Here is a 57,671-nt window from a genome sequence, read left to right as displayed (position 1 = left end):
AGGGCGATGAAGCCGGTGCGGTTCGGATCGTATTCCAGCCGCTCGACGGTTGCGGGCACATCGACCTTCTCACGCTTGAAGTCGACGGTGCGCAGCGTCTGCTTGTGACCACCGCCGCGGAAGCGCACGGTGATGCGGCCGGTGTTGTTGCGGCCGCCCGAGGACTTCTTGCCCTCGGTGAGCGCCTTCAGCGGCTTGCCCTTGTAGAGGGCCGAACGATCGACCATCACCAGCTGGCGCTGGCCCGGCGTCGTGGGATTGAATGTCTTCAGTGCCATCGTCGTACGACCTTACAGACCGGTGGTGACGTCGATCCGGTGGCCCTCTTCGAGGGTCACGATCGCGCGCTTGGTGTTCGACTGCGAGCCGATATTGCCGCGGAAGGCCTTGACCTTGCCCTTGCGGACCAGCGTGTTGACGCTCTTGACCTTGACGTCGAACAGCTTCTCGATCGCTTCCTTGATCTGCGGCTTGGTCGCCTTCGCGGCCACCTTGAACAGCACCTTGTTGTGCTCCGAAGCGATCGTCGCCTTTTCGGTCACGACCGGCGACAGGATCACGTCGTAGTGGCGAGGCTCGATGTTCTTCGTCATTTGAAGCGCGCCTCCAGCGCATCGATGGCGGCCTTGGTCAGAACGAGCTTCTGACGGCGCAGGATGTCATAGACGTTGATGCCCTGGATCGGCAGCACGTCCATGTTCGGGATGTTGCGGGCCGCAGCGGCGAAGCCGTTGTTGAGCTCGGCACCGTCGATGATCAGCGCGTTGGTCAGGCCGAGGCCCGAGAAGTGACCGAGCAGCGCCTTGGTCTTGGCGGCCTCCAGCGCGGCCTTCTCGATCACGACGAGATCGCCGTCCTTGGCCTTGGCCGAGAGCGCATGCTTCAGAGCGAGCGCGCGGACCTTCTTCGGCAGGTCGGTGGCGTGCGAACGCACCACCGGACCGAAGGCACGGCCGCCGCCACGGAACTGCGGCACGCGGGCCGAGCCGTGACGAGCACCGCCGGTGCCCTTCTGCTTGTACATCTTCTTGCCGGTGCGCCAGATCTCGGCGCGCCCCTTGGCCTTGTGCGTGCCGGCCTGGCGCTTGTTGAGCTGCCACTGCACGCAGCGCGCGATGATATCCTCGCGCGGCTCGAGACCGAAGATGGCGTCGGACAGCTGGACCGAGCCGGCTTCCTTACCTTCGAGGGTGGTGACCTTCAGTTCCATCTCACGCCTCCTGCGCAGCCGGAGCGGCTTCCGCGTCGCCAGCAACCTTGAACTTGCCGGGCTTCGGAGCTTCCTTCGGCAGCGGCTTCTTGACGGCGTCACGCACGCGGATCCAGCCGCCCTTGGAGCCGGGAACGGCGCCTTCGACGAGGATCAGGCCGCGCTCGACATCGGTCTGGACGACGCGAAGGTTGAGCGTGGTGATGCGATCGACACCCATGTGGCCGGGCATCTTCTTGTTCTTCCAGGTCTTGCCGGGGTCCTGACGACCACCGGTCGAACCGATCGAGCGGTGCGAGATCGACACACCGTGCGTGGCGCGCAGACCGCCGAAGTTCCAGCGCTTCATACCGCCGGCAAAGCCCTTACCGACCGAGGTGCCGGTGACGTCGACGAACTGGCCGACGACGAAGTGATCGGCCTGGATCTCGGCGCCGACCGGGATCATGGCGTCCGCGGTGACGCGGAACTCCTCGACCCGGCGCTTCGGCTCGACCTTGGCGACCGCGAACTGGCCGCGCTCGGCCTTGGGCATGTAAACGGTCTTGCGGGCACCAGAACCGAGCTGGAGCGCGACGTAACCGTTCTTCTCTTCGGTGCGGTGGCCTACGACCTGGCAATTGCCGAGCTTCAGCACGGTCACGGGGATATGTTCGCCGGCCTCCGTGAAGACCCGCGTCATCCCGACCTTTTGTGCGATCACTCCGGAGCGCATCGGCTTGCTTCCTGTTCTCTTTGTCCGCTTTCGCGAACGGGATCCAAAATCTTAGAGCTTGATCTCGACGTCGACACCGGCGGCCAGGTCGAGCTTCATCAAAGCATCGACGGTCTGCGGGGTCGGATCGACGATGTCGAGCAGGCGCTTGTGGGTGCGCATCTCGAACTGTTCGCGGCTCTTCTTGTCGACGTGGGGCGAACGGTTGACGGTGAACTTCTCGATGCGGGTGGGCAGCGGAATGGGTCCGCGGACCTGCGCGCCGGTGCGCTTCGCCGTGTTCACGATCTCACGGGTCGACGTATCGAGGATACGATGGTCGAACGCCTTGAGACGGATACGAATGTTTTGGCCGTTCATTGCCGTGGTCTCTCTTCAGTGGGTGGCGAATAGCGAATAGCGAATGTCACCATTCGCTACTCGCCGTCCCTTTTCTCGTAATTACTCGATGATCGAGGCGACGACGCCGGCGCCGACGGTGCGGCCGCCTTCGCGGATCGCGAAGCGGAGCTTCTCTTCCATCGCGATCGGCACGATCAGGTGCACTTCCATCGCGATGTTGTCGCCCGGCATCACCATCTCGGTGCCTTCCGGCAGGTGCACGACACCGGTCACGTCGGTGGTGCGGAAGTAGAACTGCGGACGGTAGTTGGTGAAGAACGGGGTGTGGCGACCACCCTCTTCCTTGGTGAGGATGTAGGCCTCAGCCTTGAACTTGGTGTGCGGCTTGACCGAACCCGGCTTGGCCAGAACCTGGCCGCGCTCGACGTCCTCGCGCTTGGTGCCGCGGAGCAGAGCACCGATGTTGTCGCCGGCCTGGCCCTGATCGAGCAGCTTGCGGAACATTTCGACGCCGGTGACGGTGGTCTTCTGGGTGGCGCGGAGACCGACGATCTCGATTTCCTCGCCGACCTTGACGACGCCGCGCTCGACACGGCCGGTCACGACGGTGCCGCGGCCCGAGATTGAGAACACGTCTTCAACCGGCATCAGGAACGGCTGGTCGATCGGACGCTCCGGCTGCGGAATGTACTCGTCGACGTTCTTCATCAGCTCGAGGATGGCGTCGTGGCCGAGCTTCTTGTCGGAGTCTTCGAGAGCGGCGAGCGCCGAACCCTTGATGATCGGGATCTTGTCGCCCGGGAATTCGTACTTCGAGAGCAGCTCGCGGACTTCGAGCTCGACGAGCTCGAGCAGCTCCGGATCGTCGACCATGTCGCACTTGTTGAGGAACACGACGAGCGCGGGCACGCCGACCTGGCGGGCGAGCAGGATGTGCTCGCGGGTCTGCGGCATCGGGCCGTCAGCGGCCGACACGACCAGGATCGCACCGTCCATCTGGGCGGCGCCGGTGATCATGTTCTTCACGTAGTCGGCGTGGCCGGGGCAGTCGACGTGAGCGTAGTGGCGGTTCGGCGTCTCGTACTCGACGTGCGCGGTCGAGATGGTGATGCCGCGCGCCTTCTCTTCCGGCGCCTTGTCGATCTGGTCGTACGCGGTGAACGTCGCACCGCCGGCTTCGGCGAGAACCTTGGTGATCGCCGCGGTCAGCGACGTCTTGCCATGGTCGACGTGACCGATGGTGCCGATGTTGCAGTGCGGCTTGTTACGTTCAAACTTTGCTTTGGCCATTTGACTCTCCGTTCAATCGTCAGTTTGAGACCGACGACAATCAGGCAAACTTCTTTTGGACTTCTGCCGACACGTTGGCCGGCGCTTCTGCGTAGTGATCGAACTGCATGGTGAAGGTCGCGCGACCCTGGCTCATCGAGCGCAGGTTATTCACGTAACCGAACATGTTCATGAGCGGCACCATCGCGTTGATGACGTTGGCGTTGCCGCGCATGTCCTGACCCTGGATCTGACCGCGCCGGGAATTCAGGTCGCCGATGACCGAGCCGGTGTAGTCTTCCGGGGTCACCACTTCGACCTTCATGATCGGCTCGAGCAGGACGGACTTGCCCATCTGCAGCGCCTCGCGGAAGCAGGCGCGCGAAGCGATTTCGAAGGCCAGCGCCGACGAGTCGACGTCGTGATACTTGCCGTCGACGAGCTGCACCTTGACGTCGACCACGGGGAAGCCCGCGACCACGCCGGACGACAGCACGCTCTCCAGGCCCTTCTCGACGCCGGGGATGTATTCCTTCGGCACCGCGCCGCCGACGATCTTCGATTCGAACTCGTAGCCCTTTCCGGCTTCGTTCGGCTCGACGATGAACGACACGGCCGCGAACTGGCCGGTACCGCCGGTCTGCTTCTTGTGGGTGTAGCTGTGCTCCACCCGCTTGGTGACGCGCTCACGGAACGCAACCTGGGGCGCGCCGATGTTGGCGTCGACCTTGTAGGTGCGCTTGAGGATGTCGACCTTGATGTCGAGATGGAGTTCGCCCATGCCCTTCAGGATGGTCTGGCCGGACTCGTGGTCGGTCGACACGCGGAAAGACGGATCCTCCGCCGCGAGCTTGGCCAGCGCCACGCCCAGCTTCTCCTGGTCGGCCTTGGACTTCGGCTCGATCGCGATCTCGATCACCGGCTCGGGGAATTCCATCTTTTCCAGGATCACCTGCTTGTCGGGATCGCACAGCGTGTCACCGGTGCGCGCTTCCTTCAGGCCGGCCAGCGCGACGATGTCGCCGGCATAGGCTTCCTTGATGTCCTCGCGGTTGTTCGCATGCATCAACAGCATGCGCCCGATACGCTCCTTCTTCTCGCGGGTCGAGTTCACGACGCCGGTGCCGCTCTGGAGAACGCCAGAGTAGATGCGGCAGAAGGTGATGGTGCCGACGAACGGGTCGTCCATGATCTTGAACGCGAGCAGCGCCAGCGGCTCCTTGTCGTCCGCCTTGCGCACGACTTCGTTGCCCTTGTCGTCGGTGCCCTTGATCGCGGGCACGTCAAGCGGCGACGGCAGATAGTCGACGACGGCGTCGAGCAGCGGCTGCACGCCCTTGTTCTTGAAGGCCGAGCCACACAGCACGGGATAGAACGCACCGGTCAGCACCGCCTTGCGGATCAGGCGCTTCAGGGTCGCCTCGTCCGGCTCCTTGCCGTCGAGGTAAGCGGCCATGGCATCGTCGTCGAGCTCGACGGCGGCTTCCACCATCTTCTCGCGGTATTCCTTGGCCTGGTCGACGAGGTCTTCCGGAATGTCGACATAGTCGAACTTGGCGCCGAGCGCCTCATCGTTCCAGACAACGCCCTTCATCTTCACGAGGTCGACGAGACCCTTGAAGTTGTTCTCGGCACCGATCGGAAGCTGGATCGCGACGGGCTTGGCGCCCAGACGGTCAACGATGTCGGCCAGACACTTGAAGAAGTCGGCGCCGATCTTGTCCATCTTGTTGGCGAAGACGATGCGCGGAACCTTGTACTTGTCGCCCTGGCGCCAGACGGTCTCGGTCTGCGGCTCGACGCCCTGGTTGGAGTCGAGCACGCAGACGGCGCCGTCGAGCACGCGCAGCGAACGCTCGACTTCGATGGTGAAGTCGACGTGACCGGGGGTGTCGATGATGTTCAGGCGCTTGCCGGCCCAGAAGGCGGTGGTCGCAGCCGAGGTGATCGTGATGCCACGCTCCTGCTCCTGCTCCATCCAGTCCATCGTCGCGGCACCTTCGTGCACTTCGCCGATCTTGTGGCTCTTGCCGGTGTAATAGAGGATGCGCTCGGTCGTCGTCGTCTTGCCGGCGTCGATATGCGCCATGATACCGAAGTTACGGTAGTCCTCGATGGCATGTTGGCGGGGCATGGGGTGTTCCTTGCGAGTCCGTTTGTTTCGCCGTTACCAGCGATAGTGCGAGAAGGCGCGGTTGGCTTCCGCCATGCGGTGCACGTCTTCGCGCTTCTTGACGGCGTTCCCCCGGTTATTCGATGCGTCCAAGAGCTCAGCCGAGAGCCGCTCGGTCATCGTCTTCTCGTTGCGCTCGCGCGCAGCCGCGATCAGCCAGCGGATGCCGAGCGCCTGCCGGCGGGTCGAGCGAACCTCGACCGGAACCTGGTAGGTCGCGCCGCCGACGCGGCGGGAGCGAACCTCGATGGTCGGCATGACGTTCTCGAGCGCCTGCTCGAACACGCCGAGCGGGTTCTGCTTGGTCTTGGATTCGATGATGCCGAACGCGCCGTAGACGATACCTTCGGCGACCGACTTCTTGCCGGCGTACATCACCGAGTTCATGAACTTCGTGACGATGATGTTCCCGAACTTCGGATCCGGGAGAACTTCGCGCTTTTCCGCAGAGTGGCGACGAGACATAGGCTTGGTTCCCGCTTACTTCGGACGCTTGGCGCCGTACTTCGAACGACGCTGCTTACGGTTCTTGACGCCCTGGGTATCCAGAACGCCGCGGAGGATGTGGTAGCGCACGCCGGGCAAGTCCTTGACGCGGCCGCCACGGATCATGACCACCGAGTGCTCCTGGAGGTTATGACCCTCGCCGGGGATGTAGCCGATCACCTCGAAGCCGTTGGTCAGGCGCACCTTGGCGACCTTACGAAGCGCCGAGTTCGGCTTCTTCGGGGTCGTGGTGTAGACGCGGGTGCAAACACCACGCTTCTGAGGCGACTGCTGCAGCGCCGGCACCTTCTTGCGCGACTTCTGCACTTCCCGCGGTTGAGCGATCAGCTGGTTGATCGTCGGCATCCTGGCCTTACCCTTTGTTCTGCCGCGGCCCCTTGCGGGCCCGCTGTCTTGGCGCGGCCCGTTGCCGGGACCGCAAATTCTGTTCGGGCCACCCGCCCGACGAGGCCGCCTTGAAGCGGAACAATCCGCACAAAGCGAAATTGCGCCAACCGCTCCATCAACGAGCGGAAAGCGTTACGACGCCACAGAGGACCGCAGTTTTCAGGCCAATCAGCGTAAAGCTGCGGCCCGCGCACCGAGGTCATGCATCCGAATTCGATCTCAAGAGAACATGCTCAAGAGAACTAGAATCGCACTGGCATTGCCTAGCTATGATCGACAGCGTCTGAGCGGCATTCGTCGAGGTTGGTGCCTGCCGGACGATCCTAAAAGGATCAGGCAGGTGGTCCGTACCGACGTTGGCGATGCTCACCGCCTGTCGTTAAGTGAGGCGCTTTCTATAAGTGAGAATCGGTCAAGTCAAGGTGAAACGACAGTCACAAAGCGCTTCTCGCGCCTGTCGAAATCGACGTTTACCGCCCTCACCGCACGTCCCCGATATGGCGACCCCGACCGTGTTCCGCTACCCCAACGACCTATTTATACCCGGATGAAATATACTTTTATAACCCCTGCTAAGGCTTTTTTTCCTGTTGATGCGGCAATCTGCCGCCTTCGGCAGAGATTTGCACCATGCAGTACACCGACATTGCCATTGTTGGCGGGGGCTTGTCCGGCTCGACCGCCGCCGCGATGCTCGGGCGCGCCGGCATTTCGGCGGTGCTGATCGATCCGCATGAGAGCTATCCGGCGGACTTTCGCGTCGAAAAACTCAGTGGCGAGGTGCAGGTCGAGCGATTCCTGAGGACCGGAATCGCAGAATCGGTGCTGCGGCGGGCGACCTATTCCGGCGAGAACTGGATCGCTCGATTCGGCCATCTGCTCGACAGGGCGCCGAGCCGGCAGTTCAACATCCTCTACGATTCCCTGGTCAATGCCATCCGCGACGAGATTCCTGCGAGCGTCGGGCGCATCCATGCCAAGGCGATCGCGGTCGAGACCAGCACGGAGCGGCAGAGGATCACGCTCTCCAATGACGAGACGATCTCGGCCCGCCTGGTCGTGCTCGCCAACGGGCTGAACGTCGGCTTGCGCCACCAGCTTGGCATCGCGCGAAAAATCGTCAGCGCCTGCCATTCGATCTCGATCGGGTTCGACGTGGTGCCGGCCGGGCGCAATGCGTTCGACTTCCCGGCGCTGACCTACTTCTCGGAGCGGCCGAGCGACCGCATCCCCTACATCACGCTGTTTCCGGTCGGCACGCGGATGCGCGCCAATTTGTTCGTCTACCGCGGCTTCGACGACCCCTGGCTCCACGAGCTGCGCCGCGCCCCGGCGGAGACGCTGCATGCCGCCCTGCCCCGGCTCAAGCGCATCACCGGCCCATTCGACATTCCCGGCGAGCTGAAGATCCGCCCGGTCGATCTCTATGTGAACGATGCAAGGGGCCAGCCCGGGCTCGTGCTGGTGGGCGATGCCTTCTCGACGTCCTGCCCGGTCGCCGGGACCGGCTGCGACAAGGTCTTCACGGATGTCGAGCGACTCTGCAACCTCTACATCCCGCGATGGCTCGCCTCGGACGGGATGGATGCTGCCAAGGTCGCCGCCTTTTACTCCGACCCGGTCAAGCGGGCCTGCGACGAATGGTCGGCGGCGAAGGCGTTCGACTTCCGCTCAGTCTCGACCGCCACAAGCCCCTACTGGACGGCGCAGCGCTGGGCTCGCTTCGTTGCCTGGTCGGTTCAGGGGCTGCTGCGGCCGCTTGGAGGCGCCTTCGATCTGGAGCCGAACTTTCTCGGTCACTCCTCCTCGTCGTCCTCGTCCTCATCATCCTCAAGGTCGTCTTCATCCTCGTCGTCATCGTCGCTGTCGTCGTCGGCCTGAGCCACAGCGCCGTGCGGCTGGTGGATCTGGTCGTTCCAGAGCTGGCGATAGGTGCCGTTCTTGGCGAGCAGCTCGGCGTGCGAGCCGCGCTCGATCGCCCTGCCCCCTGAAATCACGATGATCTCGTCCATCTCGACCACCGAGGTCAGGCGGTGGGTCGACCAGATCATGGTACGGCCCTTGGCGACCTTCAGCAGCGTGCGGTTGATCGCGGCTTCCGTGGTCTGGTCCAGCGCCGACGTCGCCTCGTCCAGCAGCAGCACGGACGGATTGCGGATGATCGCCCGCGCGATCGCGATGCGCTGGCGCTGGCCGCCCGAGAGCGTATCGCCGCGCTCGCCGACCTGCGTGTCGTAGCGCTGCGGCAGGCTCATGATGTAGCGGTGGATCTCGGCCTTCTTGGCCGCGTCCTCCACCTCCGCATCGGTCGCGCCTTCCTTGCCGAGCCGGATGTTCTCGCGGATCGACATGTTGAACAGCATGTTCTCCTGGAACACCACGGCCATGCTCCGGCGCAGCGAATCCAGCGTGACCTTGCGGACGTCGACGCCGTCGATGGTGACGCGCCCCTCGTCCGGCACGTAGAGCCGCAGGATCAGGTTGAGCAGCGTGCTCTTGCCGGAGCCCGAGGGGCCGACGATGGCGATGCTCCTGCCGACATTCAACTTGAGGCTGAGATTGTCCAGCACCGGCGTCTGGCTGCCCTCGTACTGGAACGTCACGCGGTCGAAGGTGATGTCGTGGGTGATGCGCGGCAGATCGGGCGCACCGGGGCGATCGGCGCCGCGGGTCGGCTCGTCGAGCAGTTCCTGGATGTGACGGATTGCGGCGGCCGAGGAGATCGACACCGGGATGAAATGCATCACGTGGGCGATGTTGTAGGAGACCTCCCAGAACGCGCTCTCGAAGGTGACGAAGGTGCCGATGGTGATCTGGCCCTTGGTCGCCAGATACGCGCCGATCGCGAGCACCACGAGGTGCAGCATCAGGACCGAGATGGTGACCGTCCGCTCCACCATCGTCGACAGGAACGCGGCCGAGGCGATCCTGTTGCGGGTCTCGTCGTTGCGGAAGCTGAAGAAGCCGAACATCTTGCGCTGCAGGCTGAACGCCTTGATCACGGCCTGCGCGCCGATGTTCTCCTGCACCATGCCGAGCAGCGCGGCTTCGTTCTGCTTCTGCTCGTAATTGGCCTGCACCGCCTTCGGGGTGAGGATGCGCGGGCCGATCAGCGTGATCGGAAACACCAGCAGCGCGACTGCCGCGAGCTGCCAGTTCAAAAACACCATCAGGATGATGCCGGCGATCAATTCCAGGAACGGCAGCGCCGCACTGTTGGCGAAGGTTTTCACCGAGCCTTCGAAGGCCGAGAGGTCGACCGAGAAGCGCGACAGGATCTCGCCGCGCTTGGTGCGGCCGAAATAGGCCGCCGGCAGGTCCTGGACGTGCTCGAACAGACGCTTGCGGACATCGGAGATGATGCAGGCCGCCAGTCGCGCGTCCCAGCGCTCGTACCAGACCGCGACGATCGAGGTGAAGATGCCGGCGGCCGCGAGCACGCCGAGGATCTTGTACAGCGCCTGGAAATCCTCCTCGCCGAGCGCGTCGTCGATCAGGTATTTCAGGCTGAGCGGCATGATGACGTTGAACAGCGTCTCGACGACGACGCCGAACGCCACGAACGACAGCATCCGCTTGTAGTTGGTCAGATAAGGCTTGACGAAACCCAGGATGGTCGCGAGCGCGCCGGCGGCCTCGCGCGCGGTGAAGACGACGAGGTCCTCGTCCTCATCGTCGTCGTCGAGCTCCAGCTCGTCATCCTCCTCGTCTTCGTCGTCCTCGTCGTCTTCGAGATCGGGCTTGGCAGCGGAGGCGAGCTTGTCGTCGAGCTCGGCCGCCTCTTCGGCGGCGAGCTTCTGTTTATCGGGCGAGAGAGGCTTGGACGCCATGATACCAACCGATGCTGACGGCCGGCATGACCGCAGAGAAAGCAGGAGATAGCGGAGAGCCGCTATCGCACCGATTCTATGCGATCATGATGAATTCGGCAAAGCAATTGGCGAATTCACCCGATCTTAAGGGCTAGTCGTCGTCCTCGTCCTCGACCTTGTCGAAGAACGAATAACGCAAAGAGTCCGCGTCGGCGTACCACTGGCCCGGGCCCTTGCCCGCGGCGAGCGTCGCCTCCCAGAGCGCATCGGTGCAGTCCTTGCGGTGCATCGACAGATCGAAGCCGTTGCCAAAGAACAGCTCGGACCATTCCCACCAGGTGCCGAGCTTCTTGACCCCGCGCAGGAGGTCGTAGCGGTCGATCAGAGCCGGCGCCATGTCCGAGGTGACCGAGCCGAACACGAGGCCGGTCTTGACCACGCGGTTGAGCTCGCGGATCGCGCGGACCACCTGCTTCGGGGCAACGTGGCAGAGGCTGGTCTCGAACACGTAGTCGAAGCTGCCGTCCTTGAACGGCATGTCGGTGATCGAGCCGAGCTTGTTGTACTTCTTCAGCGCCTTCGGCGTCCTGGCATGGATGGCACGGTTGTTCTCGACGCCCCAGGCATCGATGCCTCGCTCGCGCAGCGCGCCGACCAGCTCCCCGCTGGCCGAGCCCGCGACCAGGAGCTTTGAGCCCTTGGCCTTGCCCCAGACGACGCCGATCAGCTTCGTCAGATAGTCGGGATCGGTGAAGTGCTGCCACGCCTCGTGATAGGGACCGAGGCCGCGATAGTTCTCGAAATAGTCGCGGTCGATCTTGTCGGAGAGCGGCTTGTCCTCCTGCGCGCGTTCGCGGCGCAGGCGCATCATCTCGGTCAGGATGATGTCGGTGGCCGCATCCGAGGAGTCGAGCAGACCGTTGAGCGTCGAGTCGAACAGATAGTCGCCGACCACGACGATGCCGGGATGTTCCTTCGGCTCGGGCCGGTGATTGGTCATGACGTCGCGCACGGGCAGACCGCCCGGCAGCGCGTTCACGGACGACAGCCAGCGGTGGATCTTGCCTTCCAAGAAATGCGCGCGCGCATCGCCGAGCGAGGCCGGCAGCGATTTCAGCGCGGCGTCGATCAGCTCCTGATCGGAAAGATTGGCGAAGGCCAGCGCGTCGGAGCCGGGAATGAGCCAGTTCAGCACGCCATGCTTGCCGACGTCGTGGCGCGCGCCCTCGTTGTAGACGCAGCAGCCGCCGAAGGCTTCAGACATGAACCAGGCGCCGGGAATCTTCTCGCCCCAGAACGGCTCGTCGAACAGGATCGAGACGCGCAAATAGTGCGCCGGACGGTCGAAATACGAGACGTGCTTGACCATCGACTTGCGCAGCTGCTCGCCTTCCCACCCGACGGTGGCGAGCCAGGAATGCGGCAGGCAGACCAGCACGAGGTCGAAATCGCGCGTCTCCGGGCCCTTGCCGTTCATCATCTTGAGCTGGTAGCGGCCGGTCGGTGCCTTGCCGACGGTGAGCACGCGGTGATTGAGCTGGATGTCGGCATTGACCTCCGACTGCAGGCACTCGATCAGCTGCTCGTTGCCGTTCTGGATGGAGTAGAGGCCGATATAGCCGTCGACATCCATCAGATAGTTCTTGAGCGCGTTGAGGCCGTTGGTGTTGTGGCTTTCGGTCGCGATGTCCGAGCGCGCCATCACCTTGAAGAAACGCTTTGCGGTCTCGTCCTCGACCTCCTCGTCGAGCACCTGCTCGGCGGTCTTGTAGGCCCAGGGATTCTCGTTGTCGTGCGCGCCGACGCCTTCGTAATATTCGATCGGCGACATCACCTCGGTGCAGCGCTTGCGGAACGCCTCGATCGCGGCCGCGGTCTTGGCGCCGTATTTGCGACGCATGCCCGGCACGTCGTTGAGCAATTCGCCGCCGAACTGCACCTGCTCGGCGTCCATCGGAATCGTCTGCAGGCCGAAATGCTGGATCAGCTCGCGCAGCGGATCCGGACCGGTCATCGAGTAGTCGTAGATCTCGGCAACGCCGGCCTCGTACGTCGCGGGCGCGGAATCGAATTTACGTGTGACGATCTTGCCGCCGAGCCGGTCCGACGCCTCGTAGATGGTGACGCGGCAGAGGTCGCCGAGCTTGCGCTTCAGATACCAGGCGCTCATCAGCCCGCCGGGGCCGCCGCCTACGATTGCGAGATCAAGCATATCAGTTCCGTGGTCTCCGGCCCTGCCCCCGTCACGGGATCCACCGGTCTAAGCTCTCCTAGCAGAAGCGCTTTTGCGCCTGAAGGAAAGATGAACAAAGGTTGATCCTGCATCGCAGCAAGCAAAGAAAGCAGCAAAAAGGCCGGCTTGCGCCGGCCTTTTCATTGTCCTCGGTATTCCTACGGATGAACGATCATTCCGCGGGCGGCAGCGCAGGAAGCTCCGCTTCCGGCGCGGGCGGCACGACCGACGCCTGCTTCTCGCGCTCGTCCAGGATCAGCTTGTCGCGCTTCATGGCGACTTCGCGGATCTTGGCCATGGAGGCGCCGGTGCCTGCCGGGATCAGCCGGCCGACGATGACGTTTTCCTTGAGGCCTTCGAGCGGATCGATCTTGCCGTTGACCGCCGCCTCGGTGAGGACGCGGGTGGTCTCCTGGAACGAAGCCGCCGAGAAGAACGAGCGGGTCTGCAGGCTCGCCTTGGTGATGCCGAGCAGAACCGGCGTTCCCGTGGCGGGCTTCTTGCCCTCTTCCTTGGCCTTCTCGTTCAGCGCGTCGAACTCGATCTTGTCGACCTGCTCGCCGGAGATCATGTCCGTGTCGCCCTGGTCGGTGACTTCCACCTTCTGGAGCATCTGACGGACAATCACCTCGATGTGCTTGTCGTTGATGAGCACGCCCTGGAGCCGGTAAACCTCCTGGATTTCGTTGACCAGGTAGGCCGCGAGCTCCTCGATGCCCTTGACCGCAAGGATGTCGTGCGGCGCCGGGTTGCCTTCCACGATGAAGTCGCCCTTTTCGACGACGTCGCCGTCCTGAAGGTGGATGTGCTTGCCCTTCGGGATCAAGTACTCGCGCGGCTCCTCGGTCTTGTCCATCGGCTCGATCGAGATGCGACGCTTGTTCTTGTAGTCGCGCCCGAACCGGATGGTGCCCGCGATCTCGGCGATGATCGCCGCATCCTTCGGACGCCGGGCCTCGAACAGTTCCGCCACCCGCGGCAGACCGCCGGTGATGTCACGCGTCTTGGCGCTTTCGGTCGAGACACGGGCGAGGATGTCACCCGGGTTGACCTTGGCTCCGACGTCGACCGAGAGAATGGCGTCGACCGACAGCATGTAGCGGGCATCGCCGCCACGGGCGAGCTTGAGCACCTTGCCGTCCTTGCCCTTGACCACGATGGCCGGACGCAGGTCCGAGCCGCCGCGGGTCGAGCGCCAGTCGATGACCACGCGCTTGGCGATACCGGTGGCTTCGTCGAGCGTTTCCGAGATCGACTGCCCCTCGACCAGATCCTCGAAGCCGATCGTACCTTCGACTTCGGTGAGGAGCGGACGGGTGTAGGGATCCCACTCGACGACGCGCTGGCCGCGCTTGACCATGTCGCCTTCGTCGACATGCAGGCGCGAGCCGTACTGGACACGGTGTGTCGCACGCTCGGTGCCGTCGGCATCGACGATCGCCACCACCATGTTGCGCACCATCGCGATCAGGTGACCTTCGCTGTTGCGGGCGATGGCCTTGTTCCGGATCACGATCTTGCCGTCGAAGTTGGCTTCGACGAAGGACTGCTCGTTGAGCTGCGCCGCACCGCCGATGTGGAAGGTGCGCATGGTGAGCTGGGTGCCCGGCTCGCCGATCGACTGCGCCGCGATGACGCCGACCGCTTCGCCGTGGTTGACCGGCGTGCCGCGGGCGAGGTCGCGGCCGTAGCACTTGCCGCAGATGCCGTTGACGAGCTCGCAGGTCAGCGCCGAGCGGATCTTCACCTCCTGCACGCCACCCTGCTGGATGGCTTCCAGATGGCTCTCCTCCATCAGCGTGTCGCGCTTGATGATCACCTTGCCCGAGCTATCACGGATGTCTTCGCAGGCCGTGCGTCCGAGGATGCGCGAGCCGAGCGAAGCAACCACGGTGCCGGCATCGACGATGGCGCGCATCTTGATGCCGAGCTTGGTGCCGCAGTCGGACTGCGTGATGATGCAGTCCTGCGCCACGTCGACGAGACGACGGGTCAGGTAGCCCGAGTTCGCGGTCTTCAACGCGGTGTCCGCGAGGCCCTTACGGGCGCCGTGGGTCGAGTTGAAGTACTCGAGCACCGAGAGGCCTTCCTTGAAGTTCGAGATGATCGGCGTCTCGATGATCTCACCCGACGGCTTGGCCATCAGGCCGCGCATGCCGGCGAGCTGGCGCATCTGGGCCGGCGAACCGCGGGCACCGGAGTGGGCCATCATGTAGATCGAGTTGATGTCGGCATCGGCCCCGCTCGCCGTCTTCTTGGTCGAGGAGATCTCCTTCATCATCGCCTTGGCGATTTCTTCCGTGGCCTTCGACCAGGCGTCGACGACCTTGTTGTACTTCTCGCCATGGGTGATCAGACCGTCGTTGTACTGCTGCTCGAAATCCTTCGCCAGCGTACGGGTGGTGTCGACGATCTTCCACTTGCCGTGCGGCACGACCATGTCGTCCTTGCCGAACGAGATGCCGGCCTTGAACGCATTGTAGAAGCCGAGCGCCATGATGCGGTCGCAGAAGATCACCGTCTCCTTCTGACCGCAGTGACGGTAGACCTGGTCGATGACGCCCGAAATCTCGCGCTTGGTCATCAGCTTGTTGATGATCTCGTACGAAATCCGCGGATTCTTCGGCAGCAGATTGCCGAGCATGACGCGGCCGGCGGTGGTCTCGATCCAGCGCGTCGAGACCTTGCCGGTCTCGTCCATGCCCTGCCACCGATACTTGATCTTGGTGTGGAGGTGGATGACCTTCGCATGCAGCGCGTGCTCGAGCTCGGCCATGTCGCCGAAGATCTTGCCCTCGCCGGGCAGGCCTTCGCGCATGATCGAGACGTAGTAGAGACCGAGCACGATGTCCTGCGACGGCACGATGATCGGCTGGCCGTTCGCCGGATGCAGGATGTTGTTGGTCGACATCATCAGGACGCGCGCTTCCAGCTGCGCTTCGAGCGACAGCGGGACGTGCACGGCCATCTGGTCGCCGTCGAAGTCGGCGTTGAACGCCGAGCAGACCAGCGGGTGAAGCTGGATCGCCTTGCCCTCGATCAGCACGGGCTCGAACGCCTGGATGCCGAGGCGATGCAGCGTCGGCGCGCGGTTGAGCAGCACCGGATGCTCGCGGATGACCTCGTCCAGGATGTCCCAGACCTCGGGCCGCTCCTTCTCGACCAGCTTCTTGGCCTGCTTCACCGTGGTGGACAGACCCTTGGCGTCAAGCCGCGAATAGATGAACGGCTTGAACAGCTCGAGCGCCATCTTCTTCGGCAGGCCGCACTGATGCAGGCGCAGCTCGGGACCGACCACGATCACCGAACGACCCGAATAGTCGACGCGCTTGCCGAGCAGGTTCTGGCGGAAGCGACCCTGCTTGCCCTTGAGCATGTCGGCGAGCGACTTCAGCGGACGCTTGTTGGCGCCGGTGATGACGCGGCCGCGGCGGCCGTTGTCGAACAGCGCATCGACCGCTTCCTGAAGCATGCGCTTCTCGTTGCGGATGATGATGTCGGGCGCGCGCAGCTCCATCAGCCGCTTCAAGCGGTTGTTGCGGTTGATGACGCGGCGGTAGAGGTCGTTGAGGTCGGAGGTCGCGAAGCGGCCGCCGTCCAGCGGCACCAGCGGACGCAGGTCCGGCGGAATCACCGGGACCACGGTCATGATCATCCATTCCGGCTTGTTGCCGGAGTGGCGGAACGCTTCCACGATCTTCAGGCGCTTGGCGAGCTTCTTGTGCTTGATGTCGGAGTCGGTCTCCTGCATCTCGACGCGCAAGCTAGCCTCGAGCTTCTCGAGGTCCATGCCCTTGAGCAGCTCGCGGATCGCTTCGGCGCCGATCATGGCGGTGAAGCTGTCCTGGCCGTATTCGTCCTGCGCCTTCAGATACTCGTCTTCCGACAGCAGCTGACGGTCCTTCAGCGCGGTGAGGCCCGGCTCCAGCACGACGTAGTATTCGAAGTAGAGGATCCGCTCGAGATCCTTCAGCGTCATGTCGAGCAGGAGGCCGATGCGCGAGGGCAGCGACTTCAGGAACCAGATGTGGGCGACCGGGGCTGCGAGCTCGATATGGCCCATGCGCTCGCGCCGGACGCGCGACAGCGTGACCTCGACCGAGCACTTCTCGCAGATGATGCCCTTGTACTTCATGCGCTTGTACTTGCCGCACAAGCACTCATAGTCCTTGATCGGCCCGAAGATGCGGGCGCAGAACAGGCCGTCGCGCTCGGGCTTGAAGGTACGGTAGTTGATGGTCTCCGGCTTCTTGATCTCGCCGTAGGACCAGGACAGAATCTTCTCTGGAGACGCGATCGAGATCCGGATCTGGTCGAAGACCTGAGCCGGCGTCGTCGGGTTGAAGAGATTCATAATTTCTTGGTTCATCGTCTTCTCCTCGCGTGCCGGTCGCCTCCGGCCGCAAATTCGAAAATCACTCGAGCACGGCGCCCTGCCCTCAAGGCCTCGGGAGGGGCGCCAATGCCCGGCCGCGAAGGCCGGGCATGAAAGGTCGAATTACTCGGCCGCTTCCGACGTCGGCGCCGGTCCCATCTTGGAGTTGTGCAGGTCGACGTTGAGGCCGAGCGAGCGCATTTCCTTGACCAGCACGTTGAACGATTCCGGAATACCGGCCTCGAACGTGTCGTCGCCGCGCACGATCGCCTCGTACACCTTGGTGCGGCCGGCGACATCGTCCGACTTCACCGTCAGCATTTCCTGGAGCGTGTACGCCGCGCCGTAAGCCTCGAGCGCCCACACCTCCATTTCGCCGAAGCGCTGGCCGCCGAACTGCGCCTTGCCGCCCAGCGGCTGCTGGGTGACGAGCGAGTACGGACCGATCGAACGCGCATGGATCTTGTCGTCGACGAGATGGTGCAGCTTGAGCATGTAGATGTAGCCCACCGTCACCTTGCGATCGAACGGATCGCCGGTGCGGCCGTCGTAGACGGTCGACTGACCCGAAGCGTCGAGACCAGCAAGCTTCAGCATCTCCTCGATGTCGGCTTCCTTGGCGCCGTCGAACACCGGCGTCGCGATCGGAACGCCGCGGCTGAGGTTATGACCGAGTTCGAGCAGCTCATTGTCGTTGAGCGACTTGATGGTCTCGTCCTCGCCGTAGACCTTCTTCAAGGTTTCCTTCAGCGGCTTGATGTCCTGCTTCGACAAATAGGCATCGACCGTCTGGCCGATGCGCTTGCCGAGGCCGGCGCAGGCCCAGCCGAGATGAGTCTCGAGTATCTGTCCGACGTTCATGCGCGAGGGCACGCCCAGCGGGTTGAGCACGATGTCGGCGTGCGTACCGTCCTCGAGGAACGGCATGTCCTCGATCGGCACGATCTTCGACACCACGCCCTTGTTGCCGTGGCGGCCGGCCATCTTGTCGCCGGGCTGGATCTTGCGCTTCACCGCGACGAAGACCTTGACCATCTTCATCACGCCGGGCGGCAATTCGTCACCGCGCTGAAGCTTCTCGACCTTGTCGAGGAAGCGCTGCTCGAGCCCCTTCTTCGACTCGTCGTACTGCTTCCGCATGGCCTCGATCTCGGCCATCAGCTTGTCGTTCGGCGAAGCGAACAGCCACCACTGCGACTTCGGGTACTCCTCGAGCACCGCACGGGTGATCTTGGTGTCCTTCTTGAAGCCCTTCGGGCCCGCAATGCCCTGCCGCCCTTCGAGCAGCTCGGCAAGACGGTTGTAGACGTTGCGGTCCAGGATCGCCTGCTCGTCGTCGCGGTCCTTGGCCAGACGCTCGATCTCTTCCCGCTCGATCGCCAGCGCACGCTCGTCCTTGTCGACGCCGTGACGGTTGAACACGCGTACTTCCACGATCGTGCCCTGCACGCCCGGAGGAACGCGCAGCGAGGTGTCGCGAACGTCGGAAGCCTTCTCGCCGAAGATGGCGCGCAGCAGCTTCTCTTCCGGCGTCATCGGGCTTTCGCCCTTCGGCGTGATCTTGCCGACCAGGATGTCGCCGGCGCGCACTTCCGCACCGATGTAGACGATACCGGCTTCGTCGAGGTTCTTCAGCGCTTCTTCCGAGACGTTCGGAATGTCGCGGGTGATTTCCTCGGGTCCGAGCTTGGTGTCGCGGGCCATTACCTCGAACTCCTCGATGTGGATCGAGGTGAAGACGTCTTCCTTCACGATCCGCTCGGAGAGCAGGATCGAGTCTTCGAAGTTGTAGCCGTTCCACGGCATGAACGCGACGAGCACGTTGCGGCCGAGCGCGAGCTCGCCGAGATCGGTCGACGGACCGTCGGCGATGATGTCGCCCTTCTTGACGATGTCGCCGACCTTCACCAGCGGACGCTGGTTGATGCAAGTCGACTGGTTGGAGCGCTGGTACTTCATGAGGCGGTAGATATCGACGCCCGACTTGGTCGGATCGAGATCTTCCGTGGCGCGGATGACGACGCGGGTCGCGTCGATCTGGTCGATCACGCCCGAACGGCGCGCCGCGATCGCAGCACCCGAGTCACGCGCAACGACACCTTCCATGCCGGTGCCGACGAACGGCGCCTCGGCGCGAACCAGCGGCACCGCCTGGCGCTGCATGTTCGAACCCATCAGCGCGCGGTTGGCGTCGTCGTTCTCGAGGAACGGGATCAGCGCCGCGGCGACGGAGACGAGCTGCTTCGGCGACACGTCCATGTAGTCGACCTTGTCCGGCGTCACCGGCAAGACTTCGCCGGCGTGACGGCAGACCACGAGGTCTTCGGTGAAGCGGCCCTTCGGGTCGAGCGGCACGTTGGCCTGCGCGACCGTGTAGCGGCCCTCTTCCATCGCCGAGAGGTACACGACCTCGTCGGTGACGCGGCCGTCCTTGACCTTGCGGTACGGCGTCTCGACGAAGCCGTACTTGTTCACGCGCGCGAAGGTCGCGAGCGAGTTGATCAGACCGATGTTCGGACCTTCCGGCGTCTCGATCGGGCAGATACGGCCGTAATGCGTCGGATGCACGTCGCGCACCTCGAAGCCGGCGCGCTCGCGGGTCAGACCGCCCGGTCCAAGCGCCGACAGGCGGCGCTTGTGGGTGATCTCCGACAGCGGGTTGGTCTGGTCCATGAACTGCGAGAGCTGCGAGGAGCCGAAGAACTCGCGCACGGCAGCCGCCGCGGGCTTCGCGTTGATCAGGTCCTGCGGCATGACCGTGTCGATGTCGACCGAGGACATGCGCTCCTTGATCGCGCGCTCCATGCGCAGCAGACCGATGCGGTACTGGTTCTCCATGAGCTCGCCGACCGAGCGCACACGGCGGTTGCCGAGATGGTCGATGTCGTCGATCTCGCCCTTGCCGTCGCGCAGGTCCACCAGCGTCTTGATGACGGAGAGGATGTCTTCCTTGCGCAGCGTGCGCTGGGTGTCGGGCGCATCGAGGTCGAGGCGCATGTTCATCTTGACGCGGCCGACCGCGGAGAGGTCGTAGCGCTCGGCGTCGAAGAACAGCGACTGGAACATGGCCTGCGCCGATTCCAGCGTCGGCGGCTCGCCCGGACGCATCACGCGGTAGATGTCGAACAGCGCGTCCTCACGCGTCATGTTCTTGTCCGCGGAGAGCGTGTTGCGGATGTAGGGGCCGACATTGACGTGGTCGATGTCGAGCAGCGGCAGCTCCTTGTAGCCCTGCTCGTTGAGCGCCTTCATCAGCTTGTCGGTGATTTCCTCGCCGGCTTCGGCGTGGATCTCACCGGTCTTCGGGTTGACGAGGTCCTCGGCAACGTAGTTGCCGACCAGCTCCTCGTCGGCCATGCGCAGCGCCTTCAGCCCCTTCTCCTGGAGCTGACGGGCGGCACGGACGGTGAGCTTCTTGCCGGCCTCGAGCACGACCTTGCCGGTATCGGCATCGATCAGGTCGTTGACGGTCGAGTAGCCGCGGAAACGGTTGGCGTCGAACGGAACGCGCCAGCCTTCCTTGGTCCGCTTGTAGAGGATCTTCTTGTAGAACGTGGACAGGATCGCCTCGCCATCGAGGCCGAGGGCGAACATCAGCGACGTCACCGGAATCTTGCGGCGACGGTCGATACGCGCATAGACGATGTCCTTGGCGTCGAACTCGATGTCGAGCCAGGAACCGCGATACGGGATCACGCGGGCGGCGAACAGCAGCTTGCCCGACGAATGGGTCTTGCCCTTGTCGTGGTCGAAGAACACGCCCGGCGAACGGTGCATCTGCGAGACGATGACGCGCTCGGTGCCGTTGACGATGAAGGTGCCGTTCATCGTCATGAGCGGGATGTCGCCCATGTAGACGTCCTGCTCCTTGATGTCCTTGACCGACTTCGCGCCGGTTTCCTCGTCGATATCGAACACGATGAGGCGCAGCGTCACCTTGAGCGGCGCAGCGAAGGTCATGCCGCGCTGGCGGCACTCGTCGACGTCGTATTTCGGCTGCTCGAACTCGTAGCGGACGAATTCCAGCATCGAGGTGCCCGAGAAGTCCGAGATCGGGAACACCGAGCGGAACACCGCCTGCAGACCCTCGTCGAGACGACCGCCCTGGGGTTCGTCGACCATCAGGAACTGGTCATAGGACGCCTTCTGAACCTCGATGAGGTTCGGCATCTCGGCGACTTCCTTGATGTGTCCGAAGAACTTGCGAACGCGTTTGCGACCGGTGAATGTCTGCTGCGCCATCGTGGCCTCTCATTTCGTCGCCCGCTCCGGGCGCGCCGTCCGGAACGCGGCTGCCACCGCTCCCCGGGTTGAATTTTTCGAACCCGTTTTGGGGGCCAGAAACTCAGGTTCAGGCAGGAATGTCCTGAATCTGTTCTTCAGACCTTCAAAACGCAAAACGACGCGCGGGGCGCTGGTGTGCGCGCCCGCCCGTCACAACGATCGTCTTCACGGACTGCAAAAGCCCGAAATAGCCTGCTCTCCCAACGGCTTACAGGGAAATCCGGCCTCCCTGCCCACCGCGCTTTCGTGCTGTCGACCCGATATGGGGCGACAATAGTTCAGATTCGAGGGTTAAACCCGCAAATCCCCACACTTTTTCGTGTTCGGCCTGCGTCGGATGGTTCCGTCGCACGCCTTTTGCATCCGGCCCGCCCTCTCGAGGGGACCAGGGTCCCGAGCCTAGCTGACGCTCGCCCGGGACCTCGTGCCAGTAAGCGGCGCTTACTTGAGCTCGACCTTGGCGCCAGCCTTCTCGATCTGGGCCTTGATCTTCTCGGCTTCTTCCTTGTTCACGCCTTCCTTCAGCGGCTTCGGAGCACCCTCGACGAGGTCCTTTGCTTCCTTCAGGCCGAGACCGGTGATGGCGCGGACTTCCTTGATGACCTCGATCTTCTTCTCGCCGGCAGAGGCGAGAACGACCGTGAACTCGGTCTTCTCTTCCGCCGGAGCGGCAGCAGCGCCACCGCCAGCCGGGCCGGCCACGGCGACAGCCGCGGCAGCCGAAACGCCCCACTTCTCTTCGAGGAGCTTCGCCAGTTCAGCAGCTTCGAGCACGGTGAGGCTCGAGAGGTCGTCAACGATCTTCTGCAAGTCAGCCATTGTTCAGTTTCCTTACGTGTAAGTCTGGTTCGGGTTTGAGTTTTGCGAAGGGCGTCAGGCCGCTTCGCCCTTTGAGGCATGAGCCTGGATGACGCGCGCGAGCTTGCCCGCGGGCGCATTGGCGAGCTGGGCCAGCTTGGTCGCCGGGGCCACGATGAGGCCGACGATCTTGCCGCGCAGTTCGTCAAGCGACGGCAGCGAGGCAAGCGCCTTCACGCCGTCGACATTCAGGACGGTCTTTCCCATCGAGCCGCCGACGATGACGAACTTTTCGTTCGCCTTGGCGAATTCGATGGCGACCTTTGGCGCCGCTACCGGATCGTTCGAAGTGGCGATCACGGTCGGTCCCTTCAGCATGGGGCCGATGGCAACGACGTCAGTGCCTTCAAGAGCAATTTTGGCGAGACGGTTCTTCGAGACCTTCACCGAGGCACCCGCCTGCTTCATCTGCTGGCGCAGCTTCTGCATCTGGGCGACGGTGAGGCCGGAATATTGAGCAACGACCGCGACGCCCGTGGTCTTGAAGACCCCATTGAGCTGTTCGACCGCTTCCTTTTTTGCCGCTCGTTCCACAGCAAGCTCTTTCCGGTTGGCGGTCATCGCGAAAGCGGGACCGCCGGGTTGCACCCATCGCCCCGCCCAAAACCTGAACCTCGGGGCCAAAACCCCTGGAACACGCGCCGGGCGAGACGACAATTCAAAGCCTGCCCTCCGGGAGCCCACTAAGGCCCACGGCGTGTCGAGGTCCGAACCAGACCCGTTCCGCAACCACCGCTAAGGTGGAAGGCGAAGTGAAATCCGGTCTTCACCCGTCTATGCAGGCCATGCGATTAAGCCGTTGAGAAATCGAAATTTCCCGCAGGCGCCTGCAGTCTTGGACAGGACAAGGTCAGCCGGCGAACCGCCCGACCCCTGCCCGCATCCCAGCCAACCGACGGGCTTTCCTTCCTTTTCCGGCAAATCCTTGCGGACGTCCTGAAAAGGAATGATCTCCTGCCGTGTCGGGTTTTCGGAATGCGTGCACGAACGCGCCAGCCGAGGCCGGCACGTCCGGAGGCGGTTCTTTAACCGCTCCGGGCCTGCTTGCCAAGAGCAAAATTCACACCAGTTCCAATCCGTTGCCGACCGGGCTTGAGACAGCCCAACAAGGACCGATTCAGGCCGATTTGACCGCGTAAGGCAGCGGCTTGCCCTCGAAGAACGCGGTCAGGTTCGCCAGCACGCAGTCCTGCATGGCGATGTGCGAGTCCAGGGTGTGACCGCCGATATGTGGAGCCAGCACCACATTGGGGAGCGCCGTCAGGGCATCGGGCGCGTGCGGCTCCTTCTCGTAGACATCGAGGCCGGCGCCAGCGATGGTCTTGTCGGTGAGCGCCGCGACCAGGGCTTTCTCGTCGATGACCGAACCGCGGGAGATGTTGACGACGTAGCCGTCGGCACCCAGTCGCCCCAGGATATCGGAATTGACGACATGCTGGGTCTCGGCCCCTGCCCGCACCGCGATCATCAGCACGCTGCACCAGTCGGCAAGCGCTTCGAGCGACGGGAAATATTGATAGGGCAGATCGTATCTGGTGCGGCTGAAATAGCCGACCTCGCTCTCGAAGGCGGCGCAGCGCGCCGCGATCTTGCGGCCGATCTCACCCATGCCGTAGACGCCGATGCGCCGGCTGGGCATGCCGGCCTGCGGGCGCATCATCGGCGACTGCTTGGATGCGGCCCAGTCGCCGCTGCGGACGTACTGGTCGGCGACCAGGATCCGGCGGGTCGCCGCCAGCATCAGGGTCATCGCGATATCGGCGACCGAGGCCGCGTTGGCGCCGGGGCTGTGGCCGACCGTAATATTACGCGCGGCGGCCGCCTTCAGGTCGATGCCGTCATAGCCGGTACCGTAGCAGACGATGGTGCCGAGCTTTGGAAACAGGTCCATCGCCTCCGCGCCGAGCGGGCTGCCACCCTGGGCAAGCATCGCGCGGATGCCGCCGAGCTCGTCGGCCGGAAACACCTCGCCCGCAGGCTTGCCGCCGGTGTCGAGCAGCTCGAACCGCTCGGCGAAGCGCGCCATCATCGACTTGGGAAAGCGCGAGTAGATCAGGACCTTGTCAGCCATTGTTCTTGTTTCCGGTGAGTGCCGACGAAAATGGAAAGGGGCGGAATCGGTTGCCCAATTCCGCCCCTCGCCTCATGCAATTTCCAAACCTCAGCCGAGAATGGTGCCCGGCTCGACCTTCACGCCCGGGCCCATCGTCGAGGACACCGCAACGCGCTGGATGTAGGTGCCCTTGGAACCAGCCGGCTTCGCCTTGGAGACAGCGTCCGCGAGAGCCTTGATGTTCTCGACCAGCTTCTCCTCGGAGAACGAGGCCTTGCCGACGCCGGCCTGCAGGATGCCGGCCTTCTCGACGCGGAACTCGACCGAGCCGCCCTTGGCACCCTTCACCGCACCGGTGACGTCCATGGTCACGGTACCGATCTTCGGGTTCGGCATCAGGCCGCGCGGACCGAGCACCTTACCGAGACGGCCGACCAGCGGCATCATGTCGGGGGTGGCGATGCAGCGGTCGAAATCGATCGAGCCGTTCTGCACCTTCTCGACCAAGTCCTCGGCGCCGACGACGTCGGCACCGGCGGCCTTGGCTTCATCGGCCTTGGCGCCGCGGGCGAACACGCCGACGCGGAGCGTACGGCCGGTGCCGTTCGGCAGGGTCACGACGCCGCGAACCATTTGGTCGGCGTGACGCGGATCGACGCCGAGATTGATCGAGACCTCGATGGTCTCGTCGAACTTCGCCTTAGCGCGTTCCTTGACCATCTTGATGGCGTCCGCGAGCGGGTAAAGCTTTTCGCGGTCAATGCCTTCACGGGCTTTGTTCAAACGCTTTCCGATTGCCATGGCCGCTTACCCCGCAACTTCCAGACCCATCGAGCGGGCGGAGCCCTCGACCATCTTCATGGCCGATTCGATGGTGTCGCAATTCAAGTCCTTCATCTTCTTCTCGGCGATCTCGCGCACCTGCGCCTTGGTCACCTTGCCGGCCTTGTCACGGCCCGGCGCCTTCGAGCCGGACTGGATCTTGGCGGCCTGCTTGAGGAAGTAGGACATCGGCGGCGTCTTCATCTCGAAGGTGAAGGAACGGTCCGCGTAAATGGTGATGATCACCGGGATCGGGGTGTTCTTCTCTTCCTTCTGGGTCTGGGCGTTGAACGCCTTGCAGAACTCCATGATGTTGAGACCGCGCTGACCGAGCGCGGGACCGATCGGGGGCGAAGGATTCGCCGCACCGGCCGGGACCTGAAGCTTCAGGTATCCGGTCACTTTCTTTGCCATGTATCACTCCTGTTGTGCCGGCGGAGCCGGCGGTTTCAGGTTCGTGGTCTGGGTCGGATGCGGCTGGCAACCGCCCTCTCCCTCCCACGGCCTCTCGTTGCGTGAGACCGAAGCCTCACGCGCTACCCGGTCAGACCTTCTCGACCTGACCGAATTCCAGTTCGACGGGCGTAGCGCGGCCGAAGATCGACACCGCGACCTTCACGCGCGAGCGCGCCTCGTCGATCTCCTCGACCACACCCGAGAACGAGGCGAACGGGCCGTCGGCCACGCGCACGTTCTCGCCAATCTCGAACGACACCGACGCCTTCGGCCGTTCCACGCCTTCCTGCACCTGGTGCAGGATGCGCATGGCCTCGGCTTCCGAGATCGGCATCGGCTTGTTTTCAGCGCCGAGGAAGCCGGTGACCTTCGGCGTATTCTTGATCAGATGGAACGCCTCGTCGGTCAGCTTCATCTTCACCAGCACGTAGCCCGGGAAGAACTTGCGCTCGGCGTCGATCTTGCGGCCGCGGCGCACTTCCGTGACCTTCTCGGTCGGAACCAGCACCAGCTCGAACAGCTCCTCGAGGCCGCGCTGCTTGGCCTGCTCGCGGATCGATTCGGCGACCTTCTTCTCGAAGTTCGAATAGGCGTGGACGATGTACCAGCGCTTGTCGGACACTTGAGCGGTTGCTGTAGCCATCAGTGAATGCCCAGAAGGAAGGTGATGAGGACACGGATGATCTGGTCGGCGGCAAAGAAGAAGATAGAGGCCACCGCGACCATGACGAACACCATGATGGTGGTGATCGTGGTCTCGCGGCGGGTCGGCCAGGTGACCTTGGCGGTCTCCGAGCGCACTTCCTGCAAGAACTTGAACGGGCTGACTGCCATCGTTTGAGGTCCAGCGTCCGTCGACAGACGCACATGAATTTCAGGGATCCGAACAGCCGCCGTTGGCCCAGCCCTCTGTCTCGAAGGATGAGCCGGGAACCGGGCTCGATTGTTCGGGGATTTAAAGCCGCGCCGGAGATCCGCGTCTAACGGGCCGGCTGCGAGTGCCGGGTATCTACTGCGGATGGGACCAAAGGTCAAGATATAGAGGGCTTGTGCGGGCAAGCCGCCCTCCCTCGGACCCCCGTGCAGAGGCCATGTGGATCAATGACTTATCCACCGCCCGCAAGGCGCCATCCCGGGGAGGCCTTCAAGCCCCCCGGCAGCGTCAGTCGGCCCGGTCCACCATGGTAATGCCCGGCAGCGGCACCACGAACTTTCCGCCCTCGGCAAAATAGCGGGCATGCTTGGCCCGGATCGGGTCGACATAGCGCCAGGCGAACACGACGACGAAGGCCGGCTTGCGCTCGTAAAGGGCGGCGGGCGGCAGGATCGGGATGTCGTACCCCGGTCCGGCCATCACGTTCGCCTTCTTGGGATCGTCGTCCACGAGAAAGTCGATCTTGTTCTCCAGGCCGAACTGCGGCAGCAGCGTCGTGGTACCGACCGAGACGCCGTAACCGGCAACCGATTGACCGCGCGCATGGGCGGCGTCGGCCATTGCAATCAGCTCGTCGCGGATCGCGGCGATTCTCTTCACATAGGGTGCGTAATAAGCCGGCTGATCGACACCGAGCCGGTCCTCCTCGGCGACGAAGCGCGCGACTTCAGCGGACGGCTTCTTCGGGCCGCCGGCGCGCTGCACCGTGACGCGGATCGAGCCGCCCTTGGTCCAGATGTGCTGGACGTCGATCAGCTCCATGCCGAGCCGGGCAAAGAAACGGATCAACGGCTTGATGTTAAAATACGACAGATGCTCGTGATAGACGGTGTCGAGAAGGTTCTTCTCGGTGACGTCGACGCCGTACTGCGTCTCGAACACGAACAATCCGTCCGGCGCCAGCACGTCGCGAACGCCGATCACCAGCGGATCGAGATTGTCGACATTAGCGATCATGTTGTTGGCGATCACGACGCTGGCCGCGCCGTGACTCTGAAGGATGCGGTGACCGATCACGTCGGTGAAGAAATCGCCGATGGTCTCGATCCCCGCCTCCGTCGCGCGCCGCGCGATGTCGACGGCGGGATCGACGCCCAGCACCCGCATGCCGCGCTCCTTGAAGTAGCCGAGCAGCGATCCATCATTGCTGCCGAGCTCGACGACCAGCGAGCCCGGCGCGATCCCGAAGCGGCTGACGACGTCGTTGGCATAGCCGGCGAAGTGCTCGCGCAGACCGAGCGAGAGCGAGGTCGTGTAGACGTAGTTGCGGTACTGGACCTCCGGATTGCCGACATGGAGGATCTGGAGGTGGCCGCAATCCCTGCACAGGTGTAGCGCCATCGGCACCGCGGCCCGGAAGACCGGATCGTCGACGCTGGCGTTCGGCACCTGGAAGTTCGGCGTGCCGATGGGCATGCCGGCCATCGGAACGACCAGCTCCTGCTTGTCGGAATGGCAGAGACGGCAGGTATGGCGGACGTAGAACAGATTTTGCATCAGAGGACCGGAAAACGGAGATATGCGTGCGAGCGGGTCGAACCCGCCCTGTGAAGTTCAGATCGACGGCAATGGTTCAAGAGTGTCAAGGGTGGCTCGACACCTCCTCGGCCTTTGCCAGCCCGTAATTCGGCGATTCTTCCGCAGCTCTTGCTGCCTTGTCCGCCGAATAGGAGCCGCGCTCCGGACTTGCCAGCCAGATCACGCCGCCGGCCAGACCGATGATCACGCTAACGCCACCAAGCAGAATCGAGACCGACAGCGCTTCCTCGGAAGGAATGCCGGCCAGGCCGAGACAAGCGACCATCGCACCCTCGCGAACGCCCCAGCCGCTGATCGAGATCGGAACAGCGGTCAGCAGAACCACCGGCGGAATCAGGATGCCGGCATCCACGACGGAGAGTTGCGCCCCCACGCCGCGCGCCAGGGCGTAGCAGGCTGTCGCCGTCACGAGATGGATGAAGAGCGCCGACCCGAACAGCAAGCCGCGATGCTCGGATCGGAGCAGAAGGAATCTGACCAGCGTGCCGAAGCGGACGAAGCTTGCGATCGCGGGAATCGCGATGAGACGCTTGGGCAGGCGATCAAGCGTCAGCAAGACCACGGTCCCGGCAACGCCCGCCAGCGTCAGCGCGCCGATCGCCAGGATCGCGGCCTCGTTGGACACGCGCGACATCAGGAACGGAAATCCCGCCACCATCAGCACGATCAGTCCGATCAACGCCGTGAAGCGGTCCGCCGCCACGCCCTTGACCGCCTCGGGCCACTGCACGCCTCGCTGGCGCAGCATCCACATCCGAACGGCGTCGCCGCCCACCGACGACGGCAGCACCTGGTTGAACCAGAGGCTGATCATCAGGATCCGCCAGCCGGCGAGCCAGTCCAGCGACACGCCGAGCGCGCGCATGATCAGCTCCCACCGGCCGTTGAGCGCGAAGGTCTGAAGGAAGATCAGCGCCAGCGCGAGAATGAACAGGAAGGGATCGACGGAGACGAGATGGCTGCGCAACCGGTTCAGATCGAGACCGCGTGCGATGTAGATGAGCACGGCGATCGACAGCAGCAGCTTCACCGAGAACAGGGCCGCCTGCTTGAACCGCGACTGCATCGATGCCTGCCTCAGGATGCCGGATATTCCGCGCGACCGATGACGAGGTCGATCGCAGCCATCATCCAAAACTGGTGCGTGGTCTCGACTATGTTGTAGCTGCGGCTGTCGACCCAGAAATTGACATCGCCGAGATTGCGCAACGGATTTTCCGCGTTCATGCCCGACAGCGTGATCACGCCGAGCTTCATCGTCCGCGCCTGCGCAACCGCGTTGATGATGTTCTTCGACCGCCCCGACGAGCTGATCGCGACGAGACAGTCGCCGGCACGCGCGCTCAGCCGCACCGCATGCGCAATCCAGTCCTCGAAGCCGTAATCGTTGGCAAGGCACGACATCATGCTTGCATCGCTGAAGCAGAGCGCGGGCACCGATGCGTTCTTCGCCAGGTCGATCGCCAGATGAGAGGCGATGCCCGCCGAGCCGCCGTTGCCGATAAAGATGACGCGGCCGCCCAGCTCGCGCGCGCGCAACCAGGCCGCGCGGGTGGCCGATATCTGGGCGAAGATAGCGTCGTCGACAGCCGTCGCACGATGAAGGCGCCCCATGTAATCGACGAGGAAAGCCTTGTGATCGGGATCAACGGACTCGGTGGGCATGGGCTCGCGGCTCGGCTGTAATGGGCGTGTGATACCGGCTATTACTAGGGATTGCAAAGGTATAATACTTGCCAAACTTGCGCGTGGCTGGTAACCGGCTTTCGGGTTTCACTCAACATTGGCGAGCCTGTTTCGCTGGGCATTCGCATCACGGATGTTCCCCATGAAATGCATCGTTACTGGCGGCGCCGGGTTCATTGGAAGCCACCTTGTCGATCGTCTCCTCGACGACGGACATGAGGTGATTGCGCTCGACAATTTCGTCATTGGGCGTCCCGAAAATTTGTCCTCGCATGCCAGTTCGAATCGCTTGAAGGTCGTGCGCGCCGACGTCACCGACCTCGAGCAGATCCGCCCGTATTTCCACGGCGTCGACTGGGTCTTTCATCTCGCCGCGCTCGCCGACATCGTTCCCTCGATCGAATCGCCGATCCCGTATCACCGCGCCAATGTCGACGGCACCGTCAACGTTCTCGAGGCCGCGCGGCAGGCTGGCGTCAGCCGCTTCGTCTACGCCGCGTCATCGTCCTGCTACGGCATTCCCGACGTCTACCCGACGCCGGAGACCGCCGAGATCCGGCCGATGTATCCCTACGCTCTCACCAAGAATCTCGGCGAGCAGTGCGTCATGCACTGGTGCCAGGTCTACAAGCTTCCGGCGGTGGCGCTCCGTCTATTCAACGTGTTCGGGCCGCGCCATCGCACCACCGGGACCTACGGCGCCGTGTTCGGCGTGTTCATGGCGCAGAAGCTTGCCGGCAAGCCGTTCACGGTGGTCGGCGACGGCGAGCAGACCCGCGATTTCACCTTCGTCAGTGACGTCGCCGACGCCTTCGTCACGGCCGCACGCTCCGACGTCTCGCACGAGATATTCAATGTCGGCTCGGACAACACCTACAGCGTCAACCGGCTGGTCGAGCTGCTCGGCGGCGACAAGGTCCACATTCCCAAGCGTCCCGGCGAGCCCGACTGCACCTACGCCGACATCACCAAGATCAAGCGCGTCCTGAAATGGGCGCCGAAGGTGAAATTCGAGGACGGCGTCGCGACGATGCTGAAGTCGATGGACCAGTACAAGGACGCCCCCCTGTGGACGGTCGACAAGATCGCCGATGCCACCAAGGACTGGTTCAAATATCTCGGTGACGACAAGGATGCGACGTCCGGCACGCCGAAGGCAAGCTATTGAACAGGTTCGCCGGGTATCGTTGCCGCGAATCGATCAATTTCGGACCGTCCGGCTGCCGCCGGCCGGCGCTTTTGGGTAATTCAGATGGATAATTCTTCGACAGACAAGGCGGCGCTCCATCCGGCACCGCACGAGAAGATCAAGACGCTCGAGGAACTGGGGGCGATCGCACGGGCCGCACAGGCCGAAGGCCGTACCGTTGCGCTCTGCCACGGCGTGTTCGACCTGGTGCATCTCGGTCACGTCCGGCACATCCTGGCGGCGCGCAACGAGGCCGACGTGGTCATCGTGACCATCACCGCCGACCGTTTCGTCAACAAGGGTCCGGGACGGCCGATCTTTCCCGAAAACATGCGCGCCGAGATGCTGGCCGCGCTCGGCACGGTCGACTGGGTCGGCATCAACCGGACCTCCAGCGCCGAGCCGGTCCTCGATACCATACGCCCCGACATCTACGTGAAGGGCTCGGACTACGAAAATCCCGAGGATGACGTCACCGGCAAGATCGCCACCGAGCGCGACGCCGTCGAGCGCCATGGCGGGCGCATCGTCTTCACGCGCGACGTGACCTTCAGCTCGTCGTCGCTGCTGAACCGCTACTTCGACATCTACGATCCCCCGCTGCGCGACTACCTCCAGAAGGTGCGCGAAGGCGGCGGCGCCGAACGGCTCCTGAAGCTGATCGACAAGATCCAGGACATGCACGTCGTGCTGGTCGGAGATACGATCATCGACGAATACCAGTACGTCACGGCGCTCGGAAAGGCCTCGAAGGAAAACATCGTTGCGACCCTGTTCAAGAACCGGGAGCAATTCGCAGGTGGCGTGATCGCCGCGGCGAACCATGTCGCGAGCTTCTGCAAGTCGGTCGAGATCGTCACGACGCTCGGCGGCGACGACTATCCCGAGGAATTCCTGCGCGCGCATATCCGCCAGAACGTCAAGCTGACGCCGATCCGCGTCGAAAACCGCCCCACCACCCGCAAGCTCCGCTACGTCGAGCTCGGCTACCTGCACAAGTTGTTCGAGGTCTACACCATGAACGACACGCCGGTCAGCCCGGCGCAGCGGGAGGAGATCGACAGGGTCACGACCGAGCGCGTGCGCGGCGCTGACGTGGTCATCGTCACCGATTTCGGTCACGGCATGATCGCATCCAGCACGATCGACGCGCTGATCGCGAACTCCAAGTTCCTGGCCGTCAATGCCCAGAGCAACAGCGGCAACCACGGCTACAATCTGATCACGAAGTATCCGCGCGCGGACTACATCTGCATCGACGCGCCGGAAGCGCGGCTGGCCGCCACCGACAAGTTCAGCGACATCGCCTCGGTGATCGAGACCGGCCTGCACGGCAGGATCGCCTGTGACAACATGATCATCACCCACGGCTCCTTCGGCTGTTACCCCTTCTCGTCGAAGACCGGCGTGGCGCGCGTCCCCGCCTTCACCAAGACCGTTGTCGACACGGTCGGCGCCGGCGACGCCTTCCTGACGATCACGGCGCCCCTGGTGGCCGCCGGCGGCAACATCGAGGACGTTGCCTTCATCGGCAATGCGGCCGGCGCGATCAAGGTCGGCATCGTCGGTCACCGCAGCTCGGTCGAGAAGGTGCCGCTGGTCAAGTTCGTCACCGCGTTGTTGAAGTAGCGCGAAGGCATATTCTGGAGAACGACAGTGATTGATCAAAAGTGGAATGTGATGGTCACCGGTGGCGCCGGTTATGTCGGCAGCGTGCTGGTTCCCCAGCTGCTCGCGGCAGGCCACAAGGTCACGGTGCTCGACCTGTTCATGTACGGCGAGAACGTCTTCGACGCCTTCCGGGACAACCCCAATTTGCGCCTGATCAAGGGCGACATCCGCGATGAAGCCGCGATCAACGAGGCCCTGCGCGGCAACAATGCGGTGATCCACCTCGCCTGCATTTCCAACGACCCCTCGTTCGAGCTCGACCCGACGCTCGGCAAGTCCATCAACTACGACTGCTTCCGGCCGATGGTGCGGGCGGCGAAGAAGGCCGGCATCAAGCGTTTCATCTATGCGTCCTCGTCCAGCGTCTACGGCATCAAGGACGAAGCCGAGGTGACGGAGGAGCTGTCCTGCGAACCGCTCACGGACTATTCCAAGTTCAAGGCGATGTGCGAGACCGACCTCGCCGACGAAGCCGCGTCCGGATTCGTCACCTGCACCGTTCGTCCCGCCACCGTCTGCGGCTACGCACCGCGGCAGCGGCTCGACGTCGTCGTCAACATCCTGACCAACCTTGCGGTCAACACCGGCCGCATCCGCGTGTTCGGCGGAACGCAGCGCCGGCCCAACCTGCACATCCAGGACATGTCGGCGGCCTATCTGTTCCTGCTCCAGCAGGACGACGCGAAGATCGACGGCAGGACCTACAATATCGGCTACGAGAACCACTCGCTGATGAAGATCGCCGACATCGTCAAGTCGGTGGTCGGAAGCAATGTCGACGTGGTGGTCGAGCCGACCGACGATCTGCGCTCGTATCACGTCTCTTCGGAGAAGATCCGCCGGGAGCTCGGATTTGCACCGACGCACACGATCGAGCAGGCCGTGTCGGGTCTGGTGGACGCTTTCAAGACCGGCCGTCTGCCGAACTCGCTCAACGACCCCAGGTACTTCAACATCAAGATGATGCAGAACATCAGCCTGAAGTGAGCGGCGTGCGGATCGGCATCGATTTCGACAACACGATCATCTGCTACGACAAGGTCTTTGCCGCCGCGGCGCGCCAGCGCGACCTGGTGCCGGAGGGCTGGGAGGGGCTGAAGACCGATGTGCGGGATTACTTGCGATCCCGCACGGGCGGCGAGCTCGCCTGGCAGGGCCTGCAAGGCTTCGTCTACGGCAAGGGCATTGGCGGCGCCGAAATCTATCCGGGCGTGCGGGAATTCCTGGCGGCGTGCCGACAGGCCGGCGCGAAGGTGTACATCGTCAGCCACAAAACCCGATACGGTCATCAGGACCCCGACCACACCGACCTGCGCGAGGCCGCACGCGGCTGGCTGCGTGGTGCCGGCCTGATCGACGCTGCGGATGCGGCGGTGGCCGCCGGCGACGTCTATTTCGAGGACACGATGGCCGCCAAGGTCGAGCGGCTCGCGAGCCTGGAGCTCGACGTCTTCATCGACGATCTCGTCGAGGTCTTCGAGCAACCGCATTTCCCGAAGAGCACGCGATCGATCCTGTTCACGCTTTCACAGCCCCCGCACCCCGGACATTGCAAGCCGATCGCGACATGGGCCGGCATCCGCAACGAAGTGTTTGCCTCATGAGCGAGCCCGACATCAGCGCAGCGGATGCGATGGCGATCGGCAGCCGTCTGGCAGGTGCTCCGGTCGCGGCCGCCCAACCGGCGCGGTCCGGCGGCAACAACAGGGTGTTTCGGCTGGAGATGGCAAAGGGACCTGCCCTCGCCCTCAAGCACTATCCGTCCGACGGACGCGATCGCCTGGGACAGGAATATGACGCGCTCTCGTTTCTGTCGCGCCACGGCATCATGTCGACACCGCGCCCGATCGCGAAGGATGCGGGCGCGTTCTGTGCGCTGTATCAATGGTTCGACGGCGAGGCGGCGGTGCTGCGCCCGCAGGACGGCGATGCGGATCAGCTGGCCGATTTCCTGATCGAGCTGCAGAAACTGCGCGACGCCAACGGCGCGCAGACTCTGCGGAACGCTTCGGCCAGCATCTTCTCGCCCGAGGAGGCGATCGCCCAGTACGAGCAGCGCCTGGACGGACTGAGACGGACTTCGGATGATCATCCGGAGCTGCGCGCATTCATCGACGGCAGCCTGGTGCCCAGCACGTCCCTTGCGATCCGGAAGCTGCGCCTGCGCTACGCGGAACTCGGCCTGGATTCCGCAGCGGATCTTGCGCCCGCGCATCGCGCATTGAGCCCGTCCGATTTCGGGCTGCACAATGCCCTGCGCGGCGAAGACGGCGGGCTGCTATTCATCGACTTCGAGTATTTCGGCTGGGACGATCCGGTCAAGCTCGTGTCCGACACCGCGCTTCACCCCGGTAGTGATCTGCCCGAAGCCAAAGCAAATCGGTTGACCGAACGCCTCACGCAAGCTTTCGCGGCTAGGGATGACGCGTTTGCGATCCGCCGTGACGTACTGTATCCTGTGTTCGGGGCGATCTGGTGCCTGATTGTCCTGAATGCTTACTTGCCGGAAAGCCGCTCCCGACGCGCATTGGCCGCGCAAGGTGGCGATCTGACGGCCCGCCTCGCCGGTCAGCTCGACAAAGCGCGCCGGCTCCACCAAACGATTTGCCAACGTGATCCAGATCTCACCCCACGCTGAAGCCGCCCTCACCTGCACGCTGGACGAGCGCAGCCTGTATTTGCGCCGTCTGGTGCTCGGTTCTGTCCGTTCTGCGGGACGCGGACATGTCGGACCCGCCCTGTCGCTGATCGAGATGGTCCGCGTGCTCTACGATGACGTGCTGCGGATCGATCCGAAGAATCCGCGCGATCCCAATCGCGACCGCGCCATCCTCAGCAAGGGACACGGTTGTCTCGCGCTCTACGCGCTGCTGGCCGATCGCGGCTTCTTCCCGCTGTCGGAGCTGGATGGTTTTTGCGGCCCCGACAGCATCCTGGGCGGACATCCCGAATACGGCATGGTGCCGGGGGTCGAGGCGTCGACCGGCGCGCTCGGACACGGCCTCTCGATCGGCGTCGGCCTTGCGCTGGCTGCACGCATGCGCGAGCGCAGCTACCGGACCTTCGTCCTGCTCGGCGACGGCGAGATCAATGAAGGATCGGTGTGGGAAGCTGCGATGGGCGCGGCCAAGCACGGGCTCGACAACCTGGTCGCAATGATCGACTACAACAAGCTGCAGAGCTACGGGCCCACCGACTACGTGCTGCCGCTGGAGCCGCTCGCGGACAAGTGGCGCAGCTTCGGCTTCGCCGTGCAGGAGGTCAACGGCCACGACGTCGGCGCCCTGCACAGCGTGCTGAAGCAGGTCCCGGCCGTTGCGGGCAAACCCACCGCCATCATCTGCCATACCGTCAAGGGCAAGGGTCTTCCGGCGGCGGAATCCAACGCCGATTGGCATCACAAGAACAAGCTGACCGACAGCGAGCTCGACGCCATCCGCGTTGCTGTCGGCGATTTTTGATCGGCTCCCCATGCGCAACACCGCGATGAACATGGTCCACAAGCTCGCCGCGCGCGACGAGCGTGTGCTTTACATCGGCTCCGATCCCGGCGCCGGCACGCTGCGCGCGATGAGCAAGGAGTTTCCCAAGCGCCACCTGATCGAGGGTATCTCGGAAGCGCACATCATCGGCATGTCGGCCGGCCTCGCGATGGAAGGTTTTGTGCCTTACGTGAACACCATCGCGACCTTCCTGACGCGGCGCTGCTACGAGCAGGTCGCGGTCGACCTCTGTCTGCACAATCTGCCGGTGCGGCTGATCGCAAACGGCGGCGGCCTCGTCTATGCGCCGCTCGGCCCCACCCACCAGGCGATCGAGGACATCGCCATCATGCGGGCGCTGCCGAACATGACGGTGATCTGCCCGTGCGACGCCGACGAGGCGGCGCGCATGATGGAGCATACACTGGACTGGAAGGGTCCGATCTACATCCGGCTCGGCAAGGGCGGTGACGCCATCGTCTCCAAGGCCGAGCACGGCTTCGAGATCGGCAAGGCCATCCTGATGCGGCCGCCCGGCGACGTCCTCATGGTCACCACCGGCATCATGCTCCAGCGCGCCCTCGCCGCGGCCGACCTGCTGGCCGCGCAAGGCATCCGTGCCGGCATCCTGCACATGCACACCGTCAAGCCGCTCGACACCGAGGCGCTGCTGCAGGCGGTGCGCGCGACGCGCCTGCTCGTGACGCTCGAGGAGCACGTCCCCTCCGGCGGCCTCGGCAGCGCGGTCGCGGAGACGCTGATCGACAAGCTCGGATCGGGCCTGCCCGCGATGCTGCGGCTGTCGCTGCCGGATCGCTTCATGCACAATTACGGCTCGCAGGACTCGCTGCTGAAGAAGCACGGGCTCTCCGCCAACGCCATTGCGACCTCGATCGAGCATGCGCTCGCGGCGCCGCGCACCTCCTCTCCTCAACTTCATTCCACCTGACGGGTCACATGTACGACGTTCGATATTCCTATCTGCTCGAGCAATTCGCCGATCCCGCACCGATCCTCGCCGAGATCGGCCGCCTGGTGGCGACCGGTGACTTCACCCTTGGCAAGCCCGTCGCCGAATTCGAGAAGCGCTTTGCCGAGCTGATCGGCGTGCGTCACGCCATCGGCGTCGGATCAGGCACCGATGCGCTCAAGCTGCCGCTCAAGGCGCTCGGCATCGGCCATGGCGACGAGGTCATCACCGCGGCCAACACCTTCATCGCTACCGTCGGCGCGATCGCGGAGACCGGCGCGACGCCGGTGCTGGTCGACTGCGACGATTCCTTCTGCATGAACGTCGACTATGTCGAGGCCGCGATCACCGAGAAGACCAAGGCGATCATGCCGGTTCAGTTGACCGGCGAGGTCACCGACATGGGCAAGCTGATGGCGATCGCCCAGCGCCACAACATTCCCGTGGTCGAGGATGCCTGCCAGGGCATCCTGTCGGAGTTCGCGGGAAAGCGCTCCGGCACCCACGGCATCGCGGCGGGCTTTTCGCTCCATCCGCTCAAGAACCTCAACGTCTGGGGCGATGCCGGCGTCGTCGTCACCAATGACGACGGGATGAACGAGAAGCTCCGCCTGATCCGCAACCACGGCATGAAGAACCGCGACGAGATCGCGATCCTCGGCTGCAATTCGCGGCTCGATTCCTTGCAGGCCGTCGTCGGCAACTGGCTGATCGGCCAGACCAGCGAGATCACGCGGCGCCGGATCGAGAACGCGGCCTATTACGATGCGGGTCTCGCCGGCCTGCCCGGCCTGCGCGTTCCGCCGCGCCGCCCCAACGTGAAGCACGTCTACCATCTCTACATGGTGTTCGCCGAACGCCGCGACGAGCTCTACAAGTACTGCCTGGACAACGGCATCGAGGCCAAGATCCACTATCCGATCCCGCTGTATCAGCAGGAAGGCCTCAAGCATCTCGGTTACGCGCCGGGCACGTTCCCGGTCACCGACCGCCATGCCAAGGAAGTCATCAGCTTCCCGGTCGACCAGCACCTGACGCGCGCCCAGCAGGACCGCGTCATCGAGACCGTCCGGAAGTTCTGCCATGGACGCTGACACCGGCCGCCGGCGCATCGGTTACGTCAATCTTCCCGCGCAATTCGAGGAAGAGCGCGCCGAGATCATGCAGGCGGTGGAGGGCGTGTTTTCCCGCGGCGATTTCATCGGTGGCGCAGCGGTCGGGAGGCTCGAAGAAGAGTTGTCCGCCTATCTCGGCTCGCCGCATGTGGTGACGCTGAATTCCGGCACCGACGCGCTGATCCTCGCCATGCGGGCGCTCGACATCGGTCCCGGCGACGAGGTCATCACGCCGCCGAATTCGTTCGTGGCCTCGACCGCCGCGATCATCGCGGTCGGCGCCACGCCGGTCTTTGCGGACGTGCTACCGGACCAGAACATCGATCCCGCCGCAGTCGAGGCCGCGGTCACACCGCGCACCAAGGCCATCATGCCGGTGCACCTGACCGGCCGCATGGCCGACATGAACCCGCTGATGGCGATCGCGAGCAAGCACGCTCTCGCCGTGATCGAGGACAGCGCGCAAGCCGTCGGCTCGACCTATGACGGGCGCATGAGCGGCACCATCGGAACGTTCGGCTGCTTCTCCGCGCATCCCCTGAAGAATCTCAATGCCGCGGGCGATGCCGGCTTCCTCGTCACCGCCGACGCCGAGCTTGCCGCAAGAATCCGCCGGCTGCGCAATCACGGCCTGATCAACCGCAGCGACGTCCAGGAATGGGGCCTCGTGTCGCGGCTCGACACGCTGCAGGCCGAGGTGCTTCGCATTCGTCTGCGCCACCTGCCCTCGGTGATCGAACGCCGGCGGCGCAACGCTGCGCAATACCGCGCCGAGCTCGCGGGCCTGCCGCTGTTCATCCCGCCCTGCCGCAACATCGAGTTCAACACCTTCCACACCTTCGTCGTGCAGACCGAGCGTCGCAACGATTTCCAGAAATATCTCGCCGACAAGGGCATCGAGACCGCGATTCACTATCCGGTCCCGATCCATCTGCAGCCGGCGGCAGCGCATCTGGGTCACGGTCGCGGCGCGTTTCCGGTCACCGAGCGGCAGGCGGACCAGATCCTCACCCTTCCCATCAACCAGTTCCTCTCGGCCGCCGATATCAGCCATATCTGCGCGACCGCGCGGGAGTACTTTGCATGACGGATACCGACTTCCTCGGGGCCGATGAGCAGGCGCTGGCGCAGCGCTTCATCGACGACGGCTTCGTCACCACGCCGGCTGACGACCGCGCCGGGCTCGACCGCATCCAGCGGCGCGCCGCCGAGCTCGCAGCGGACTATCTCAAGCTGCCGCACAGCAACGATCCCTATGCGATGCTCGACACCATCCACACGCGCGTGAGCGTGGATGATCTCAACGGACTGCGGCTGCACGTCTTCAACGGCCTCAACGCAGAGCCCTGGTTCCGGCCGACCTATTTCCGTCTGGCGCGCTCGACGATCGAGACCATCGTCGGCAACGAGCTCTGCATGCAGCGCCGCGTCAATCTCAGCATCCAGCTGCCCGGCGACGATTCGTCCCTGCTCGCCACCCATTCCGACGTCTGGTCGGGCGACTCGCCGTTCGAGGTCGTGGTGTGGGTGCCGCTGGTCGACGTCCGCCGCACTAAAGCGATGTATCTGCTGCCGCCGTCCCAGAACGGCGACATGCAGGACCGGATGGCAAGCCTGCGCAGCGCCGAGGAGCTGTACAAGACCATCAAGCCGCACGCGACCTTCATCGAGATTCCCTACGGTCACGTGATGCTGTTCAACCAGACCTTGATGCACGGCAATCGCGTCAACGAGGAGCCCGGCACGCGCTGGAGCATGAACTGTCGGTTCAAGAGCATCATGTCGCCCTACGCGGACAAGCGCTTCGGCGAGTTCTTCGAGCCGATCCTGCTGCGTCCGGCGACGCGGGTCGGCATGCAATACAAGCTGCCGGGAGGCTTCCATGGCTGAGCGAGCAGGCCACCGCGGCTATATCGGCGCCCGGCCACTGAACGGCAGCCGCACCCCGCAGCACGTCCAGAACATCGTGATCCGCGACTATGCGCGGCGCAAGAACCTGCAATATCTGCTCAGCGCCGTCGAGCACATCATGCCCGGCAGCTACATGGTGCTCGAGGACATCCTGGACGAGCTGCCCCGCCTGAACGGCCTGATCCTCTACAGCATCTTCATGCTGCCGCCCGATGAGGCACGGCGACGGGAGATCTATGACCGCGTGCTGCGCGAAGGCTGCGATCTGCATGCGGCCGTGGAGGAGATCACGCTCTCGTCGCAGAAGGACATTCGGGCCGTCGAGGACATCCTGCTCGTCAACAAATTCGCGACCATCCTGTGACGATGCCGCGATCCGGTTAACGACCATGGCCGAGATCAACCTGCTCCAGCCGATGCACGCGTCGACCAGGCGGAACTACGTTCAACGCGTGGTCGAGCATGACAAGGCGGAATCGGCGACAGTCGCCAGGCAATGGGGACGCGACTACTGGGATGGCGACCGGCGCTACGGCTACGGCGGATATCGCTACGACGGAAGGTGGCGCCCGCTCGCCCAGACCCTGATCGACCGGTATGGCATCAAGCCCGGCATGAGCGTGCTCGATGTCGGCTGCGGCAAGGGCTATCTGCTGTACGAGTTCACCCAGCTCGTCCCCGACCTCACGATCGCCGGCATCGACATCTCCGATTACGGCATCGCCAATGCGAAGGAGGAGGTGCGGCCGCACCTGAGGGTCGGCAGCGCCGTCGCGCTCCCCTACCCCGACCACAGCTTCGACCTCGTGGTGTCGCTCGGCGTGCTGCACAACCTTGCACTCGAGGACGTCTTCCGCGCGGTGGGCGAGATCGAGCGCGTCGGACGCGGCGCCTCGAAATATCTGATGGTCGAATCGTTCCGCAACGAGCGCGAGAAGGCGAACCTCCTCTACTGGCAGCTCACCTGCCTGAGCTTCCATGGTCCGGAAACATGGGCCTGGATCTATGACAAATGCGGCTATCGGGGCGACCATGGGTTCATCTTCTTCGAATGAGACGGCGCGTTCGCGCCCGCCGACCTCGCTGCGCGCGCAAAATCCGGAAGTCTATTATTCCGACGACGCCATCGTCACGGCGGACGATGCCACGATCGCGGAGCTGAAGCGCATCGCCGCCGGCAACCCGCGCCTGCGTAGCCGGCTGTGCACGCATCCCGATCCCTCGTCCGGTTTGCACGAGATGCTCATCGTGCATCACCGCGAGGCCTATGTCCGGCCCCACAAGCATCTTGGCAAACCTGAATCGTTTCACGTGATCGAGGGCACCGCTCAGGTCATCATCTTCGAGGATGACGGCCGCATTCGCGAGGTGCTCGAGATGGCCCCCTACGGCCAGGGCAAGCGCTGCTATTACCGCATGCCGGAAAAGGTCTTCCACTCGATCCTGATCACCTCGGAATGGCTGGTGTTTCACGAAACCACCGCCGGCCCGTTCGATCCGGCTCGCACGGCCTTTCCCGATTGGGCCCCCGATGGCAGCGACGCTGCCGCGGTGCAGGACTACGTGACGAGGATCGGTGCGCTCGCCGCGGAGAAGCTGGCCGGGCAAGGCAACGCATAGCCGTGATCGGCCCTGACAGTTCCGACGATCTTCACATGAAGGCCGGCTCAGACGCAGCGACTGCCCGATCACACGCTCGATTGGGCATCGGATATGTCTGGCTGGCCATGGCTATCGCTGTTGTCACGAGCCTGCCTGCACTGTTCGCGCGTGAGGTCTTCGGCGACGACTGGACGGTCTATTACATCTATTGGACCCAGGATGTAGCCGGCCTTTCCCGCGTGCTGTGGGAGTCGGCCCACGCCGGCTTCGCAATTCCCATGACGCTGTATGTCGTGCTGCTCCACGACATGCCCGACGTCGCCGCGCGGTTCGCCGGGTTGGGCTGCCACGTTGTGAACGGCATATTGCTCTACTCTATCCTCTCGCGATCATCCCATACGAAACGCATCGCTGGATTTTTCACGGCCCTCTACTTGCTCAGCCCGTTCTACGCAATTCGCCTGACGCAAAATGCAGTCTACGACTTCTTCCTGGTCTTCTATTTGTTGTCCTACGAATTGTCCTATTCGAAGGTACGAGCGCTTCGATGGGCGGCGCCGTTCAGTCTGCTTTTCTCATTGTCGCTCGAGACCCTGATCGCCCTTGAGCCGCTCCGCGTCGTGCTGGCCCGATCTGCCGGCGAGCGTTGGACGCGGACGCTCGTGCGTCTTGCCCCGTTCTGGCTGGCCGTCGCGGCCATGATCGTGCTGCGCCTGACGATTCTGGGGAAGAGCGGCCACTATGCCGGACAGTATAGTTTCGCGCCTGACATTGCCGTCATAAGGCAGGCACTGGCTAATCACCTCATGGCCTTCCCGAGCGGGCTCGAATACGCTTACTTTCAAGGGTTTGCGTTTCTAGGCTATCGCCTCTCGACCGTGGTGATACTGGCCGCCATGGTCGTGTTCGTTCTGCTCTCTTCAGCAGCATCGTCGACGCCTTGGAGGCTCAAAACCCATGCGTCGACCAGAAGCGCGCTGATATTGTTCCTGTTGGGAGCCGCGATGGCGCTCCTTGGCGCCGCGCCCTACGCGCTTGCCGGCCTTTACGGCGATGTGACGCGGGGCGAAACGAGACTGCTGTTTCCGTCGCAATTCGGCATCTTGATACTGGTGGCGGCCCTGGTGCAGTCGATTACAGTACAGCGTGAACGTGCAGCAGCCGCCGGTGGCGTGATCGCGATCTTCGCACTCTCGATGGCGCACGATTCCAAATGGCTGCTGTATGACGGGCTGGTTACCAGCGATATGCAGCGGCAAGTTCGCGCAGCCTTGCTCGCGGATCCCGAACCCAAGGTCGTGAAGCTCCAGGTCCCGGACAGCCACATCATCTCGTTCCGCTCGCGTTGCCTGGGGGCCAGTGACATGAATGTCGCACAAGCGACACTGCGTGACGAAAGTCGCGCGCGATCGTTTGTCTACACCGACTATTGCGGGGATTTCACGCCGCCTGGTGAAGTCTCGCGCGGTAGATGCTCGATTTCCTACCTCGAATTCCTTCCCTGCCCGCCACGCCTGGAGACCTGGCGGTATCGTGCGGCGCCTGGAATTCCGCCACCCGACAAGATGGGCCTGTTCGAACTCCTGGGGGCGGTCCTCGAGGACGCCCCCTCGGCCATCGAAGGTCGCGGCGAGCTCATGCAGTTGAAGGACGGAACGCCAACCCCCTTGGCAAGAGCCGAATATCGGCCGCCCTGCCGGCGCTCTGGCGTTCGTGGAGCGGCATGGCTTCTGGCTCTTCCTTCACCGGCTTGCGACGAATCGGAACTCGGAGTTCAGTAGGGCACGCACTTGAACACCTGTCTGAGGCCGGCAACTAAAGAATTGTAGCGTGGTCCCGGGCATTATATAGCCCTGTTTGCGCCGCGTTTGCCTGGGCGCGGAAGTCCCCTCGTACTCCTTGCACAGAGCCAAACACAGTGACCGACCATTGCCGCCTCTGCCATTCGACCGACCTGCGACCGGTCATCGACCTTGGATTGATGCCGATTGCACATCGGCTTCGACACAGTCGGAACGAACAGGAGGAACGGTACCCGTTCGAGGTGCTTGCCTGCGGCGAGTGCGGCCTGCCTCAGATCGTCAAGCCGATCGATCCCGACATCCTGTATCGGCAGTTCAACTACAATTTCAGCAGCTGGAAGCCCGAGCCGCACCAGGTCGACGAGCTCGATACCATCGCGAAATTCTCGAGCCACCAATCCGTGTTCGAGATCGGCTGCAACGACGGCCTGTTCATGGACAAGCTGCGCGAACGCGGCGCGAAGGTCCTGGTCGGCGTGGAGCCCAACCCGGTGTCGGGCAAGATCGCCCGCGAGCGCGGCATCAAGGTCTATGCCGACATGATCAGCCCGGCGATGTGTCACGACGCCGTGGCGCAGACCGGCAAGTTCGATCTCGTCGTCTCGCGCCAGGTGCTGGAACACATCGTGGATTTCGAGAACTTTTTCGATTGCGTGAAGATCGCGCTCAAGGACGACGGGCTGCTGTTCATCGACGTGCCCGACTTTGATCCTGGCTCGACTGCCGGAGACCTCTCCGTCCTCTGGGAGGAGCACGTCAGCTATTTCACCGAGCCGACCCTGCTCGCCCTGCTGGCGCGCCACGGCTTCGAAGCGGTGTCCGTGAAGAAGTATAATTTCAGCGGCGGCAGCCTCGCGATCGCAGCCCGCCGCGCTGCGCACAAGGTGACGCCTCCGCCCGCCCCAGCCGGTGTCGGCGAGAAATTCGGTCAGCGTGCGAGGGAGTATGGCGCACGCCTCCGACCGATCCTCGCCAAGGCCCGCGCCAGCGGCGCCGAGATCGCCATCTACGGCGCAGGTTGCCGCGCCTGCACCTTCACCAATGCGCACGAACTGGCGGATCTCATCGACCTCTCGGTCGACGACCAGACGGAACGCCAAGGGTTGTTCCTGCCGGGTACCGGGATCCCGATCCGCTCGCCGGAGGACCTCATCGGCAAGTCGAATGCGCTCGTCTGTCTGCTGGCCGTGAACCACGAGAACGAGGCCAAGGTCAGCAGCCGGCTGCGCGAGAGCGTGAAGCGCCCGCTGCACATCGTCTCCATCTTCGCGCCCTCCGATATCTGGAGCGAGCTCGATCGCCTCGAAGCGACCGCAGGGTCGCGGCATGGCTGACGACAAGCTCTTCAACTACTACGAACGTCAGAACGTCCTGCCGACGTTCGGGAATTTCAAGTCGGCCGCCGAACTCGATGCATATGCCAGCCAGCGGCGCGAGCTGTTTTCGGACAAGCTCGTGCTGCCGCCGCGGCTGTTCCGCGATGCCGAGGTGCTCGAATTCGGTCCTGATTCCGGTGAGAACGCCCTCGTGTTTGCCGGCTGGGGCGCGAATATGACGCTCGCCGAACCGAACCGGCATGCGCATCCGAAAATCGAGGCCTATTTCGCGCATTTCGGCCTGACCGAGCGCCTGCGCGAACTCGCATTGGCCGATGTCGAGGGATTTCGCGGCCAGCGCCGCTTCGATATCATCGATGCCGAGGGATTCATCTACACGGTGCAGCCGAGCGAGAAATGGCTCGGCATCTTCCACCGGCTGCTCAATCCGGACGGCTATGCCGTCGTTTCCTATTACGAACGCTATGGCGGATTCTTCGAACTCGCGCTCAAGGCGATCCATGCCGCCGGCAAGGCATTAACGGGCCGCCCGGCGCTGGAGACGGCGAAGTCACTGTTCGAGGCGAAGTGGAACAGCATTCCGCACACCCGCAGCTTCGAATCCTGGTTGATGGACGTGCTCGAAAATCCGTTCGTCCGATACCGGTACTTCCTCGATTCGGGCGCCCTTTGCACGGCTGCGCATGAGCAGGGGTTCGACATTCATTCGGCCTGGCCCGCCTATCGCGACAGCCTGGACGTCTACTGGCACAAGAAGGTCCTGTCGGCGGACGAGAAGCTGCGTCGCGCGACGCGCCACCTCGACCGCAGCCGCCTGAGCTTCCTCGGGGGACGGAAGCTTTATCTGGTCGGTCAAGCTGACGCTGTGAGCGCGATCTCGGCTTCGATCGAAGCGCTGGTGCTCGATGTCGACAGAATGATCGACGAGCCCTTCGGCGACAGCCTGCCCCGCGTGATCGCGAGCCTCGCTTCGTTACGCGAGACGATCCTGACGACGGACATTCTCGCCGACGATGCTTCCGACATCGAAGCCATCACCGCGACGCTCGACAGTTTCCATCGCATCTTCGGCGCGATCGCGCGGCGCGATGCGTCCGCGATCACCGCCCTCACCCAGTCAGACCCGGCGTTCATCAACACCTGGGGTCAGCCGGCGCATTTCCTCGTCGTCAGGAAGCGCCTCGAGGGATCGTAGCCAGTGAGGCCCGGCATTGGCATCATCGGGACAGGCATGGTCGGCCAGATGTGCCACCTCGCCAATTTCGCTGCCAATCCCGCCTGCCGCGTCGTCGCGATCGCCGATCTCCGGCCCGATCTGGCGGCCGCCGCCGCGCAGAAATTCGGCATCTCGCGGGTCTACGGCACGCACCGGGAACTGCTCGCGGATAGCGAGGTATCCGCCGTCATCGTCGTGACGAAGCGTCGCGCCACCGGCCCGATCGTGCTGGACGCGTTGAACAGCGGCCGGCACGTGCTGTCGGAGAAGCCGATGGCCTACACAACGGTTCAGGCCGCATCGCTGGTCGAAGCTGCGCGGCACCAGCAGCTCGTCTACAGCATCGGCTACATGAAGCGTCACGACGCCGGCGTAGCGCGCGCGCTGGCCCAGCTGGCGCGCCTGCGCACGGACGGCTCGCTCGGACGCGTCGTCGGCGCAAGAGGCTGGTGCTTCGGCGGCGACACCGGCCGATCGCACGACAACTTCGTCATGACCGGCGAAACCCGGCCGGACGGGCTTGAGCTCTGGCAGGATGGTCCCGACTGGATGCCGGGCACGCTACGGCCCGGCTACGACAACTTTCTGAACGTGTTCAGTCATATCATCAATCTCGCGCGCTACGTGCTCGGACCGTCGCCGACAGTCGCCGATAGCACCGTGGAGACCTCGGGAGCTGCGCGCATCACCCTCGATTTCGACGGCATCGCGTGCGCGCTGGACCTTGCGAACGGGACCAGGGGCGCTTGGCGCGAGGGACTGACGATCAATTTCGAGCGCGGGACCCTGACCATCGAATTGCCCGCTCCCTTCGCCGAAGAGGAGGCACAGGTCATCCTCGATCATGGCGGCGAATCCACGCGCTTGGAGCAAACAACCAGTTGGGCATTTCGGCGCCAATCCGATGCCTTCGTCTCCGATATCGTCCAACGACGGATGCCCCTTGCCTCCGGCGAAGACTCGATGATGGACATCGCGCTTGCGGAGGCGGTCTGGCAGCGGCGGGCTAGCGGCTAGGCGCGACATTCTCGCTGGCGCCGTTGAGCGGCGTGATTCCGGCGATTGGACCGACCTTGATCGTGACCTGCGCGAGCTGAGCCAGAAGCTCTGCAACGTCACAACGCGCCAGAAGCCGACACGTGTAGTACGTTCGCACCAATGCCCGGTCCGCCGCACCTCCAGAGCCCGCCTGCAACAAGATCGTCGCCTGCCGCCCCGAAGGATCGATATGACGGAACGCAGTTCCCGGAGCAACCCGCTTCTCCTCCATTTCCTGTAGGACGTCGGGCCGCTCGGCACCCAGGGCAAACCCGAAGAAGGGCTGATTGCCCCAGGCGAGGCGGAGCATACCGGTGACCTCGGCCAGGCCGAACGGCACATCCCGTGACGGACGGTCGAAGAAGCGGTCGTCAAGCGCGTAGACCGTCGCCGCGGGCTGGACTAGGCCGGCAAGGCCGCGTGTCAGAGCCTCCTGTTTCAGCGTTCTCGCCTGCATGAAGGTGTAATCGTTCCACAGCATTCCGAACCACAGTATCGTTGCCAATCCGAACAGGCTTGCAAAGGCGGCACTGGGGCCGATCCACCGTTCGGCCTGACGCTTGAACGCGAGTAGTGCCAGCGCCGCCGGCACACCGAACAGCAACAGATGACGGCTCTCATAGAAATGCGTGGAAGAGGGCCGCAGGCCGGCGATCAGATAGGGCGAGGACAATGCGAGAAACAAAACCACGGCCAGCACGAGCGGCAAGGCGATCGCGCGTCTGGGTGCAGTTGGCTCCGTGCCGGGACGCAGCAGCAGCAAGACGATGCCGACGAGCGCCGCAGCCAGGATGAAGGGCGCCGGGACCTGGATCGCCGCCCGGATCGCGTGGGCCACGACGTCCCTGTAGCCGGCGTCGAAGAACGCCCTCCATCCGTTCGACAATTCGTCGAGCGTCGGGAAATGGGCGTCATAGTGCTGCGCGTACAAACCAATGCGCTTGAACCAGATGCTAAGCGTGCCCGCATAGACCAGAGGAAGCACGATCAATTCCGGATAGCCCAAAGCGCAGCGCCAGGCTGCGAGCCAGGTGCGGCGAATGAATCCTTGCGCGACGGCTCCGCTCCGCCAATTTGCAACGAAGAGCCCAAGCATGACGCAGGCGTAGAGCACGACCGTCGAGTTGAGCGCGAAGCTGAGAAGGAATACGACCGCACAGGCCACGCGAAGCAAAACACGCCGCCACCCCCGGGTACTGAAAGCGAGCGTCAACAACCAAGCACCGACGAACAGAAGTCCAAAGCTGAAGACGTAGACCGCGTTCGCCTTTCCCGCCCAAAGCTGATAGCCGGGATAGGTCCAGACGATCAGCGCAAATCCAACCGCTTCGGTGCAATCGAGCAAGCCGAGCCGCATCGCCGTCAGCACCAGACAGGTCGCGCCGAAGACAACTCCAGCAAACGCCAACGATACCATCACGGCCACCGGGGCGCCCGTCCAATTCGCGAGCGTGTCGTAACTGTAGAAGATCGGATGGCCGGCGCCGTTGAGCAGGAAACCGATGTCGATGAAATAGTCCGGACGCGGCTTGAGCACGAACCAGTCGTCCATGAAGAGGCCGTCGTTCAGCAGCATCGGCGCGTGCGCGATCAGCAGCAGCGCCAGCAGAACGACTGTCGCGCGCAGCATTCCGGATGTGCTGGGAGAGGGAGGGGACGGCATCGGCAGCAAGAATTCGCATGCCTGCCTGGGCGCCGCAAGAGCCGGATACAGGATCTCGATTGGTCATTGACCCCCAAAATCCGACCTCCTATAGACACCGCGTAGGCTGGGCAGCACCGAGGCGTCCAAGGCGATTTCCGCGATGAACTTCCTACCGGGCCCGGCGCAGACCACTGCGATTTGTCTCAGTGTCGCGCTTCCGCTGCTGTTGCTGTGCTATGCACGTATCGCCGCCATTCGCGGAGCTGGCCGCCGTTTTCGGCTGGGCTGTCTCAGCGTGGTCGTACTTTTTGCGATCGCCTGCATCGCAATTCCGGGTCCAAGGCATCTCGACGACGTGGTCAGCGGCCTCTTCCTCCTGGCGACGGCGATGATGCTTTGCTACGTCCTGTTCAGCCTGCTGGCCTGGGGCTTTACCCTGACGCTGCTCACGGCGCTCGCCCGGGCCGGCTCTCCCCTGACCCTGGAGCAATGGGCTGCCGCCTACATGCAAGGGGGAGATCTCGGCACCTTCGCGCACAATCGATTGAAGCTGCTGATCGGTTCGGGAATGGTGATGATAGCCGACGGCAAATTGGCGCCGACGGCCAAGGGGCTTGCGGTGGCGCATCTCGTCAAGCTCGTTCGTTTCTCGACGGGGCTTGGATAACGCCACCATGTCATTCGCTGTCGGTTTCATCGCTGCCGTCGCATTTGCCATGCTGGCGCCTGTCCTGCAGTTCGTCGCTCGCGCTCGGGCATGGTCGCTTGCACCGGTGATCGTGCTCGCGATCGCCGCGATCGTTTCGCATCTTCTTAGCGTGCTGCTCGGCGTCTTGATCCTCCCGCAATTCCGCTATTGGGACGCCGCATCGATTTTCGGCTTTGGCGTCATGGGCTACGTTTTCGCCTTCGGCGCAGTCTACAAATCGGTCTCGCTGGACATCCTCTTGGGTCTTGCCGAGCGGCCCGGCCGGACGGCTCCGCTGTCCGACGTCGTGGAACGGCAAGTTCCAGCTCTGTTCCGCGGGCGCACCGGCATCCTGATAGACGGCGGTCTGGTCGAGCGGGTCGATTCGCGGTTTGCCGCGACGGCGGCAGGGCAGGTCATGGCGGGCCGGATCGGGCGGCTGCGGCGCGCCTTCGGCATCGGCGACACCGGACTCTACGATTTTGGGGAGTAGTTGCCCGAATGCAACGCAGTTGCGTTGACCTGACTGACGGGACCGATATTGTCGGCCGCATCCTGATCCCAGAGTTGTGGGTGGGGTTCCAACAGTACCGGTGGCCGGCAACGGCGGTATAGCAATGACACCTACCAAGGCGGCAAAACGGCTTACGATCGTCATCCCTGCTCTGAACGAGCAGGACAAGATCGCAGACACTATCGACGGCGTGCTGCCACTCGCACGCGAACTGCTGGACGATTTCGAGATCTTGCTGATCGACGACGGCAGCACCGACGCCACCGGCGCGATCATGGACGAATTCGCGGCCAGCGACCGGCGGATCACCGTTCATCATAACGCCGAGCGGCGGGGTGTCGGCGCCGGGTTTGAATACGCCCTGGCGCGCGCGAAATTCGATTCCATTACGCTGATCCCCGGCGATCACGCCTTCCAGAACGAAGGCATTGCCAGGATGTTCAAGGCGGTCGGCGCCGCCGACATGGTGATCACCTACCGCGACAATCAATCAGACCGTTCGGTCAACCGCTCGATCCAATCGCATTCGCTGCGCTTCATCCTGAACTGCCTGTTCGGCTTCTGGCTGTACGACTACCACAGCATGATCGTCTACCCCGTGAAATGGCTCCGCCAGATCGCAGTGAAGGCCGACGGCTATGGCTATCAGATCTGTGGGTTGATCTCGCTGCTCCAACTCGGCCTCACCTTCGTGCAGATTCCGGTCAGCCTGAACGCGGAGCTGAAAGGCTCTTCCCGTGCGCTGCGGCTGCGCACCTATCTCGAGCTCGGCGGGACGATCTTCTCGCTGCTCCGCCGCGTTCCCATCCGGCACGTCGATGTCAGCCAGACTCCCGTCGAAGCCGGCCGGACCTCCGCGCGCTGATCCACGGGCAAAGCCGATTGTAGCGGACAACAGCGGCCGCCGGGCATACTTATGCCCGCCCCGCCAGAATTCGACCTAAGTGATTGATTTTGCTGGCAGGAGTGGCAGGGCTCGAACCTGCGACCCCCGGTTTTGGAGACCGGTGCTCTACCAATTGAGCTACACTCCTACGAACCTGCGTCGCCGCGGCTCAGGGCCGCTTTCAAGCACAGGGGGCGACCGGATTGCAAGGGAGAAGCGCACAAGGGCCGCTTGTTCACAGTGCGACTTCTGGGCGACAGTTCGCTCCGAACGACAAGAACAACCCGGGAGCCCTCATGAACGCCGCCCAAGCCGCCCTTAAGCCCGCCTCCGCAGCCCAGACGCCGCCTTTGCCGGAAGCAAGGCCCGAGACACTGGGGCTGTCCCGCCCTCGCCTGCAGGCCATGTCGGACGCCTTCAAGCGTGAGATCGACAAGGAGACCGTCCCCGGCGTCACCGTGCTGGTGGCGAGGCGCGGCCAGGTCGGCTGGTTCGAGGCGCTCGGCAGGCAGAGCCCGGCGGGCACGGCGCCGATGGTGCGCGATTCGATCTTCCGGATCTTCTCGATGACCAAGCCGATCGTCTCGGTTGCGGTCATGGCGCTGGTCGAGGACGGCCACCTCCTGCTGGGCGATCCCGTGGCCAAGTTCATTCCGGAGTTCGCCGACCAGAAGGTCGGCGTGGTCAGCGGCAGCAGGATGGAGCTGGTTCCACCCAAGCGGGCGATGACGGTGCAGGATCTGCTCCGCCACACCTCCGGCCTCACCTATGAGCACCAGGGCGACGGGCCCGTGCACAAGCTCTACCAGGAGTCCCGCGTCCGCAGCCGCAAGATCACCAATGCCGAGCACGCAAGCCTGGTGGCGAGCTTCCCCCTCGTCTGCCACCCCGGCGATGAATTCAACTACAGCCGCTCCACCGACATCCTTGGCCGCATCATCGAGGTCGTCAGCGGCAAGTCGCTTGGTACGTTCCTCTCCGAGCGCGTGCTTGCGCCGCTGCAGATGGCCGAGACCGGCTTTGCGACCTCCGGGGCCAATGCCAACAGGCTCGCCGAGCCGTTCGCGGCCGATCCCTGGACCGGCGACAAGGTCGCCCTCTTCAACATGCTCGAGCAGCCGGTGATGGAATCCGGCGGCGGGGGTCTGGTCTCGACCACGATGGACTACGCCCGCTTCGCGCTGATGCTGCGCAACGGCGGCACGCTCGAGGGCAACAGGATCATCGGCCGCAAGTCGCTGGAGCTGATGACGTCCGATCATCTCGGGCCGTACGTTCAGACCAACGGCACCCTGCTGTCGCCCGGCCACGGCTTCGGCCTCGGCTTCGCGGTGCGCACGCAGGCCGGCATCGCCCCCTTCCCCGGCAGCGTCGGCCAGTATTTCTGGAGCGGCATCGCGGGGACGTTCTTCTGGATCGATCCGAAGGAGGACCTGTTCGCGGTGTTCATGACGCAGGGGCCAGGCCAGCGCGATTTTACGCGCACCCTGGTGCGAGATCTGGTTTACGCGGCGGTGGATTGAGGTGACTTCGCGCTCGTCGCGACGCCGCCTCCTCACACTCGCTGTCATGCCCCGGCTTGACCGGGGCATCCAGTACTCCGCGGCGGCAGTTCGTTCACACCGCTCCGGCCGCGGGATACTGGATCGCCCGCCTTCGCGGGCGATGACACCTGTTGTTAGGCGGGCTGCGTGCCCCTTCCCCAAGCAACGCCTCAGCTGATCGTCGCGCCGCCGTCGATCACCATGGTCTGGCCGGTCATGAAGTCGCCGGCCTTCGAACCCAGGAACACGGCTGCGCCGGCGATCTCGTCGGGGATGCCGATGCGCAGCAGCGGCGAGCGCGAGGTCGAGGCTTTCAGGTTCTCGGGATTGTCCCACAGCGCTTTGGCGAAGTCGGTCTTGATCAGGCCGGGCGCGATGCAGTTCACGCGGATGTTGTGCTTGCCGTATTCGCAAGCGAGGTTGCGCGCGAGCTGCATGTCGGCGGCTTTCGAGATCGCGTAGGCGCCGAGGATGGTCGAGCCCTTCAGGCCGCCGATCGAGGAGACGATGATGACCGAGCCGTCCTTGCGCTCGATCATCTGCGGCACCACCATCGAGATCAGCCAGTTGTTGGCGACGATGTTGTTGTCGAGAATCTTGCGGAACTGATCGTCGGAGATGCCGGCGAGCGGCCCGTAATACGGATTCGACGCGGCGTTGCAGACCAGCACGTCGATCTTGCCGAAGGCGCGGTTGCTCTCGTCGACGAGGTTTTGCAGGTTTTCCTTCGAGGAGATGTTCGCGGCGACCGCGACCGCGGTCCCCTTGCCGAACTTGTCGTTGATGTCTTTCGCGACCTGCTCGCAGACATCGGCCTTGCGCGAGGAGATCACGACCTTGGCGCCGTGCTCGGCCATGCGCTCGGCGATCGCGAGCCCGATGCCGCGCGTCGATCCCGTGATGACGGCGACTTTCCCCTTCATGTCGAACAAGGTCATGTTTCTCTCCCAAGATTGATCTTCGTATTCACATCGAGATTCTCAGGTGCGCAACTGCGCACCATAGTCCGGTCCTGCGGACCGTCCCGGAATGACAGCTCGCTCAGGCGAGCTTCTTGACTTCCGGCCCGGCCAGCTGATGCATCGCCGCGTGCGCGTCGTCCGCGATCCACGGCTGCTGATTGACCATCGGCAGCCGCCAGACGGTGCGCTCCGGGCTTGCGAAATAGTCGAGCCGCGTCACCGACACGTTGTCGATATCGAACGCCAGCCCCTGCTCCGGCAAGTCACCGAGTGCGAGCCCCACCGCGGCCTTGATGGTGCCGCCATGTGCGACCGCGATGATGTCCTGCCCCGCCGCCTCGATGTTGATGCGCTCGATGGTGCGGCGGGTGCGGTTGTAGAGATCCATGAAACTTTCGCCGCCGGGCGCGGGCTCGTTGATGTCCGCGAACCAGCTGGTGCCGACGGGGCGGCTGGCAATGAACTGGGCGCGGTTCATGCCCTGCCAGCGGCCGAGATTTTGCTCGGCGAGGTCCGCTTCCCATTGCATCGACGCAGGCCGCGGGAAGCCGGCCGCCCAGATCGCTTCGGCCGTCTGATGCGTGCGCTGCAGATTGCTCGAATACCAGACCGCCTTGCGTGGCAGCACCTTGGCAACGGCATTGAAAACGTAGGTGTCGCTGGTGTCGCAGGCGATATCGCTCTGCCCGTAGATGTTGCCGCCGTCATTGCGCACCGGCGCGTGACGGACCCACCACCACCGTGTCGTGACCACATTGGGCTTGTCTTCGGCTGCCATCGAAACCCTTCCATCCCGTCTGATGTCGCTGTACGTGAGTAGGCAACGTGTCTCAAGACACTTTACCGTTTGAAATCTTGTTTGAAATTCCGTCGCGCGGCAAGCGTCGCGCGAGGCACCAGAGGGAGAAACGCATGGGCCGTCTGCAAGGCAAATCCGTCATCATCACCGGCGCCGGCAGCGGCATCGGCCGTGCGGCTGCGCTGCTGTTCACCAAGGAAGGCGCAAAGCTGATCGCGGTCGATCGCACCGAGGCGGTGAAAGAGACCGTCGATGAGATCAAGAAGGCCGGCGGCATCGCGGAAGCGATGGTGGCCGATGCCGGCTCGGAGAAGGACGTCATCGCCGTGATCGACAAGGCGGTGAAAACGCACGGCCGGCTCGACGTGATCTGGGCCAATGCCGGCGTCTCCGGCGGGCTCGTTCCGCTCGGCGAACAGACCGTCGAGCAGTGGCAAGAGGTCTTGCGCGTCAATTTGATCGGACCGTTCCTCGCCGTGAAGCATGCGATGCCGCACATGGTGAAACAGCAGTCGGGCGCGATCGTGCTGACGGCATCCGTGGCAGGCCTCAAGGCCGGCGCGAGCGGACATCCCTATGCCGCGAGCAAGGCCGGCGTGATCAGCCTGGTGCAGACCACGGCTTATTCGCTCACCGGCACCGGCGTGCGCATCAACGCGGTCTGCCCCGGCCTGATCGAAACAGGCATGACCAAGCCGATCTTCGACCGCGCCAAGGAGCGCGGCACCCATGACAAGATCGGCCAGCTCAACCCGCTCAAGCGCGCCGGACAGCCGCACGAGCTTGCGGCGATGGGACTGTTCCTGGCAAGCGACGAGGCGTCGTATGTCAACGGGCAAGCGTTCCCTGTGGACGGTGGCCTCACCGCGTCGATGCCGTATACGGGGAAGCCGGTTTAACACGCACACTCTCGTGTCCCGGACGCGCTGCAGCGTTCTCACGCTGCTGCGCAGAGCCGGGACCCAGCAGGCCACAGAGCTCGCTGATGCATGGGCCCCGGCTCTGCAGCGCACCGTCGAAGAGACGCTGCGCTGCGTCCGGGGCACGAGAGCGGACTTGTCGCGCACACCTGCATCCACATCGTCATTGCGAGCGCAGCGAAGCAATCCAGAGTGCCTCCGCGGAGGGACTCTGGATTGCTTCGTCGCAAGGGCTCCTCGCAATGACGTGGTGGCAGCAACGCTTCTTCAATTCGCATTGCCATTCGCAGACACGCCTTCGCATTCTCGCGGCATCTTCCGCCCGAGCTTTGCCTAACTACCCCCGGTGAAAGAGGGCGCAGGGAAGACCGGGTGCCGGCCGGGCACCCACGGTCCACTGTGCGAAAGGTGGCAGCAAGAATTTGCACAGCGGCATACAGGTGAAGCCAAACATCCGGCCTTCCCTGCGCAGTGGTTTTACGGCTTATGTCGTGATCTCCCCGGGGAGCGATGCACTATTGCCCCCGTCGCCGTACGGATCACTGATGCGCGGGCCCGGTCGGGCCGCCACATCACCGCAAGGCTTGACGCACAGACCCGGACGTCAGGACCACACGATTTTGCCGTACGTGAGCCGCACCTGTCGCTGGCGCGAGGTCTTCGCTCACGGCTCTCCGCCCTGCGAAGCTTTTCGCGCCGATGTGGCCCGCGTCCACCGCCGTCCGGCCCGCGTTCGTGACGATCGCGATACGCCCCTCTTCCTTGGGCCGGAGTGCGGCGACACATACGCCGTTTCCGAATTTCGGTAAAGTGGAATATTTTTGGCGCCATGCCTTGACCGGCATGATGGATGTTTTGCCCGTCGGGCAACCCAAGGGCTTGTAGATGCGTAGGGTGGATTAGCCGAAGGCGTAATCCACCTCTTCTGCTTCCGTGGAGAGAGACAGTGGTGGGTTACGCCTTCCGACTGCGCTTCACGCAGCCGCAAGGCTAACCCACCCTACAAAACTACGGGCCTGTGTTGATTTGCGCCACCAGCCATCACATTGGTATGGTTCGTGCAAGCGCTTCTGCTTCCGTTCCCACGACAAGAAATGACAATGCCGAACCCGATCTTCCCAAGCTCAAGACCCGATCGCATCCGCCACCTGCTCGCCGACCTCATCGGCTTCGACACGATCAGCGACCGCACCAACCTGCCCCTGATTGCCCATATCGAGAGTTATCTCGCCTTCCTCGGCATCAAGGGCGAGCGCATCACCGACGAGACCGGGCAGAAGGCTTCGCTCTGGGTCACGATCGGACCGCAGGACCGGCCGGGCTTCGTGCTGTCGGGCCACACGGACGTTGTTCCCGTCCTAGGCCAGGACTGGAGCCATGATCCGTTCAAGCTGGTGGAGCGCGAGGGCAAGCTCTATGGCCGTGGCACCACCGACATGAAGGGCTATGTCGCGGTGTGCCTTGCCATGGTGCCGGAGATGCTGGAGGCGAAGCTGACGACGCCGATCCATCTCGCCATCTCCTATGACGAGGAGATCGGCTGCGTCGGCGTGCGGCCGATGCTGCACGAGGTCGCAAAGAAGAAGCTCAGGCCGCTCGGCGCCTTCATCGGCGAGCCGACCCAGATGCAGGTCATCATCGGCCACAAGGGCAAGCACGGTGTGCGCGCGACCTTTCGCGGGCTCGCCCGTCATTCCTCGATCGCGCCCGAGGGCGTCAACGCGATCGAATATGCCGCCGAGCTGATCGTCGAGATCCGCCGCCGCGCCGTGGCACTCGCGGCCGTGCGATCGACCGACAGCCTCTACGACGTGCCGCATTCGACGCTGCTCACCAGCATCGTGCATGGCGGCGCCGCGCTGAACATCGTGCCCGATACCTGCACGGTCGATTTCGAATGCCGCGGCATCGGCATCACGGAGTCCAAGGAGGTGACCGATGCGATCGTCGCCTGGGCCAAGGCCGAGCTCGAGCCGGCGATGAAGGCCAGGCATCCGGACTGCGGCATCGATTTCGAGGAGATCCTCGATTATCCCGCGCTCGACACTGCCGCCGATGCCGCCATCGTCACGCTCGCAAAAAGCCTTGCCGGGCGCAACGACCACGCCAAGGTGGCCTTCGGCACCGAGGCGAGCCTGTTCGCCAGCATCGCCGACATCCCCTCGGTCGTGATCGGCCCGGGATCGATCGCGCAGGCGCATACGCCGGATGAGTTCGTGGAGATGGCGGAGCTGGAGAAATGCGCGGGGTTCGTGGAGAGGCTGATCGCGCATTGTGCGAAGACGGCGTCTTAGGCGACGCTGCCGTAGGGTGGGCAAAGCGACTTGTCCGCCGTAGCTCGAAGAGCGAAGGCGGAAGCGTGCCCACCACTTTTCCACCATCGCGGAGAGATGGTGGGCAAAGCGCTACGCGCTTTTGCCCACCCTACGAGAGTTGTGCCTCGTCATTGCGAGGAGCTCTTGCGACGAAGCAATCCAGACTGTTTCCGCATATACATCCCTGGATTGCTTCGCTGCGCTCGCAATGACGGGTGGAACGAACTCCGCCTCATCACAGCTAACGCAGCAAGCTCCGCGCCGGCGAATAATCCACCAACACGAGCAAGCGGTCCTCGATCTGGCCGACCATCAAGCCGTGTTCGGCGTGAGTGACCCGCTTGATCTCGGACCACTCGGTGTCGGCCATGAAGGCCGTCCACGCCGCCGTTTTGGCCGCCTCGTCCGGC

At 63.7% G+C, this 57,671-nt stretch carries 51 protein-coding genes and 1 tRNA gene (2 of these 52 running past the window's edge); 24 read left to right on the top strand and 28 right to left on the bottom strand.

Annotated features, from left to right (window positions below):
* The 9 genes from rplB to rpsL all read right to left on the bottom strand — a co-directional run.
* Window positions 1-278 carry the 5' end (the start) of a 50S ribosomal protein L2 gene (rplB, locus tag XH79_RS35005; RefSeq protein WP_060736369.1) on the bottom strand. The gene continues 556 nt to the left of window position 1, outside the view, so 278 of the gene's 834 nt are visible here — the first part of the coding sequence; the start codon lies at window positions 276-278; the stop codon falls past the left edge of the window.
* A gap of 12 nt (window positions 279-290) precedes the next feature.
* Window positions 291-593 (bottom strand): 50S ribosomal protein L23, encoded by a 303-nt coding sequence (locus XH79_RS35000; protein WP_008566601.1) that lies wholly within the window; start codon window positions 591-593, stop codon window positions 291-293.
* The gene (gene rplD, locus XH79_RS34995) at window positions 590-1,210 is read right to left on the bottom strand and encodes a 50S ribosomal protein L4 (RefSeq protein WP_018647243.1); all 621 of its coding nucleotides are present in this window, start codon (window positions 1,208-1,210) and stop codon (window positions 590-592) included. Before rplD ends, XH79_RS35000 begins: the two co-directional genes overlap by 4 nt.
* A gap of 1 nt (window position 1,211) precedes the next feature.
* Window positions 1,212-1,925, bottom strand: a complete 714-nt coding sequence (gene rplC / locus XH79_RS34990; protein ID WP_027564407.1) for a 50S ribosomal protein L3 — start codon at window positions 1,923-1,925, stop codon at window positions 1,212-1,214.
* Between the two features lie 51 nt (window positions 1,926-1,976).
* Window positions 1,977-2,285 carry a 30S ribosomal protein S10 gene (gene rpsJ, locus XH79_RS34985; protein WP_002712302.1) on the bottom strand — a complete coding sequence of 103 codons (309 nt, stop codon included), beginning with the start codon at window positions 2,283-2,285 and terminating at the stop codon, window positions 1,977-1,979.
* 81 nt (window positions 2,286-2,366) lie between these two features.
* Window positions 2,367-3,557 (bottom strand): elongation factor Tu, encoded by a 1,191-nt coding sequence (gene tuf, locus XH79_RS34980; protein WP_074116743.1) that lies wholly within the window; start codon window positions 3,555-3,557, stop codon window positions 2,367-2,369.
* 40 nt (window positions 3,558-3,597) lie between these two features.
* Window positions 3,598-5,670: an elongation factor G gene (fusA, locus tag XH79_RS34975; protein ID WP_212345937.1), complete on the bottom strand. Its 2,073-nt coding sequence runs from the start codon at window positions 5,668-5,670 to the stop codon at window positions 3,598-3,600.
* Window positions 5,671-5,703: 33 nt separating this feature from the next.
* Window positions 5,704-6,174, bottom strand: a complete 471-nt coding sequence (gene rpsG, locus XH79_RS34970; protein ID WP_018647239.1) for a 30S ribosomal protein S7 — start codon at window positions 6,172-6,174, stop codon at window positions 5,704-5,706.
* Window positions 6,175-6,189: 15 nt separating this feature from the next.
* A complete protein-coding gene (gene rpsL, locus XH79_RS34965) occupies window positions 6,190-6,561 on the bottom strand; it encodes a 30S ribosomal protein S12 (protein WP_007603006.1) in 372 nt (123 codons plus the stop codon).
* Window positions 6,562-7,233: 672 nt separating this feature from the next.
* Here rpsL and XH79_RS34960 point away from each other — a divergent pair.
* Entirely contained in the window at window positions 7,234-8,484 is a 1,251-nt protein-coding gene (locus XH79_RS34960; RefSeq protein WP_271584633.1) for an FAD-dependent oxidoreductase, read from the top strand.
* On the opposite strand, the gene XH79_RS34955 is transcribed toward XH79_RS34960, so the two are convergent.
* The 14 genes from XH79_RS34955 to XH79_RS34890 all read right to left on the bottom strand — a co-directional run bounded on the left by XH79_RS34955 (window position 8,400) and on the right by XH79_RS34890 (window position 29,634).
* Window positions 8,400-10,433 carry an ABC transporter ATP-binding protein gene (locus tag XH79_RS34955; RefSeq protein WP_271584632.1) on the bottom strand — a complete coding sequence of 678 codons (2,034 nt, stop codon included), beginning with the start codon at window positions 10,431-10,433 and terminating at the stop codon, window positions 8,400-8,402. The genes XH79_RS34960 and XH79_RS34955 overlap by 85 nt on opposite strands.
* A gap of 133 nt (window positions 10,434-10,566) precedes the next feature.
* On the bottom strand, window positions 10,567-12,627 hold the full coding sequence (locus XH79_RS34950; protein WP_271584631.1) for an FAD-dependent oxidoreductase: 2,061 nt from the start codon (window positions 12,625-12,627) through the stop codon (window positions 10,567-10,569).
* Window positions 12,628-12,820: 193 nt separating this feature from the next.
* Window positions 12,821-17,017: a DNA-directed RNA polymerase subunit beta' gene (gene rpoC, locus XH79_RS34945; protein ID WP_212345946.1), complete on the bottom strand. Its 4,197-nt coding sequence runs from the start codon at window positions 17,015-17,017 to the stop codon at window positions 12,821-12,823.
* 129 nt (window positions 17,018-17,146) lie between these two features.
* Window positions 17,147-21,265 (bottom strand): DNA-directed RNA polymerase subunit beta, encoded by a 4,119-nt coding sequence (rpoB, locus tag XH79_RS34940; RefSeq protein ID WP_183245041.1) that lies wholly within the window; start codon window positions 21,263-21,265, stop codon window positions 17,147-17,149.
* 483 nt (window positions 21,266-21,748) lie between these two features.
* Window positions 21,749-22,126 (bottom strand): 50S ribosomal protein L7/L12, encoded by a 378-nt coding sequence (gene rplL / locus XH79_RS34935; protein ID WP_018647233.1) that lies wholly within the window; start codon window positions 22,124-22,126, stop codon window positions 21,749-21,751.
* Window positions 22,127-22,180: 54 nt separating this feature from the next.
* Entirely contained in the window at window positions 22,181-22,699 is a 519-nt protein-coding gene (gene rplJ, locus XH79_RS34930; protein WP_212345949.1) for a 50S ribosomal protein L10, read from the bottom strand.
* 583 nt (window positions 22,700-23,282) lie between these two features.
* Entirely contained in the window at window positions 23,283-24,236 is a 954-nt protein-coding gene (locus XH79_RS34925) for a 2-hydroxyacid dehydrogenase (RefSeq protein ID WP_271584630.1), read from the bottom strand.
* A 90-nt stretch (window positions 24,237-24,326) separates the two neighbouring features.
* Window positions 24,327-25,019: a 50S ribosomal protein L1 gene (gene rplA, locus XH79_RS34920; RefSeq protein ID WP_035729586.1), complete on the bottom strand. Its 693-nt coding sequence runs from the start codon at window positions 25,017-25,019 to the stop codon at window positions 24,327-24,329.
* Window positions 25,020-25,025: 6 nt separating this feature from the next.
* Window positions 25,026-25,454 (bottom strand): 50S ribosomal protein L11, encoded by a 429-nt coding sequence (gene rplK / locus XH79_RS34915; protein WP_011088164.1) that lies wholly within the window; start codon window positions 25,452-25,454, stop codon window positions 25,026-25,028.
* 130 nt (window positions 25,455-25,584) lie between these two features.
* Window positions 25,585-26,139, bottom strand: a complete 555-nt coding sequence (nusG, locus tag XH79_RS34910; RefSeq protein WP_018647229.1) for a transcription termination/antitermination protein NusG — start codon at window positions 26,137-26,139, stop codon at window positions 25,585-25,587.
* The gene (secE, locus tag XH79_RS34905) at window positions 26,139-26,330 is read right to left on the bottom strand and encodes a preprotein translocase subunit SecE (protein ID WP_007602984.1); all 192 of its coding nucleotides are present in this window, start codon (window positions 26,328-26,330) and stop codon (window positions 26,139-26,141) included. The genes nusG and secE overlap by 1 nt, the downstream gene beginning before the upstream one ends.
* Before the next feature lie 328 nt (window positions 26,331-26,658).
* On the bottom strand, window positions 26,659-27,927 hold the full coding sequence (locus tag XH79_RS34900) for a class I SAM-dependent methyltransferase (protein ID WP_271584629.1): 1,269 nt from the start codon (window positions 27,925-27,927) through the stop codon (window positions 26,659-26,661).
* 85 nt (window positions 27,928-28,012) lie between these two features.
* Window positions 28,013-29,035: a lysylphosphatidylglycerol synthase transmembrane domain-containing protein gene (locus XH79_RS34895; protein WP_271584628.1), complete on the bottom strand. Its 1,023-nt coding sequence runs from the start codon at window positions 29,033-29,035 to the stop codon at window positions 28,013-28,015.
* 11 nt (window positions 29,036-29,046) lie between these two features.
* Entirely contained in the window at window positions 29,047-29,634 is a 588-nt protein-coding gene (locus tag XH79_RS34890; RefSeq protein WP_271584627.1) for an SIS domain-containing protein, read from the bottom strand.
* Between the two features lie 163 nt (window positions 29,635-29,797).
* Between XH79_RS34890 and XH79_RS34885 the strand changes: the two genes are divergently transcribed.
* The 17 genes from XH79_RS34885 (at window position 29,798) to XH79_RS34805 (ending at window position 46,967) form a co-directional block, all read left to right on the top strand.
* On the top strand, window positions 29,798-30,823 hold the full coding sequence (locus XH79_RS34885) for an SDR family oxidoreductase (RefSeq protein ID WP_271584626.1): 1,026 nt from the start codon (window positions 29,798-29,800) through the stop codon (window positions 30,821-30,823).
* Window positions 30,824-30,907: 84 nt separating this feature from the next.
* On the top strand, window positions 30,908-32,473 hold the full coding sequence (locus XH79_RS34880) for a PfkB family carbohydrate kinase (RefSeq protein ID WP_271584625.1): 1,566 nt from the start codon (window positions 30,908-30,910) through the stop codon (window positions 32,471-32,473).
* Window positions 32,474-32,500: 27 nt separating this feature from the next.
* On the top strand, window positions 32,501-33,502 hold the full coding sequence (locus XH79_RS34875) for an NAD-dependent epimerase/dehydratase family protein (protein ID WP_271584624.1): 1,002 nt from the start codon (window positions 32,501-32,503) through the stop codon (window positions 33,500-33,502).
* 5 nt (window positions 33,503-33,507) lie between these two features.
* Window positions 33,508-34,119, top strand: a complete 612-nt coding sequence (locus XH79_RS34870) for a hypothetical protein (protein ID WP_271584623.1) — start codon at window positions 33,508-33,510, stop codon at window positions 34,117-34,119.
* Window positions 34,116-35,153, top strand: coding sequence for an aminoglycoside phosphotransferase family protein (locus XH79_RS34865; protein ID WP_271584622.1), 1,038 nt, complete (start codon window positions 34,116-34,118; stop codon window positions 35,151-35,153). Before XH79_RS34870 ends, XH79_RS34865 begins: the two co-directional genes overlap by 4 nt.
* Window positions 35,128-35,976, top strand: coding sequence for a transketolase (locus XH79_RS34860; protein WP_271584621.1), 849 nt, complete (start codon window positions 35,128-35,130; stop codon window positions 35,974-35,976). Before XH79_RS34865 ends, XH79_RS34860 begins: the two co-directional genes overlap by 26 nt.
* 10 nt (window positions 35,977-35,986) lie before the next feature.
* Window positions 35,987-36,946, top strand: a complete 960-nt coding sequence (locus tag XH79_RS34855; protein WP_271584620.1) for a transketolase family protein — start codon at window positions 35,987-35,989, stop codon at window positions 36,944-36,946.
* 8 nt (window positions 36,947-36,954) lie between these two features.
* Window positions 36,955-38,061, top strand: a complete 1,107-nt coding sequence (locus XH79_RS34850; protein ID WP_211406485.1) for a DegT/DnrJ/EryC1/StrS family aminotransferase — start codon at window positions 36,955-36,957, stop codon at window positions 38,059-38,061.
* Complete coding sequence (locus XH79_RS34845; RefSeq protein WP_271584619.1) at window positions 38,051-39,169, top strand: DegT/DnrJ/EryC1/StrS family aminotransferase; 1,119 nt, start codon at window positions 38,051-38,053, stop codon at window positions 39,167-39,169. The genes XH79_RS34850 and XH79_RS34845 overlap by 11 nt, the downstream gene beginning before the upstream one ends.
* Window positions 39,166-39,972: a sporadic carbohydrate cluster 2OG-Fe(II) oxygenase gene (locus XH79_RS34840; protein WP_271584618.1), complete on the top strand. Its 807-nt coding sequence runs from the start codon at window positions 39,166-39,168 to the stop codon at window positions 39,970-39,972. Before XH79_RS34845 ends, XH79_RS34840 begins: the two co-directional genes overlap by 4 nt.
* Window positions 39,965-40,357 carry an LIC12192 family sporadic carbohydrate cluster protein gene (locus XH79_RS34835; protein WP_271584617.1) on the top strand — a complete coding sequence of 131 codons (393 nt, stop codon included), beginning with the start codon at window positions 39,965-39,967 and terminating at the stop codon, window positions 40,355-40,357. The genes XH79_RS34840 and XH79_RS34835 overlap by 8 nt, the downstream gene beginning before the upstream one ends.
* Before the next feature lie 25 nt (window positions 40,358-40,382).
* Window positions 40,383-41,048, top strand: a complete 666-nt coding sequence (locus XH79_RS34830; RefSeq protein ID WP_271584616.1) for a class I SAM-dependent methyltransferase — start codon at window positions 40,383-40,385, stop codon at window positions 41,046-41,048.
* Window positions 41,026-41,613 carry a WbuC family cupin fold metalloprotein gene (locus XH79_RS34825; protein ID WP_271584615.1) on the top strand — a complete coding sequence of 196 codons (588 nt, stop codon included), beginning with the start codon at window positions 41,026-41,028 and terminating at the stop codon, window positions 41,611-41,613. The genes XH79_RS34830 and XH79_RS34825 overlap by 23 nt, the downstream gene beginning before the upstream one ends.
* 35 nt (window positions 41,614-41,648) lie before the next feature.
* Entirely contained in the window at window positions 41,649-43,376 is a 1,728-nt protein-coding gene (locus tag XH79_RS34820; RefSeq protein ID WP_271584614.1) for a hypothetical protein, read from the top strand.
* Window positions 43,377-43,513: 137 nt separating this feature from the next.
* The gene (locus XH79_RS34815) at window positions 43,514-44,731 is read left to right on the top strand and encodes a class I SAM-dependent methyltransferase (RefSeq protein WP_271584613.1); all 1,218 of its coding nucleotides are present in this window, start codon (window positions 43,514-43,516) and stop codon (window positions 44,729-44,731) included.
* Window positions 44,724-45,929, top strand: a complete 1,206-nt coding sequence (locus XH79_RS34810) for a class I SAM-dependent methyltransferase (RefSeq protein WP_271584612.1) — start codon at window positions 44,724-44,726, stop codon at window positions 45,927-45,929. Before XH79_RS34815 ends, XH79_RS34810 begins: the two co-directional genes overlap by 8 nt.
* A gap of 3 nt (window positions 45,930-45,932) precedes the next feature.
* The gene (locus XH79_RS34805) at window positions 45,933-46,967 is read left to right on the top strand and encodes a Gfo/Idh/MocA family protein (protein ID WP_271584611.1); all 1,035 of its coding nucleotides are present in this window, start codon (window positions 45,933-45,935) and stop codon (window positions 46,965-46,967) included.
* Here the strand turns inward: XH79_RS34805 and XH79_RS34800 are convergent.
* Window positions 46,957-48,618 carry a hypothetical protein gene (locus XH79_RS34800; protein WP_271584610.1) on the bottom strand — a complete coding sequence of 554 codons (1,662 nt, stop codon included), beginning with the start codon at window positions 48,616-48,618 and terminating at the stop codon, window positions 46,957-46,959. The two genes, XH79_RS34805 and XH79_RS34800, sit on opposite strands and share 11 nt — an antisense overlap.
* 175 nt (window positions 48,619-48,793) lie before the next feature.
* On the opposite strand from XH79_RS34800, the gene XH79_RS34795 reads away from it, so the two are divergent.
* From XH79_RS34795 to XH79_RS34785, 3 genes are all read left to right on the top strand, one after another.
* A complete protein-coding gene (locus XH79_RS34795; RefSeq protein WP_271584609.1) occupies window positions 48,794-49,300 on the top strand; it encodes a hypothetical protein in 507 nt (168 codons plus the stop codon).
* A gap of 7 nt (window positions 49,301-49,307) precedes the next feature.
* The gene (locus XH79_RS34790; RefSeq protein WP_271584608.1) at window positions 49,308-49,814 is read left to right on the top strand and encodes a hypothetical protein; all 507 of its coding nucleotides are present in this window, start codon (window positions 49,308-49,310) and stop codon (window positions 49,812-49,814) included.
* A gap of 124 nt (window positions 49,815-49,938) precedes the next feature.
* Complete coding sequence (locus XH79_RS34785; protein ID WP_271584607.1) at window positions 49,939-50,700, top strand: glycosyltransferase family 2 protein; 762 nt, start codon at window positions 49,939-49,941, stop codon at window positions 50,698-50,700.
* Between the two features lie 93 nt (window positions 50,701-50,793).
* Here XH79_RS34785 and XH79_RS34780 read toward each other — a convergent pair.
* Window positions 50,794-50,869: transfer RNA gene (locus tag XH79_RS34780), tRNA-Trp, on the bottom strand.
* Between the two features lie 148 nt (window positions 50,870-51,017).
* Here XH79_RS34780 and XH79_RS34775 point away from each other — a divergent pair.
* A complete protein-coding gene (locus tag XH79_RS34775) occupies window positions 51,018-52,244 on the top strand; it encodes a serine hydrolase domain-containing protein (RefSeq protein WP_271584606.1) in 1,227 nt (408 codons plus the stop codon).
* 191 nt (window positions 52,245-52,435) lie between these two features.
* Here the strand turns inward: XH79_RS34775 and XH79_RS34770 are convergent, their stop codons facing one another.
* Together XH79_RS34770 and XH79_RS34765 are read right to left on the bottom strand one after the other, a co-directional pair.
* Window positions 52,436-53,203: an SDR family NAD(P)-dependent oxidoreductase gene (locus XH79_RS34770; RefSeq protein WP_212346002.1), complete on the bottom strand. Its 768-nt coding sequence runs from the start codon at window positions 53,201-53,203 to the stop codon at window positions 52,436-52,438.
* Between the two features lie 103 nt (window positions 53,204-53,306).
* Window positions 53,307-54,005 (bottom strand): histidine phosphatase family protein, encoded by a 699-nt coding sequence (locus XH79_RS34765; protein WP_212346005.1) that lies wholly within the window; start codon window positions 54,003-54,005, stop codon window positions 53,307-53,309.
* A gap of 134 nt (window positions 54,006-54,139) precedes the next feature.
* Between XH79_RS34765 and XH79_RS34760 the strand changes: the two genes are divergently transcribed.
* Window positions 54,140-54,925, top strand: a complete 786-nt coding sequence (locus XH79_RS34760) for an SDR family NAD(P)-dependent oxidoreductase (protein WP_271584605.1) — start codon at window positions 54,140-54,142, stop codon at window positions 54,923-54,925.
* Window positions 54,926-56,046: 1,121 nt separating this feature from the next.
* A complete protein-coding gene (gene argE, locus XH79_RS34755) occupies window positions 56,047-57,240 on the top strand; it encodes an acetylornithine deacetylase (protein WP_271584604.1) in 1,194 nt (397 codons plus the stop codon).
* A gap of 262 nt (window positions 57,241-57,502) precedes the next feature.
* Here the strand turns inward: argE and XH79_RS34750 are convergent, their stop codons facing one another.
* Window positions 57,503-57,671 carry the final stretch of an NIPSNAP family protein gene (locus XH79_RS34750; protein WP_271584603.1) on the bottom strand. 173 nt of this gene lie beyond the right edge of the window, so the window shows 169 of its 342 coding nt (coding positions 174-342); its start codon lies beyond the right edge, outside the window; the stop codon is at window positions 57,503-57,505.

It is taken from the genome of Bradyrhizobium sp. CCBAU 45389, from assembly GCF_028128625.1.
GTDB lineage: Bacteria > Pseudomonadota > Alphaproteobacteria > Rhizobiales > Xanthobacteraceae > Bradyrhizobium > Bradyrhizobium liaoningense_B.
This window is presented reverse-complemented; position numbering and strand designations above follow the sequence as displayed.

What these genes read in the sequence shown, in the direction of transcription:
- XH79_RS34885 (WP_271584626.1), top strand. Translation starts at nt 29,798, where the DNA reads ATGAAATGCATCGTTACTGGCGGCGCCGGGTTCATTGGAAGCCACCTT.
- XH79_RS34810 (WP_271584612.1), top strand. Translation starts at nt 44,724, where the DNA reads ATGGCTGACGACAAGCTCTTCAACTACTACGAACGTCAGAACGTCCTG.
- fusA (WP_212345937.1), bottom strand. Translation starts at nt 5,670, where the DNA reads ATGCCCCGCCAACATGCCATCGAGGACTACCGTAACTTCGGTATCATG.
- rplK (WP_011088164.1), bottom strand. Translation starts at nt 25,454, where the DNA reads ATGGCAAAGAAAGTGACCGGATACCTGAAGCTTCAGGTCCCGGCCGGT.
- XH79_RS34760 (WP_271584605.1), top strand. Translation starts at nt 54,140, where the DNA reads ATGGGCCGTCTGCAAGGCAAATCCGTCATCATCACCGGCGCCGGCAGC.
- XH79_RS34925 (WP_271584630.1), bottom strand. Translation starts at nt 24,236, where the DNA reads ATGGCTGACAAGGTCCTGATCTACTCGCGCTTTCCCAAGTCGATGATG.
- secE (WP_007602984.1), bottom strand. Translation starts at nt 26,330, where the DNA reads ATGGCAGTCAGCCCGTTCAAGTTCTTGCAGGAAGTGCGCTCGGAGACC.
- XH79_RS34960 (WP_271584633.1), top strand. Translation starts at nt 7,234, where the DNA reads ATGCAGTACACCGACATTGCCATTGTTGGCGGGGGCTTGTCCGGCTCG.
- XH79_RS35000 (WP_008566601.1), bottom strand. Translation starts at nt 593, where the DNA reads ATGACGAAGAACATCGAGCCTCGCCACTACGACGTGATCCTGTCGCCG.
- XH79_RS34880 (WP_271584625.1), top strand. Translation starts at nt 30,908, where the DNA reads ATGGATAATTCTTCGACAGACAAGGCGGCGCTCCATCCGGCACCGCAC.
- XH79_RS34820 (WP_271584614.1), top strand. Translation starts at nt 41,649, where the DNA reads ATGAAGGCCGGCTCAGACGCAGCGACTGCCCGATCACACGCTCGATTG.
- XH79_RS34765 (WP_212346005.1), bottom strand. Translation starts at nt 54,005, where the DNA reads ATGGCAGCCGAAGACAAGCCCAATGTGGTCACGACACGGTGGTGGTGG.
- tuf (WP_074116743.1), bottom strand. Translation starts at nt 3,557, where the DNA reads ATGGCCAAAGCAAAGTTTGAACGTAACAAGCCGCACTGCAACATCGGC.
- rplA (WP_035729586.1), bottom strand. Translation starts at nt 25,019, where the DNA reads ATGGCAATCGGAAAGCGTTTGAACAAAGCCCGTGAAGGCATTGACCGC.
- nusG (WP_018647229.1), bottom strand. Translation starts at nt 26,139, where the DNA reads ATGGCTACAGCAACCGCTCAAGTGTCCGACAAGCGCTGGTACATCGTC.
- XH79_RS34890 (WP_271584627.1), bottom strand. Translation starts at nt 29,634, where the DNA reads ATGCCCACCGAGTCCGTTGATCCCGATCACAAGGCTTTCCTCGTCGAT.
- XH79_RS34895 (WP_271584628.1), bottom strand. Translation starts at nt 29,035, where the DNA reads ATGCAGTCGCGGTTCAAGCAGGCGGCCCTGTTCTCGGTGAAGCTGCTG.
- XH79_RS34775 (WP_271584606.1), top strand. Translation starts at nt 51,018, where the DNA reads ATGAACGCCGCCCAAGCCGCCCTTAAGCCCGCCTCCGCAGCCCAGACG.
- argE (WP_271584604.1), top strand. Translation starts at nt 56,047, where the DNA reads ATGCCGAACCCGATCTTCCCAAGCTCAAGACCCGATCGCATCCGCCAC.
- XH79_RS34855 (WP_271584620.1), top strand. Translation starts at nt 35,987, where the DNA reads ATGCGCAACACCGCGATGAACATGGTCCACAAGCTCGCCGCGCGCGAC.
- XH79_RS34845 (WP_271584619.1), top strand. Translation starts at nt 38,051, where the DNA reads ATGGACGCTGACACCGGCCGCCGGCGCATCGGTTACGTCAATCTTCCC.
- rplD (WP_018647243.1), bottom strand. Translation starts at nt 1,210, where the DNA reads ATGGAACTGAAGGTCACCACCCTCGAAGGTAAGGAAGCCGGCTCGGTC.
- rpsG (WP_018647239.1), bottom strand. Translation starts at nt 6,174, where the DNA reads ATGTCTCGTCGCCACTCTGCGGAAAAGCGCGAAGTTCTCCCGGATCCG.
- XH79_RS34770 (WP_212346002.1), bottom strand. Translation starts at nt 53,203, where the DNA reads ATGACCTTGTTCGACATGAAGGGGAAAGTCGCCGTCATCACGGGATCG.
- XH79_RS34785 (WP_271584607.1), top strand. Translation starts at nt 49,939, where the DNA reads ATGACACCTACCAAGGCGGCAAAACGGCTTACGATCGTCATCCCTGCT.
- XH79_RS34830 (WP_271584616.1), top strand. Translation starts at nt 40,383, where the DNA reads ATGGCCGAGATCAACCTGCTCCAGCCGATGCACGCGTCGACCAGGCGG.
- XH79_RS34865 (WP_271584622.1), top strand. Translation starts at nt 34,116, where the DNA reads ATGAGCGAGCCCGACATCAGCGCAGCGGATGCGATGGCGATCGGCAGC.
- rplC (WP_027564407.1), bottom strand. Translation starts at nt 1,925, where the DNA reads ATGCGCTCCGGAGTGATCGCACAAAAGGTCGGGATGACGCGGGTCTTC.
- XH79_RS34800 (WP_271584610.1), bottom strand. Translation starts at nt 48,618, where the DNA reads ATGCTGCGCGCGACAGTCGTTCTGCTGGCGCTGCTGCTGATCGCGCAC.
- XH79_RS34795 (WP_271584609.1), top strand. Translation starts at nt 48,794, where the DNA reads ATGAACTTCCTACCGGGCCCGGCGCAGACCACTGCGATTTGTCTCAGT.
- XH79_RS34850 (WP_211406485.1), top strand. Translation starts at nt 36,955, where the DNA reads ATGTACGACGTTCGATATTCCTATCTGCTCGAGCAATTCGCCGATCCC.
- rpsL (WP_007603006.1), bottom strand. Translation starts at nt 6,561, where the DNA reads ATGCCGACGATCAACCAGCTGATCGCTCAACCGCGGGAAGTGCAGAAG.
- XH79_RS34950 (WP_271584631.1), bottom strand. Translation starts at nt 12,627, where the DNA reads ATGCTTGATCTCGCAATCGTAGGCGGCGGCCCCGGCGGGCTGATGAGC.
- rpsJ (WP_002712302.1), bottom strand. Translation starts at nt 2,285, where the DNA reads ATGAACGGCCAAAACATTCGTATCCGTCTCAAGGCGTTCGACCATCGT.
- rpoC (WP_212345946.1), bottom strand. Translation starts at nt 17,017, where the DNA reads ATGAACCAAGAAATTATGAATCTCTTCAACCCGACGACGCCGGCTCAG.
- XH79_RS34835 (WP_271584617.1), top strand. Translation starts at nt 39,965, where the DNA reads ATGGCTGAGCGAGCAGGCCACCGCGGCTATATCGGCGCCCGGCCACTG.
- XH79_RS34825 (WP_271584615.1), top strand. Translation starts at nt 41,026, where the DNA reads ATGGGTTCATCTTCTTCGAATGAGACGGCGCGTTCGCGCCCGCCGACC.
- rpoB (WP_183245041.1), bottom strand. Translation starts at nt 21,265, where the DNA reads ATGGCGCAGCAGACATTCACCGGTCGCAAACGCGTTCGCAAGTTCTTC.
- XH79_RS34900 (WP_271584629.1), bottom strand. Translation starts at nt 27,927, where the DNA reads ATGCAAAATCTGTTCTACGTCCGCCATACCTGCCGTCTCTGCCATTCC.
- XH79_RS34840 (WP_271584618.1), top strand. Translation starts at nt 39,166, where the DNA reads ATGACGGATACCGACTTCCTCGGGGCCGATGAGCAGGCGCTGGCGCAG.
- XH79_RS34790 (WP_271584608.1), top strand. Translation starts at nt 49,308, where the DNA reads ATGTCATTCGCTGTCGGTTTCATCGCTGCCGTCGCATTTGCCATGCTG.
- XH79_RS34955 (WP_271584632.1), bottom strand. Translation starts at nt 10,433, where the DNA reads ATGGCGTCCAAGCCTCTCTCGCCCGATAAACAGAAGCTCGCCGCCGAA.
- rplL (WP_018647233.1), bottom strand. Translation starts at nt 22,126, where the DNA reads ATGGCTGACTTGCAGAAGATCGTTGACGACCTCTCGAGCCTCACCGTG.